General features: G+C 52.5%; 51 protein-coding genes (2 of these 51 only partly in view). 42 read left to right on the forward strand and 9 right to left on the reverse strand.

Features of this window, described 5'->3' with window-relative positions:
* The 9 genes from MHH28_RS32220 to MHH28_RS32260 form a co-directional block, all read left to right on the forward strand.
* On the forward strand, nt 1–2,008 hold the 3' portion of the coding sequence (locus MHH28_RS32220) for a DUF5704 domain-containing protein (protein ID WP_405109878.1). It extends 1,373 nt beyond the left edge of the window; the window shows 2,008 of its 3,381 coding nt (coding positions 1,374–3,381); the start codon falls outside the window, past its left edge; its stop codon occupies nt 2,006–2,008.
* A 215-nt stretch (nt 2,009–2,223) separates the two neighbouring features.
* On the forward strand, nt 2,224–2,502 hold the full coding sequence (locus tag MHH28_RS32225) for a WXG100 family type VII secretion target (protein WP_405109881.1): 279 nt from the start codon (nt 2,224–2,226) through the stop codon (nt 2,500–2,502).
* Nucleotides 2,503–2,611: 109 nt separating this feature from the next.
* Nucleotides 2,612–4,360 (forward strand): deaminase domain-containing protein, encoded by a 1,749-nt coding sequence (locus MHH28_RS32230; RefSeq protein ID WP_405109884.1) that lies wholly within the window; start codon nt 2,612–2,614, stop codon nt 4,358–4,360.
* Nucleotides 4,361–4,376: 16 nt separating this feature from the next.
* Complete coding sequence (locus tag MHH28_RS32235) at nt 4,377–4,709, forward strand: hypothetical protein (protein WP_340992029.1); 333 nt, start codon at nt 4,377–4,379, stop codon at nt 4,707–4,709.
* Nucleotides 4,710–4,877: 168 nt separating this feature from the next.
* Complete coding sequence (locus MHH28_RS32240; RefSeq protein WP_405109887.1) at nt 4,878–5,291, forward strand: hypothetical protein; 414 nt, start codon at nt 4,878–4,880, stop codon at nt 5,289–5,291.
* 186 nt (nt 5,292–5,477) lie between these two features.
* Nucleotides 5,478–5,933, forward strand: coding sequence for a hypothetical protein (locus tag MHH28_RS32245; RefSeq protein ID WP_405109890.1), 456 nt, complete (start codon nt 5,478–5,480; stop codon nt 5,931–5,933).
* Between the two features lies 1 nt (nt 5,934).
* Nucleotides 5,935–6,291 (forward strand): hypothetical protein, encoded by a 357-nt coding sequence (locus MHH28_RS32250; RefSeq protein ID WP_405109892.1) that lies wholly within the window; start codon nt 5,935–5,937, stop codon nt 6,289–6,291.
* Nucleotides 6,292–6,311: 20 nt separating this feature from the next.
* Nucleotides 6,312–6,647, forward strand: coding sequence for an Imm3 family immunity protein (locus tag MHH28_RS32255; RefSeq protein WP_405109895.1), 336 nt, complete (start codon nt 6,312–6,314; stop codon nt 6,645–6,647).
* Nucleotides 6,648–6,739: 92 nt separating this feature from the next.
* The gene (locus MHH28_RS32260; RefSeq protein WP_405109898.1) at nt 6,740–7,345 is read left to right on the forward strand and encodes a DUF1349 domain-containing protein; all 606 of its coding nucleotides are present in this window, start codon (nt 6,740–6,742) and stop codon (nt 7,343–7,345) included.
* Between the two features lie 67 nt (nt 7,346–7,412).
* Here MHH28_RS32260 and MHH28_RS32265 read toward each other — a convergent pair whose 3' ends face one another.
* Nucleotides 7,413–7,958, reverse strand: a complete 546-nt coding sequence (locus MHH28_RS32265) for a hypothetical protein (protein ID WP_405109901.1) — start codon at nt 7,956–7,958, stop codon at nt 7,413–7,415.
* 122 nt (nt 7,959–8,080) lie between these two features.
* Between MHH28_RS32265 and MHH28_RS32270 the strand changes: the two genes are divergently transcribed.
* Nucleotides 8,081–8,677 carry a TetR/AcrR family transcriptional regulator gene (locus MHH28_RS32270; protein WP_405109904.1) on the forward strand — a complete coding sequence of 199 codons (597 nt, stop codon included), beginning with the start codon at nt 8,081–8,083 and terminating at the stop codon, nt 8,675–8,677.
* 4 nt (nt 8,678–8,681) lie between these two features.
* Here the strand turns inward: MHH28_RS32270 and MHH28_RS32275 are convergent, their stop codons facing one another.
* Nucleotides 8,682–9,647, reverse strand: coding sequence for an NADP-dependent oxidoreductase (locus MHH28_RS32275; protein WP_405109907.1), 966 nt, complete (start codon nt 9,645–9,647; stop codon nt 8,682–8,684).
* Nucleotides 9,648–9,828: 181 nt separating this feature from the next.
* Here MHH28_RS32275 and MHH28_RS32280 point away from each other — a divergent pair, with 181 nt between their 5' ends.
* The 13 genes from MHH28_RS32280 to MHH28_RS32340 all read left to right on the forward strand — a co-directional run bounded on the left by MHH28_RS32280 (nt 9,829) and on the right by MHH28_RS32340 (nt 27,039).
* Nucleotides 9,829–10,416 (forward strand): TetR/AcrR family transcriptional regulator, encoded by a 588-nt coding sequence (locus MHH28_RS32280; RefSeq protein WP_405109910.1) that lies wholly within the window; start codon nt 9,829–9,831, stop codon nt 10,414–10,416.
* Nucleotides 10,417–10,482: 66 nt separating this feature from the next.
* Nucleotides 10,483–11,421 (forward strand): aldo/keto reductase family protein, encoded by a 939-nt coding sequence (locus MHH28_RS32285; protein WP_405109913.1) that lies wholly within the window; start codon nt 10,483–10,485, stop codon nt 11,419–11,421.
* Between the two features lie 18 nt (nt 11,422–11,439).
* Nucleotides 11,440–12,462: an SDR family oxidoreductase gene (locus tag MHH28_RS32290; protein WP_405109915.1), complete on the forward strand. Its 1,023-nt coding sequence runs from the start codon at nt 11,440–11,442 to the stop codon at nt 12,460–12,462.
* Between the two features lie 167 nt (nt 12,463–12,629).
* Complete coding sequence (locus MHH28_RS32295) at nt 12,630–13,289, forward strand: class I SAM-dependent methyltransferase (protein WP_405109918.1); 660 nt, start codon at nt 12,630–12,632, stop codon at nt 13,287–13,289.
* Nucleotides 13,290–13,370: 81 nt separating this feature from the next.
* Nucleotides 13,371–13,835, forward strand: a complete 465-nt coding sequence (locus tag MHH28_RS32300) for a YfbM family protein (protein ID WP_405109921.1) — start codon at nt 13,371–13,373, stop codon at nt 13,833–13,835.
* A gap of 69 nt (nt 13,836–13,904) precedes the next feature.
* Nucleotides 13,905–14,909: a CapA family protein gene (locus tag MHH28_RS32305; RefSeq protein WP_405109924.1), complete on the forward strand. Its 1,005-nt coding sequence runs from the start codon at nt 13,905–13,907 to the stop codon at nt 14,907–14,909.
* 152 nt (nt 14,910–15,061) lie between these two features.
* The gene (gene galA / locus MHH28_RS32310) at nt 15,062–17,476 is read left to right on the forward strand and encodes a beta-galactosidase GalA (protein WP_405109927.1); all 2,415 of its coding nucleotides are present in this window, start codon (nt 15,062–15,064) and stop codon (nt 17,474–17,476) included.
* A 39-nt stretch (nt 17,477–17,515) separates the two neighbouring features.
* On the forward strand, nt 17,516–19,237 hold the full coding sequence (locus MHH28_RS32315) for a histidine kinase (protein ID WP_405109930.1): 1,722 nt from the start codon (nt 17,516–17,518) through the stop codon (nt 19,235–19,237).
* Nucleotides 19,238–19,303: 66 nt separating this feature from the next.
* A complete protein-coding gene (locus tag MHH28_RS32320; RefSeq protein ID WP_405109933.1) occupies nt 19,304–20,863 on the forward strand; it encodes a response regulator in 1,560 nt (519 codons plus the stop codon).
* 191 nt (nt 20,864–21,054) lie between these two features.
* Nucleotides 21,055–21,981 carry an ABC transporter permease gene (locus MHH28_RS32325; protein ID WP_405109936.1) on the forward strand — a complete coding sequence of 309 codons (927 nt, stop codon included), beginning with the start codon at nt 21,055–21,057 and terminating at the stop codon, nt 21,979–21,981.
* Nucleotides 21,982–22,000: 19 nt separating this feature from the next.
* Nucleotides 22,001–22,930, forward strand: coding sequence for a carbohydrate ABC transporter permease (locus MHH28_RS32330; protein ID WP_405109939.1), 930 nt, complete (start codon nt 22,001–22,003; stop codon nt 22,928–22,930).
* 67 nt (nt 22,931–22,997) lie between these two features.
* On the forward strand, nt 22,998–24,575 hold the full coding sequence (locus MHH28_RS32335; protein ID WP_405109941.1) for an extracellular solute-binding protein: 1,578 nt from the start codon (nt 22,998–23,000) through the stop codon (nt 24,573–24,575).
* A gap of 109 nt (nt 24,576–24,684) precedes the next feature.
* Nucleotides 24,685–27,039, forward strand: coding sequence for a beta-galactosidase (locus MHH28_RS32340; protein WP_405109944.1), 2,355 nt, complete (start codon nt 24,685–24,687; stop codon nt 27,037–27,039).
* 27 nt (nt 27,040–27,066) lie between these two features.
* Here MHH28_RS32340 and MHH28_RS32345 read toward each other — a convergent pair whose 3' ends face one another.
* From MHH28_RS32345 to MHH28_RS32355, 3 genes are all read right to left on the reverse strand, one after another.
* Nucleotides 27,067–27,261, reverse strand: a complete 195-nt coding sequence (locus tag MHH28_RS32345; RefSeq protein WP_405109947.1) for a hypothetical protein — start codon at nt 27,259–27,261, stop codon at nt 27,067–27,069.
* Between the two features lie 575 nt (nt 27,262–27,836).
* A complete protein-coding gene (locus MHH28_RS32350; RefSeq protein WP_405109950.1) occupies nt 27,837–28,673 on the reverse strand; it encodes a carbohydrate ABC transporter permease in 837 nt (278 codons plus the stop codon).
* Entirely contained in the window at nt 28,673–29,563 is an 891-nt protein-coding gene (locus tag MHH28_RS32355; RefSeq protein WP_405109953.1) for a carbohydrate ABC transporter permease, read from the reverse strand. The genes MHH28_RS32350 and MHH28_RS32355 overlap by 1 nt, the downstream gene beginning before the upstream one ends.
* 207 nt (nt 29,564–29,770) lie before the next feature.
* On the opposite strand from MHH28_RS32355, the gene MHH28_RS32360 reads away from it, so the two are divergent.
* The 4 genes from MHH28_RS32360 to MHH28_RS32375 all read left to right on the forward strand — a co-directional run bounded on the left by MHH28_RS32360 (nt 29,771) and on the right by MHH28_RS32375 (nt 37,199).
* Nucleotides 29,771–31,633, forward strand: coding sequence for a sensor histidine kinase (locus MHH28_RS32360; protein WP_405109956.1), 1,863 nt, complete (start codon nt 29,771–29,773; stop codon nt 31,631–31,633).
* Nucleotides 31,626–33,272, forward strand: coding sequence for a response regulator (locus tag MHH28_RS32365; RefSeq protein ID WP_405109959.1), 1,647 nt, complete (start codon nt 31,626–31,628; stop codon nt 33,270–33,272). Before MHH28_RS32360 ends, MHH28_RS32365 begins: the two co-directional genes overlap by 8 nt.
* Nucleotides 33,273–33,394: 122 nt before the next feature.
* Nucleotides 33,395–34,720 (forward strand): ABC transporter substrate-binding protein, encoded by a 1,326-nt coding sequence (locus MHH28_RS32370; protein ID WP_405109962.1) that lies wholly within the window; start codon nt 33,395–33,397, stop codon nt 34,718–34,720.
* 382 nt (nt 34,721–35,102) lie between these two features.
* Entirely contained in the window at nt 35,103–37,199 is a 2,097-nt protein-coding gene (locus tag MHH28_RS32375; protein ID WP_405109965.1) for an alpha-galactosidase, read from the forward strand.
* 52 nt (nt 37,200–37,251) lie between these two features.
* Here the strand turns inward: MHH28_RS32375 and MHH28_RS32380 are convergent, their stop codons facing one another.
* The 3 genes from MHH28_RS32380 to MHH28_RS32390 all read right to left on the reverse strand — a co-directional run bounded on the left by MHH28_RS32380 (nt 37,252) and on the right by MHH28_RS32390 (nt 38,764).
* Entirely contained in the window at nt 37,252–37,560 is a 309-nt protein-coding gene (locus MHH28_RS32380) for a hypothetical protein (protein ID WP_405109968.1), read from the reverse strand.
* 1 nt (nt 37,561) lies between these two features.
* Nucleotides 37,562–38,209, reverse strand: a complete 648-nt coding sequence (locus MHH28_RS32385; protein ID WP_405109971.1) for a hypothetical protein — start codon at nt 38,207–38,209, stop codon at nt 37,562–37,564.
* Between the two features lie 132 nt (nt 38,210–38,341).
* A complete protein-coding gene (locus tag MHH28_RS32390) occupies nt 38,342–38,764 on the reverse strand; it encodes a MarR family winged helix-turn-helix transcriptional regulator (protein WP_405109974.1) in 423 nt (140 codons plus the stop codon).
* A gap of 366 nt (nt 38,765–39,130) precedes the next feature.
* On the opposite strand from MHH28_RS32390, the gene MHH28_RS32395 reads away from it, so the two are divergent.
* From MHH28_RS32395 to MHH28_RS32435, 9 genes are all read left to right on the forward strand, one after another.
* A complete protein-coding gene (locus MHH28_RS32395) occupies nt 39,131–39,388 on the forward strand; it encodes an AbrB/MazE/SpoVT family DNA-binding domain-containing protein (protein WP_339223628.1) in 258 nt (85 codons plus the stop codon).
* A 175-nt stretch (nt 39,389–39,563) separates the two neighbouring features.
* Nucleotides 39,564–40,292, forward strand: coding sequence for an HAD family hydrolase (locus MHH28_RS32400; protein ID WP_405109977.1), 729 nt, complete (start codon nt 39,564–39,566; stop codon nt 40,290–40,292).
* A gap of 274 nt (nt 40,293–40,566) precedes the next feature.
* Nucleotides 40,567–41,307 carry a response regulator gene (locus MHH28_RS32405; RefSeq protein WP_405109980.1) on the forward strand — a complete coding sequence of 247 codons (741 nt, stop codon included), beginning with the start codon at nt 40,567–40,569 and terminating at the stop codon, nt 41,305–41,307.
* A 38-nt stretch (nt 41,308–41,345) separates the two neighbouring features.
* Complete coding sequence (locus MHH28_RS32410; protein WP_405109983.1) at nt 41,346–42,695, forward strand: FAD-dependent oxidoreductase; 1,350 nt, start codon at nt 41,346–41,348, stop codon at nt 42,693–42,695.
* Nucleotides 42,696–42,806: 111 nt separating this feature from the next.
* Nucleotides 42,807–44,090 carry a citrate transporter gene (locus MHH28_RS32415; RefSeq protein WP_405117368.1) on the forward strand — a complete coding sequence of 428 codons (1,284 nt, stop codon included), beginning with the start codon at nt 42,807–42,809 and terminating at the stop codon, nt 44,088–44,090.
* A gap of 57 nt (nt 44,091–44,147) precedes the next feature.
* Nucleotides 44,148–46,292, forward strand: coding sequence for a hydantoinase/oxoprolinase family protein (locus MHH28_RS32420; RefSeq protein WP_405109986.1), 2,145 nt, complete (start codon nt 44,148–44,150; stop codon nt 46,290–46,292).
* 15 nt (nt 46,293–46,307) lie between these two features.
* Nucleotides 46,308–46,976 (forward strand): hypothetical protein, encoded by a 669-nt coding sequence (locus MHH28_RS32425; RefSeq protein ID WP_405109989.1) that lies wholly within the window; start codon nt 46,308–46,310, stop codon nt 46,974–46,976.
* Nucleotides 46,977–47,078: 102 nt separating this feature from the next.
* A complete protein-coding gene (locus tag MHH28_RS32430) occupies nt 47,079–48,878 on the forward strand; it encodes a sensor histidine kinase (RefSeq protein ID WP_405109992.1) in 1,800 nt (599 codons plus the stop codon).
* 26 nt (nt 48,879–48,904) lie between these two features.
* Entirely contained in the window at nt 48,905–50,194 is a 1,290-nt protein-coding gene (locus MHH28_RS32435; protein WP_405109995.1) for an ABC transporter substrate-binding protein, read from the forward strand.
* A gap of 478 nt (nt 50,195–50,672) precedes the next feature.
* On the opposite strand, the gene MHH28_RS32440 is transcribed toward MHH28_RS32435, so the two are convergent.
* The gene (locus MHH28_RS32440) at nt 50,673–51,338 is read right to left on the reverse strand and encodes a DUF559 domain-containing protein (protein WP_405109998.1); all 666 of its coding nucleotides are present in this window, start codon (nt 51,336–51,338) and stop codon (nt 50,673–50,675) included.
* Between the two features lie 231 nt (nt 51,339–51,569).
* Between MHH28_RS32440 and MHH28_RS32445 the strand changes: the two genes are divergently transcribed.
* From MHH28_RS32445 to MHH28_RS32470, 6 genes are all read left to right on the forward strand, one after another.
* On the forward strand, nt 51,570–53,564 hold the full coding sequence (locus tag MHH28_RS32445; RefSeq protein ID WP_341347059.1) for a Na+/H+ antiporter: 1,995 nt from the start codon (nt 51,570–51,572) through the stop codon (nt 53,562–53,564).
* A 30-nt stretch (nt 53,565–53,594) separates the two neighbouring features.
* Entirely contained in the window at nt 53,595–54,155 is a 561-nt protein-coding gene (locus MHH28_RS32450) for a CueP family metal-binding protein (RefSeq protein WP_405110002.1), read from the forward strand.
* 150 nt (nt 54,156–54,305) lie between these two features.
* Nucleotides 54,306–54,731: a hypothetical protein gene (locus MHH28_RS32455; RefSeq protein ID WP_405110005.1), complete on the forward strand. Its 426-nt coding sequence runs from the start codon at nt 54,306–54,308 to the stop codon at nt 54,729–54,731.
* Nucleotides 54,732–54,838: 107 nt separating this feature from the next.
* Nucleotides 54,839–56,800, forward strand: a complete 1,962-nt coding sequence (locus MHH28_RS32460; RefSeq protein WP_405110007.1) for a serine hydrolase domain-containing protein — start codon at nt 54,839–54,841, stop codon at nt 56,798–56,800.
* A gap of 22 nt (nt 56,801–56,822) precedes the next feature.
* Nucleotides 56,823–57,500, forward strand: a complete 678-nt coding sequence (locus MHH28_RS32465; protein WP_405110010.1) for a response regulator transcription factor — start codon at nt 56,823–56,825, stop codon at nt 57,498–57,500.
* Nucleotides 57,497–57,671, forward strand: the 5' end (the start) of a protein-coding gene (locus MHH28_RS32470; RefSeq protein ID WP_405110012.1) for a sensor histidine kinase. 1,184 nt of this gene lie beyond the right edge of the window; 175 of the gene's 1,359 nt are visible here — the first part of the coding sequence; the start codon lies at nt 57,497–57,499; its stop codon lies beyond the right edge, outside the window. Before MHH28_RS32465 ends, MHH28_RS32470 begins: the two co-directional genes overlap by 4 nt.

A 57,671-nucleotide genomic window follows, 5' to 3' on the forward strand; every position in this document is an offset into this window, starting at 1 on the left:
TCTGGAAGTCTACTCTCTGGCCAAAGCGGTATTAATGAATGATGCATTTTCCGGCGGGAAAATCATTTTGGAGCCTAATGGCTATACTGCTCCGGTTTTTTCAACGGAAACTACAGGCAAGTATTTTCCTCCAGAGGTCCCCGCGGCTATTTCTGTACCAGGCTCTACTGTGGATGGGGGGACTACCCGGCCGCAACCAAATGATGAAAAAGAAACATTCCGGTCAAAAGCCGAGGAAGCTGCAAAGAAAATCAAAGTGAAAAATGACAGTCTTATCTTCACCGGGCAAACCATTATGAATGGAAATGAAGCTGTTGAAGAGGGGATTCTGCCTACGACGATCCCGAACCCTCTGCCCATTGGGGATAATGTGTTATTTAGTCCAGGACACATCATTGAGCCCACTCATTTGAATGCTCCATATCTTATCAGTTCGGGGGAAGTAACCTACACTCCAATGAGCGGGAATATTAAGGGCGGGACTGGGGATAAGGTATATTCCATAAGTGGCATTAACTCTGTGACTGTCCATACCCCAGTCGTCAATTACTCCCAGCTTCCTGATGATAACCGGCCGTTCGACCAGCGGATGGCGCCGGACATGACACGGACGGTGCTGATTCTGGACCGGCCCTTCACTGTATATTTTACGGAGAGCGGTCAGCATCTGGGGATTCCGGGGTATGGCAGCCGGGACTACGCTAAATATACGAAGGATAAACGCATTCAATTTCCGTTCGGGGTGTTCCAGGGCAGTCAATACTATCCCGAGAATACCTGGATATCCATCCCGGTGGGCACTCCGGCTATGACTTTTACTCTGCCGACCTGGGTGAATGAAGGGGACTATACGGTGCGTACGCAGTCCTGGGCGATTAATGCTCCGTCAGACGGTGAATATCTGTGTCAGCAGAATCTGAATGGAGAACTTGTCAATTACTGTGCAGCGGAAAGCTTCAATGTGGGTGTGGTAGGCCGGCTGTTTGATTTTAGAATCTGGGATATTGGAGATTTCCGGTTTGAAAAGGTATTTCGTAAAGGAACGGGTACTCTTGCGCATAGTACTGCAATGTACTATACCGGCGGCAATGATGAGAACGGAAATCCCACAGCTTTGAGCGGACAGCCACAATGGCAGCTGCCGATCCGCAAGGGTTCTCATCCCACGGAACAATTGACGGTACCGCATAACGGGTATTCCTTTCTGTTTGATTTTCGGACCATCGGGAATTTGTGGCAGCCGGGCGAGGGCATACGGATTGAACCCAGCTTCTACTTCATCCCGAAGACCGGAGGTGCTGCGGCCCCTGTAGATCTGTACTATGACATTTCCGGGTCGAAGAATAAGATGATTGGGGTGGGCTCTGCTAAGGACAAGCTTAGCTATAGCCGTACTTACCGCCTGGCCGATGGCTTGCGGAATATTGCGGATGGTGAGCTATCCACTTCAGCCAGCTACGAGTATAACTATATACTCACCCAGGAGGAGCGCGAGAAGAAGCCGTGGATCAAATTCTACCCGCAATATCTGAAGCGCAAAACTAACATTGGAGAAGGCTATAATCTCGAAGTGTTGTCCTATAAATCGCGTACCCTGGTGGGTCCAACGGACATCCCGGCAATCGTAGATCCAATCACGGCAGTCCGCAGTGTTCAGCATTGGTATGGCGAATATAACCTGCCCATTGCACCTTATATCCTGCCGAAAGGAACGAATCTGCTCAATCTTGCGAATCAATACGGAGGTTCACTGGACGGGCATGAGCCAGAATTCATTACCGGCGGCTACATCCTTGTGAAGTTTGAAATCTACACCCTCAAGAACGGAGATGCGGATACGCGGATTCTGGGCTACAAGGCGCCGATTGCGAATATGTGGGCGATCGAGGGACAGATGACAGACGCAACAGATGAACGGGGACAGACCTTTTACTTTTCATCCGGGGATATCATGCTCTTTGAATCGGATTTCTCGGTGCGTAATGACTATCTGGGGCAGGGAAGATAATATATTCAATTAAATTCCTTAGTAGTTAAAAATAATATTTAAAGGGATTATATATAAGATTATTGAGTCTATTGACCGATAATAATGGAAGAGCATACGGATGCTATATTAATGAATTTGGAATTTCTAATAGACTTACAGGACTTTCCGAATTCATTTTTATATAAAACATTTAATCAAAGGAGCGGTTAATGATGGCAAGCCCTAAAGTTACATTGGACTATGAAGGACTGAAGAAGCAGGCAAGCGTTATCCTGAAGCAAAAGGCGGATTTCGACACACTAATTAAAAATGTTAAAACTACTACACAGAATCTTAATCAGGTATGGGATGATGCTGCTGCCAAGAATTTCACGGAAAAAGTTAATGCTATGGACAAAACGTTCAAGCAATTCTCCGAGGCACTGAAGGGTTTGGGAGATCACATGAACAATGTATCCGATAAGTACAAAGAGCTGTCGCAGGCAGTCATTAAGGCACAATCCGGCTTCTAAAATGATTTGTTAATACCCATACTCCATGAGCTTTACTACATAAGAAGGCAATTAGCTATGCAGAACACTGCATAGCTAATTTTATGAGCTGCAATTGGGGAGGAAGCATATGGCTTCAGCAAAGCTTATATTTGATACAGAGCAAGTCCGGCACCTGCAGACGAAAATAGGACAGGTGAGCCAAGATACGAACCGGCTGTATCTGCAGATGAAAGGCCAGGCGGGTAGTTGGAGCGGTATTCCTGTGGGTGACCATCTAATGAAAGCACAGATGCTAATGAACGAATTAACCGCAGAGGCAGAGAAGCTGGAGGATATCATCCGAACTGCCCTTAAGGGGGTCGAAGGACTCCAGGCGGAGAATGCACGAAATGCGGACCTGTGGGATCAGCAATTCAGTGCATTCGCAGGGATGCTCGGGAGTTATGGGACACAAGCGGTTGGCGGACGAACGCCAATCCCTCCTTTTGCACAAAAGGTAGTTACAAATCTAATTCATTCGTTTGCTGCCCTGCCGGGACGGGATGAGCTGGATAGCGATCCTGCGGTGAAGCATCTCCGGCTGACGATCCAAACCTCAAGGTCTGGAAGCCTCGGTGCTATTGCCGCCGAGATTAAGCTAAAGGATATCTTCACAGCGCGGGATCAGATTGCGAAGGCACAAATGGCTTATAGAGTCTACGAGAGCTTTGGGAACAAGAGTCAGATGAATGCAGTGCATCTGCAGGCAGAAGAAGCGCGCCAGACACTGGCTTCACTGGGGATAGATGAAGTGCACTATACAGCGGGTAAAGACCTGAGTATGTACTTCAAGCAACCGGTGCTTCAGGCATGTGACTACGATCCCTCCATCTTAACAAAGAGTGTGCCGCTGCCTAAGAATGAATCCTATCTGCTGCTGCTGCGGATGGCCATGGAGCCTGGAGATAAAGGCGGGTGGGCGAAAGGCCAGTTGCAGGCTATACATGCAGGAGGTATCATGCCAGATTTGGCAGATTGGGAGAGTCAGCCGGGCAAAAAGGATTTTATCGATAAATACATGGTGGACCCGCTCATTGAACTATTTACAGGAGAGAAACCGCAGCCCAAGACGCAACTGGAGCAAGTGCTCTCCGCCCAATTCTATGGGATGCAAATCGAGCAGCAATTCGTACTCAGTGATCTATCCAGCGAGTTCGAGTCTACCTTGCGCGGAGCAGCCAGTGCAGACCGGATCAGTGAAGTCTTCGGAACGGGAACCGTTAATGTAAAGACAGGAATGCAAAAGAACAGACAAATAGAGCCTGAGGCTGGAATAACTGGAAGCTCTTTTGGTAAGATAAAAGCGTTGGATGAGGTAGAGGTTAAGGGCCCCGCGAAATCTTTGCTGGAGGATTTCGATTCTGGGGTTAGACGGTTTGGGGATTTTGCTTACGTTCAAAAAGTTGAACTGTTCCAAGTGAGAACACAGGCTATTCGAAATACATTGTCAAATAAATATAAGAATTACGGTAATGTTGCGGTGGCAGATGTGAATATAACCGGGCTTAAAACAGAGTTTAAAGCACATAGTAGGATTCATCAGGATAATCATGATGGATTTTCTTCAGTAACAGGGGAAGGCCAATTTCCTGCAAAATCAGTGAACCAAAAAGGAGAAGTAGACGGTGAAGGAGCTTTTCCAAGGAATAATGATACAGAGCGAAAAATTTTAGAAGATATAGCACATCAATTAGGGAATAACAAGCAAGCTAAAGGTCAAATTGATTTATACACAGAATTACCAGCTTGTAGAAGTTGTTCCGATATTATTATAAAATTCAGACAAGAGTACCCTAATATTAAATTGAATGTTTACTCTGGTGAATTTAAAAATTAGATGGGGAGCGGGATCGATGTTAAGTAATTATAAAGAACTTGAACAGTTTATTACGGAAGATTTTGAAGAATTTTTGGAGGAAGGCTTATCATTATCGCAAGTAACAGAAAAATTGCTTGTTGAATATCATCGTGGAATCGTAAGGAGTAACGTTGAAAAACTAGTTGTTTATTTGACAGTTGCTCTTCTTTCTCTTGAAAAAAATTATCTTAGAGAAGATATACAAAGTGAATTAAATAGTATTATTGATATTTCCTCCACAACATTAAAGCAAGAATTAGCAACTGAGGATGCTAAGAAGGTTTTGCAGGATATCGAAAAATATAAGCAGAGATCGATGAATGGGTAGAGGAAGGGAAACACATGAAAGATTGGAGTTATAAAGAACTCAGAGAATACATTTGGAAATTGATGTAATCAAAGTTGGTGATAATCTTACAAGCGGTTACCCAACAGGCAAGATAAACGCATCACGCCCATCAGGTTTTTAATTTATAAATTAATAGGAGGCATCAAAATGTACAAAGAACTAGATAACCTTTTATGTGCGGATACAACAGTAGATTCTTGGTACGATGATGGCTGTGTCATTGCAAGCGAGATACTCTCGGATTTTGATCCAAGGGATTGGGACGAATTGTCTAATCAAGTGCTTAGTAAACCAATAGATTGGCAGAGGAAATTAGCATACTGTTTGGATAATGAATGTAATGTATATGAACTTAATATTCTACTGTTATTGCTCGCTATAAATGATGAGGAATTATTCGAGATATGCATTGATACATTGCGGAGTTATACAGATCAAGACAGTAAAAAAATGATATTGGATAACCAGGAGATATTTAAACGGGTGAACGATCTATTACTCACAGCTAGCCTTCCAGTAAAAAAAATCCTTCAAGATTTTCTTGCGAAAATTCATTTGTGATTTTATGATAATCCGTCTATTTTTGTTGTCTTTGCAATAATCGCCTTACAGCAAGATCACAAGCTATTTAAATTCTATTGAAGAATTATTAATCAAATACAATCCCAATGAGTTTTCAGGATTGGTCAAGGAGAGGTTCAATAGTTATCCGCTTTAAAATTTGTTAAATGAGCGAGGTGACGTTAGGTGGGGGAACTACTCAATAATACTGTAAACCGTATATCCTTAATCGATTTTGAAAAGGCAGGAAATAAATTTTGTGAATCGCATCACGTATTAATTAGTGAATATTTTAGAAGGATTAATGTAGTGCTGGATACATTATATATTAGTACTGATAACTACCCATTAATTCGTATTGCTAGCATTCTTCAAAAAAGCATTCATATCGATATAATGAAAGCTTGTCCAATCCTCGAAAACATTAATAATTTGTACATAAAAGCAATATGTTATTACCATTTAGAAATTTGTTCATTAGTAGATGAGGGTGTTGATGAAGCGAACGAATATAGGGATTTGTACGAGCCGATGATAAAATTGCTGGAACGAGGGGGAAGTTTTTGTATCCGACAAGGCGAAATGCTGGTTGGTACATCGGCTTATCCTCTAAATTATTGGCGTAAGTTAGAGGTGAAGTAAAGTGAAGCCTTTAATTTTATCAAAAGAAATAAGAGAAGGTAAATTAAACGATAAAGAAATTATTAAGTGTTTAGATATTCAACATAATCAGGTTTTAGTCAGCGCAATAAGTCAGATTATCGTCAGAAAGCTGTGCAATGAAGAGATTATCCATAAGCTGACTTGTATCAGCAAATTCAGAGACCCAAATGTAAATAAACTTTTTGGCATTGACACAATAGGACATTATAGTTTAGCTGCACTTTTTGCTATAGATACTTTGAAATCAAAAAGAAAATATGAGGAATTGATGGCTGATCTTGATGACTGGGATAAGGAGATTGTGAAAAGAATTTCGGAAAGTATAAGCAGAGGTTGATGAATGGGGAAGGGGAACATATGAAAGATTGGAGTTATTCAGAACTTAGTGAATATATACGAGAAGTTTTTAATAATTCAATAAGCGATGGACTAAATACTCTCCAAGCAGGAGGGAGATGCTTGTACGAATTATCCAATGTTATAGAGGAGGGAGAAGTTGAGAAAATTATATTTTATGTTTGCCTAGCAGATTTACAAATTGATAAAGGTGTAGTCTCACAACGAATCCTCGATGAGGTGGAAAATATAATTAAGGATTTTAATATTGATAAATTCGCCAATGAGTTAGAGAAGGAAGATATTGAGGATTTGAGCAGAATTGCTCAAAAAGTGAAGGTTAAGCTATGTATTTAATGGATGCAAAAAAACGAATCAATAGTATAAACTGGGATTTAGCAGAAGATAGAAATATATTTTGAATTTCCCAAAAATAGGAGGACTACCAAATGACCAAGACTGATTTCGCAGCATACCAGTGGATGAATGAGGGGAACGTAAGGTTTGAGGATGACAGTATTATAATAGAGGCCACTGCCAACAGCGATTTTTTCTGCAATAACGGGGCGGTTGCGGAGGAAGGGCTGACGCCTGAGAGTCTGACTAATGCGCCGTTCTTCTATACTGAGGTAACCGGGGATTTTGTACTGCGGGTGAAGGTAAGTCATGACTTCCGGGACACGTACGATTCTTCTTCCATTATGATCATGCAGGACCTGTCGGTCTGGGCGAAGGCCTGCTTTGAACTGACAGACTTCGATACCCATGCGGTGGTCAGCGTAGTTACGAACCAGACCTCGGATGATGCTAATGGCTGCAATATTGAGGGCAATGAGGTATGGCTGCAGGCCGCCAGATCCGGGAATGCTTTTGCTTTTCATTATTCGACGGACGGTGTACGGTTTGATATGATGCGCTTCTTCAGCCTGCCGGTAGAGGAGACGATCAAGGTCGGGTTGTTGGCGCAGGCCCCTACCGGCGATGGCGGGGATAGAATATACAAGGATTTCTCACTGGAGCAGCGGACGGTGAAAAATATAAGAGCCGGCGTATAAGCCGGCTTTTTTTGCAGCTACACCAGCCTGAAGATATTTCCGTTGAACCAGCCGCTCCTGGCGGGGCTTAGCTAGAACCTTTGGCCTGTCTGGGCCAGATGAAATAGGTAACAGTGATGATCAGGTCGATGCCGACAACCACGGACCATACGGTTAGAATACTTTGCAGGGCTTCCGTGCGGGTGGCGTCGTCAATCCAGATAATGAGACCATATAGAATCCCGGCTGCGAGCACAAAAGAGAGCAAGTGCTTCACCCAGCTCTTGAAATAATGCTTGGCGTGGTCCATGCCGTAACGCTTGGCCGGCTTCGCCCCTTGCTTGGTAACATAGTAGCGGAAGCGTTCGTCTGCCCAGGCGATCATACTTTTACCGAATACAAGAGACACGGAGATATACACAGCTGCAAGCGCATGTGCTGTCGTAGCGGTAGCGCCCCGTGCCAAATCCACGCCGGAGATCATTAAGAGAAGGATATCGAGGACCGGAGTCATCGCCAGAAAAATCAGCCCCAGTGTAGGCCGCTTGAAGATATAACGCGCTGTAAAGCCTGCAAGAATGACTACCCAGAACAACACCTCACAGGTAACAATCGCCCATGCCACCAGATTCATATCGCACCCCTTGTTATAGTTGATAATAAGTATGTTTAGTCGAAGTATAACAGCGAAATTTAAATAATACAACTGTATTATTTAAATTGTGCTTATCATTTCGGGTATGCTACAATATGGTCATGCCAAAAATTGTAGATCATTCCGAACGAAAATCGAATATTGCCGAAGCCACTTGGCGGGTAATTATAAGACAGGGAATCAAAGGGGCTACGGTGCGTAATATTGCTGCCGAGGCGGGGGTTTCCTTGGGCGCGCTGCGCCATTATTTCTCTACCCAGCAGGAATTGCTGGAGTTTGCTATGAATCTGGTGAAGGAGCGCGTAACAGCGAGGATTGTGGATATTATGCAGTCGGAGCTTCCTCCACGGGAGCAGATTTTGAAGGTACTGCTGGAGCTGCTCCCAACGGATGACAGCAGCATGGCTGAGATGGAGGTATGGTTCGCTTTTACCTTCCACCTCAAGACTGCCGTGGAGAAGCCTGCTGAGCTTAATGATGCGATCTATCCGCTGATTGTCCAAATTATTGACTATCTGGATCAGCATGCGCTCTTCAAGCAGGGGCTGGATAAGGACGATGAAGCCGAACGGCTGTATGCTCTGATTGACGGCCTGGCCCTCCATGCCATGCTTGAGCCGGACAGGGTGAATAAACAACGGGCGAGCCGGGTGCTGAATATTCACCTGGAATCTATCTGTATTCCAAGTACGATATAATCGTCTATTCCTGTTGCCGCACGATTACTAATTTTCCCCGCACCTTCCTGCTTTCATAAAGAAGATGTGCAGCGGATATTCCCTGTACGGTAAACGGAAAAATCTCCTCGATATGTGCCCTAAGCTTATGCTCATGTACTTGCCGGATAATGGAAGCCAGATCCTTAGCGTTCGGCTCGATATAAGCAAACCGGGCTTCGATTCCGCGCACCACCGGATGAGTGGCGATCTGCGGGTCTACCAGAGAGATCAGCCTGCCGTTGTCCCGCAGAATCTGGAGGTTCTTCCGTTCGGTTGCTCCTATTCCTGTATCCGCATCCACAGCGGTATCTCTAACCATATCCAGAACAATATCTACTGTGCCTGCCGCCTCAGCGAAATCTGTTGTCGTGTAGTCAATGACTTCATCTGCTCCAAGCTGCCGCACAAATTCGTGGTTATTCGCCCGGGCTGTGGCAATGACATAGGCGCCGTACTGCTTGGCCATTTGCACCGCAAGATGTCCTACGCCGCCTGCGCCTGCGTGGATAAGAATCCGCTGGCCGGAAAGCAGCCTGCCATATTGGAATAAAGCCTGCCAGGCGGTCAAGGCAGAGGCCGGCAAGGCTGCCGCCTCCTGAAAGGATAGCTCCGGGGGAAGGACAACGGCTGCTTGCTCTTCCAGCGCGATGAAGTCCGCGTAACAGCCGCCGGACCTTGAGAGTCCCATAACACGGTCACCCACCTGCAGCTGTGACACATTTTGTCCAGTCGCCCTCACTACTCCAGCTGCCTCTATCCCCAGCACATGCGGGAACTGAAGCCGCATCCCATTCTTGAATGCGCCTGAGCGCACCAGTTGGTCTGCGGAACTGACAGTGGCGGCGTACATCTCAATGAGCACCTGAGTCCCGGTGATAGAAGGAGCAGGCAGTGTTTGTTCTGTGAATACTCCCGGAGTTCCATAATCTTCAATAACAACTGCACGCATAGCTGAATCCTCCAATCCTTGTATTTGAACCTCTGTTGATTTACAGGTAGACGTTCACTATAATGATCCTACCAGTGTGGTATAGCCGCATCAATTGCTAGATTTTCAGAATCCGTTCAGTACTGTACAGAATCTGGAGAAGTGTTCAATTCAGGGAGAACGGGCCAGGAAGGAGTTGCCTATGGACAGACGGATAGGTAAATCACGGGACGCCATTATCGGGGCATTTATCCAGCTGATTGCCGAGAAGAACTTCGAACAGATCACGATAAATGAAATTGCCGAGCGGGCCAATGTCAGCCGGGGCACCGTTTATTCGCATTATACCGACAAATACGATCTGCTGGATCAGTGCATCCGGACACATTTTGTCCAGCTGATTGACAGCTGTCTGCCATGCGGCGAACAGGCGCTTTTTCCCACGGAGGCAGCTCTGCACTATACCTTCCGTTACCTGGACGAGCACGCGTCCTTCTATGCAGCGGCGCTGGCCAATCCAGGGGTTCCCGCGTTCAGAAATCGTCTGCTGGCGGTACTGATGCGGGGGTTCGACAAACAGATGGATATGAGCGGCATGAACCGGAAGCTGGACAAGGGAATACTGGTGCAATTTCTGGCGGTGGCGATGACCGGCATGATCGAACAGCTGGTTACGCGTGCAACTCCGTATTCATCAGCAGAGCTGGCAGCGCAACTATGGGCGTTGATGGAGCGTAATCAGATGGTTCCGCCGTCCGCTCCGCTTTCTATTTCTACCAATTTGTTCTAGAATGAATAGGTGCATATAGCAACCGGTTGGCGGGACCCGCCGGATTCAGAGAGGAGCAAGAGATTAATGAAATACCGCAGATTAGGTGGGACCGGACTTAAGGTCAGTGAGATCAGCCTGGGAAGCTGGTTGACCTATGGAGGGTATGTGGATCAGGAGAATGCCGTTAAGGCCATTGAAACCGCTTACTCCCTGGGCATTAATTTTTTTGATACCGCGAATGTCTATGAGAAGGGTGCGGCGGAAAAGGTGCTGGGAGCTACCCTGAGCAGCTATCCGCGCGAATCCTACGTGCTGGCGACTAAGGTATTCGGGGTAATGGGCGACGGTCCCAATGACCGCGGTCTGTCCCGTAAGCATATTACCGAGCAATGTCATGCCAGCCTGAAGCGGCTGGGTGCTGAATATGTGGATCTGCTGTACTGCCACCGCTATGATCCAGAGACTCCAATTGAAGAAACGCTGCGGGCACTGGATGATCTCGTCCGTCAGGGCAAGGTGCTCTATGTAGGAGTCAGCGAATGGACAGCGGCGCAGATGACCGAAGCCCTTGCGGTTGCCGACCGTTATCTGCTGGATCATATCGTGGTCAATCAGCCGGTCTATAATATGTTCGAACGTTATATCGAGAAGGAGATTATCCCGCTTGGGCTGCGTAAGGGAATCGGACAAGTCGTATTCTCCCCGCTCGCTCAAGGCCTGCTGACCGGCAAATACAGCTCGGTCTCCGATATTCCGGCAGACAGCCGGGCTGCCCGGCTGGACTGGGTGCGCAAGGGAATTACCGGGGAGAAGATCACGAAGGTTCAGGAGCTGGGCAAGATTGCCGCTGAGCTGGATCTCTCTGTAGGCAATCTGGCACTGGCCTGGATTCTGCGCCAGCCTAATGTATCCAGTGCCCTGGTCGGCGCCAGCCGCCCGGAGCAGGTGGAGGAGAATGTGAAGGCTTCGGGCATTGAGCTGAATGAGGATATACTGGCACGGATTGATGAAATTATCGGCTAAGAGAGAGGGAGGATACAGATGAAGGTTCTATTTATCGGAGGAACGGGACTTATCAGTCAGGCGGTTTCCCGGCTGGCAGTGGAACGGGGAATAGAACTGTATCTGTTCAACCGTGGCGAGCGCAGCAGCTTCGTGCCGCAGGGCGCACAGGTGATACACGGTGATATCCGTGACAAGGAGCAGGCAGTCGAGGCACTTAAAGGGTATGACTTCGATGTTGTAGTCGACTGGATTGCCTTCACGCCGGAGCATGTGCAGACGGATATTGACCTGTTCACTGGCAAGACGCGGCAGTATATCTATATCAGCTCGGCTTCCGCCTACCAGAAGCCGCAGCGTAATTACCTGATCACTGAGGAGACCCCGCTGGTGAACCCTTATTGGCAGTATTCCCGGGACAAGATTGCCTCCGAGCAGCTGCTTCTGGAAGCGTATCAGAGCAGCGGCTTCCCGGTGACGATTGTCCGTCCATCCCATACGTACGGAGATACAGCCATTCCGGCGGCGCTGACCAGCTGGAGCCATCCATGGTCGCTGGTGGAACGCATCCGCAAGGGCCAGCCACTTGTGATTCATGGCGATGGCACCTCTCTATGGACATTGACGCATAACACGGATTTTGCCAAAGGCTTTGTCGGTTTGCTGGGCCTTCCGGAGGCGATTGGAGAAGCGGTTCATATTACCTCTGACGAGGTGCTGAACTGGAATCAGATCTACGCGGCCATCGGGCAGGCGGCAGGCCGCGAGCCGAAGGTGGTGCATATGTCTACAGATTTCATCGCTGCGAATACTCCGGCCGGAACGGCGGACGGGCTGATCGGAGATCAGGCGGTCAGCAGTGTGTTCGACAACAGCAAGATCAAGCGTCTGGTGCCTGACTTCCAGGCCACCCTGCCGTTCGCGGAGGGAGTGAAACGGTCGGTTGCCTGGTTCGAAGCCCGGCCGGAACGCTGCACCTCAGACCATGACTGGTGCAAAATGCTGGACGGGTTGATTGCGAGACACGGCGTGGATGCGAAGCTGCTTAGCTATTACGTGTAAAGTGAACTAATAGTATATTTCTTCATACCTGAACAGGTGCTGTCCATAGAGGATGGTGCCTGTTTTTGTATAAGCGGTGTTAGCTTATAACACAGGTGTAGCATGAAACCCGGATTCGTGAATATACTCTGACTACCGAAATCCCCTCGAGTAAAGGAGTCCTGGCCATGCCGACACATCCTTACGTCTCCCGTTTTTTTGTGAATACCGATGCACGCCGTGACAAGCTGATTTATGATTTGCCGGAAGCCTGGTGGAGCCGTCCTTATGAATATGAATGGTGTACCCATTTCATCTCGCCGCATGATGTGGTGCTGGATGCGGCCTGCGGAATATCACATCCGCTCAAATTCTACCTTGCCGAGCATAGTGCCGAGGTCCATGCCTGTGATAAGGATGCCCGTATTCTGTCGCAGGGAGAGATCCTGAAGAATATTACGGAGGATATCGGTGAAGCGGCAGCCCGGCAGGTGGAGGCCGGACCTGTGAACAGGCTGCATCTGGCCCAGGCTGATCTGACCTCGCTGCCTTATGAGGATGAGAGCTTTGATACGGTTTTTTGTATCTCGGTGCTGGAGCACCTGTCGGTGCAGGAAGCGGTGCTGGCCGTCCGTGAGTTTCATAGAACGCTTAATGGAGAAGGGCTGCTGGTGCTGACCTTTGATCATCCAACGGTGAATCTGCCACGGATGAATGAGATTCTGCTGCAGGCCGGATTTCAGTATTGGGGCGAGACGGACTTCAATCTTCCGGCAGATGCCGTGCGTACAGATCAGTGGGGCGGCCTGAGCTGCTTCCGGGCAGTGCTGAAGAAGGCGCAAATCTAGCAAAGATTCACCCATCATTTGGTTGTTTCCTTCCATTGTAGTAGAATGGCTTCAAGACAGAAGAAAGAAGGAGACAATCTCATGGGGATGATCGGCAATTATCTCGCTGTAAATGCTGAGCTGCTTCAGTCGATCCGGACAGAAGAAGTGAGCCTGCACGAAATCGGTCCCAAGCTTGATATTGATAAGTCCTGGCAAGCCCTGCATTATATATTGAATGGCGGACAGGAAGGCAATCTTTCGCCTCTGGGTGCTGCTGTGCCTTTGAGCAGTCATTATATCGGTCACTATTCGGATGCCGAGGTGTTCGCCCTGGAACCGGATGAGGTGAAGCTCACCGCAGAGGCTCTGGAAGGAATAGAGGAAGCCTGGCTCCGGGAACACTACCCGTTCCGGCAGATGATGGAGGAAGGCATCTATCCGCTGATGGAGGATGATGTTGCGGAAGAATTTTTTGATTATATCTATACTTATTTCCAGGCCATCCGGGAGTTCTACCAGCAGGCAAGAGCGAGTGCATCCTGCGTTGTGTTCTATATCTCTTAGTCACAGTCATTATTATATTACATTAGAAAAAGGAGCTAGAGAACTTTGCGCAGATATGCTGTTATATTCATGATTCTGCTTCTGCTGGTCCCGGCTGCGGGGATAAGCGCCAAAGGGGCTGCTCCGCAGGAGGAGATTCGCCTAACGTTTGCCGGGGATATTCTGCTGGACGGCTTTGTCGGCGACCAGATTGCCAAGTATGGCGTTGATTTCCCGTTCGCCAAGGTAGCGCCGGTGCTGCAGAAGGCGGATTTTGCTTTTGCCAATCTGGAGACTCCAGTCTCGGTGCGCGGGGCTGCGGCCAGCAAGACATTCGCCTTCCGCTCCAAGCCGGCGGCACTTGCGGGATTAAGCAAAGCGGGAATTGACGGTGTCACCGTAGCCAATAATCATATTCTGGATTACGGCCGGACCGCGATGCTGGACACGCTGGTCCATCTGGATAAAAATAATATTGGACACACCGGTGCGGGTGCCAATATCGGGGAAGCCTTCAAACCGTATGTCAAGACCGTCAAAGGCAAGCGGATCGCTGTTATTGGAACAAGCCGGGTGCTGCCTGACCCCTCCTGGTATGCAGGCAAGAACAGTCCCGGTGCAGCCTCCGCCTATAAGACAGAGCCGCTGCTGAGTGCGATCAAGAAGTCTGCCAAGGATAACGATTATACGGTTGTCTATATTCACTGGAATCAGGAATTCAAGGATTACCCGGAGGCGTATGCCCGGAAGCTGGCCAAGCAGATGATCGACAGCGGCGCGGATATTATCCTTGGCGCACATAGTCATTGTCTGATGGGCATTGAATATTACAAGCATAAGCCGATCTATTATTCACTGGGCAATTTTGTGTTCAACCGTTCTACACGGGGCGGAGACAAGACTCTGCATTCCATGCTGGTTAACTTCTCCGTCACTCCTTCAGGGATCACCAGCAGCATTACTCCGGTCAAAATCATTGGCGGCCAGCCCAATTTCATGGGGGATGCCTACAATAAAGAGACCATCAAGAAGCTGAATCAGCTCTCCTTCAATGCGAAGATTGCCGCAGGCGGAGCAGTCAGCGAGAAGCTGTGAAGCAAGCCTTATGAATCAGCGATATCAAATAAGCCCGGGGGAGCCGCTTGCTTATCCTCCCCGGGCTGTTTGGCGTCTTCCGGGTATTCTTCATTTTGTGCTATTCATTCTTAGCATTGTGCTAACTGCGCGGGGTGAAACTACTCTACAATATGAATATTAGTTCTTCCAAGGGAGATGACGCAGAAGTGGGAACGGGTGTCGCAAGAAGCAAAGTGAATTTTGACAGGGAATGGGGCTTTTATCAAGGGGAGCTTCATATCCCTTATGCAGTCAAAGGCGGAATGACCGGCGGTATCACAGATACAGGCTCTCTCCGGGAGGGGGAGTGGCTGGATATCGCTTACCATGATAAAGGAATGGGCGAGCAGCAGCTGGAATGGACGGCAGTCAGCCTGCCGCATGACTGGTGCGTGGAGCAGGAGTATGTCCGCGATGAGGGATTAGGCTCAAGGGACGGCAGCCATGGGTATCTGCCCGGCGGAACGGGCTTCTACCGCAAAACCTTCGCGCTTCCTGCGGACGCTGAGCGTTCCAAGTGGAAGATCCGCTTCGACGGGGTATCGGGTACAAGCACGGTCTGGGTCAACGGGCATCTGATCGGCTCGCATCAGGGCGGTTATATCGGGTACAGCTATGATCTGACGGATGTGCTCCGCTATGGGGAAGAAGGCATGAATGTCATACTCGTCAAGGTGGATGCCGTGGAATGCGAGGGCTGGTGGTATGAAGGCTGCGGTATTTACCGGCATGTCTGGCTGGAGTCCACGGACCGCCTCCATGTGGCCGAATACGGTACGTATATTACGACACCGGAGGTAGCGAAGGAACAGGCCACGGTTCGGCTTCGTACCCGTATCCGCAATGATTACACCGAAGACAAGCAGCTATCCCTTCGTACGGTCATCTATGATGCGGACGGTATTCGAGTCGGCGCTGAGACTACAGATGCCTATGCGGACTGGTATGCGGAAATGGAGCTGGAGCAATGCTTCAGCGTGGAGCAGCCAAGGCTCTGGAGCCCGGAATCTCCTTATCTGTATAAGGCGGAGTCTACCCTTATTGTTGCCGGACAAGAGCTTGACCGGTATGAGACGGTATTCGGTATCCGCAGCATCCGCTTCGACCCGCAGGAGGGGTTCTTCCTGAACGGGGAGCCGTTGCTGATCAAGGGGACCTGCAATCACCAGGATTTCGCCGGGGTCGGCGTAGCGCTGCCTGATAGCCTCATTGAATATAAGCTGAAGCTGCTGCAGGAGATGGGCTCCAATGCCTACCGCAGCGCGCATCATCCGCCAACGCCTGAGCTGCTGGATATCTGTGACCGGATTGGCATGCTGGTGATGGATGAGAACCGTAAGCTGGACAGCAGCCCGAACGGCCTAAGCCAGCTGTCGCGGATGCTCTACCGTGACCGCAACCATCCGTGCGTAATCATCTGGAGCCTGGAGAACGAAGAGGTGCTTGAAGGCACCTTGACAGGTGCCCGGGTATTGAAGACACTGGCAGACTGGACGCGCCGTATTGATCCGACCCGTCCGACTTGTGCAGCGATGAACCATGGCTGGCATGAGAATGGCTATAATGACGCTGTCGAGATTACAGGTTATAATTACGGGCACAGACAAGACTTAAGCATTGATATCCATGATCATGAGCGATACCCGGACCGCCTCATGATCGGCAGTGAATGTGCCAGTTATACCGCCACGCGGGGCATCTATGAGGATGATCTGGTCAGGGGTTATTGCTCTGAATACGGCACGAATATCCCTTCATGGGGCTGCACTCCGCAGCAGGCATGGAGCGATCTGGTGCAGCACCGCTTCCTGACAGGCGTGTTCATGTGGACGGGCTTCGATTACCGGGGAGAGCCGACGCCCCACCTCTGGCCTTGCATCAACTCGCATTTCGGGCTGATGGACACCTGCGGCTTCCCGAAGGACAGCTACTACTATATGCAGTCTGTCTGGAGGGAGGAGCCGATGGTCCATGTGCTTCCGCACTGGAACTGGCCCGGGTCTGAGGGGAAGCCGGTGGAGGTGCGGGTGTTCGCAAATACCGAGACGGTCGAGCTGAGCCTGAACGGCAGAAGTCTGGGTGAACAGCAGGTGGATACGAACGGGTATTTGTCGTGGGAGGTTCTCTATGAACCCGGAGAGCTGCAAGCCGCCGGCAAACGGGGCGGCCGTGTTATCGCCGAGAAGACCGTGGTCACCGCCGGCGAGCCGTACCGGATTGCCTTGTTCCCGGACCGGCTGGAGGGGCAGGCGGATGATTCGGATACGATTCCGGTACGTGTGGCCGTGCTGGACAAGCAGGGCTATGTGGTTCCGGCAGCAGATCACGAGATCCGCTTTGAGGTGACGGGCGCAGGCAGGCTGCTCGGCGTGGGCAACGGCAATCCAAGCAGCCATGAGCCGGATAAGTCGGTGCTGCGGCGCGCTTTTAACGGATGGTGTCTGGCTCTGATTCAGACCTCTGCTGCGGCGGGCGACATTCAGCTCCGGGCTGTATCCACGGGGCTTGTGCCTGCTGAAGTGGTGCTGCAGTCCGTTTCGGACTAGAATAGCTATAACGAATTCTTTGCAGAGGATGTCCAGCGAATGATGCTAAGGCTTAAGAAATACATGCCGTTCACCTATAAAATGATGATTCCTTACCTGCTCCTGGTTCTCCTCACGGATGTGTTCATCGGCTATATCTCCTATTCCATGCTGACCGATTCCAGAACAGAGATGGCCGAGTCCAACATCCGCACAGGTATGGAGCAGTCGAGGAACAATATCCGCTATCAGATGGATGAAATTCAGCGGATGTCGGACAACCTGTTCGGCAGCCAGCCGTTCCAGCGTGCGCTTGAAATGAAGGGGACGCCGTTTGAGATCTATCTGACGATGCTTGATGAGATTGTCCCCCAGATTGCTGCGCCGCTGCAGCTGTTCGGGAACAAGATCCGCTTCATGCTCTACACGCCGAACGCTGATCTGAACATTGTGTCCGGGGATAATCTGGATGAGCCGATCATTACCAGCGATTACTATATCCTGCCTCTGGATGATATCACAGGCAGTCCTTGGTACCGGTCGCTTAAGGATTCCAAGCGTGATAATCTGTGGCTGCAGATTGATACGGACCAGAAGCTGGGCAATCTCTCGCATGTACGCAGACTCGTTAACTTCAGTGATTACAAGTCACTGATCGGTTATGTGCGGATTACAGTATCGCTGGAGGACCTGTTCGGCGGCTTCGATACCTTCCCGCTGGAGGAAGGAATCACGCTGCGGCTGGTGGAGGAGACGACCGGGGATGTTCTGTTCCAGCGGGGTCCTGCCAATTACAGCAGCGGACAGGAGAATTTCCTCAGTCTGCATGAACAGATTCCGGGCAGTGATTTCATCATTGAAGCCATGGTTCCGCAAAAGTATCTGACCCAGGATGCCGGACGCCTGCGCAAGGTTATCATCGCAGTGTGCAGTCTGAGCTTCCTGGTCATGACCTTGATCGGGTATGTGGTGGCCCGGATATCGGGACGCAAAATGAGCCGGATCGTAGGCCTGGTGCGCTCCTTCCAGGACGGGAACTTCCAGAAGCGTATCCGCTTCTCCGGCAATGATGAATTCGTGCAGATTGCCGATTCCTTCAATGATATGGCCTCCAACATCCAGGGGCTGATCAACAGCGTGTATGTGCAGGGAATCCAGAAGAAGCAGGCGGAGCTGGAGGCCCTGCAGGCGCAGATCAATCCGCATTTTCTCTATAATACGCTCTCTACGATCAGCAGTCTGGCCAATCTGGGCGAGATCGGCAAGGTTACGGAGATGGTCCAGGGGCTGTCCCGGTTCTACCGGCTGACGCTGAATCAGGGCAATGTCTATATTGAACTGGAGAAGGAGCTGGATCAGGTGGCTACGTATCTGGAGATCCAGCGGGTCAAATATGCGGATGCCTTCACGCTGTATGTGGATGTGGACGAGGAGATCCTGCATATGCAGGTGATTAAGCTCCTGCTTCAGCCTTTTGTGGAGAATGTATTCAAGCACGCCTGGTTCGGTGAGACCATTGCCATCCGGCTGACCGGTAAGCGGGTGGGGGACAATATTGAACTCAAGGTCATCGATAACGGGATTGGCATGCGCCCCGAGGCCGTCAAGCGGATGATGCAGGGGCCGAGCCAGTCGGGCGGCTACGGGGTGAAGAACGTGGATGAACGGATCAAGCTCAGATACGGCGATGCATACGGGGTGAGTATTGCCAGCTTCTACGGAGGCGGGACAACCGTGCGGCTGCTGCTTCCTGCGGGACTTCAGGATCATGAGGAGCTGTAGGGCAGGCTTCTGCCGGCTGACTTAGGGCTTGAGCGTTATGTATAAATACAGGAGGACAAGATGGCGATGAGTATCAATGTATTGCTGGTTGACGATGAAGCGATCGATCTGGAGTGGCTGCGGCGCAGAGTGCTGGCCAGCCCGCTCGATCTTACAGTGGTAGGAACGGCGAACAGCGGCTTCAATGCGCTTAAGATCATGGAACAGGAGAGGGTTGATATCATCCTGTCCGATATACGGATGCCTATTATGACGGGTACGGAATTCGCACGGCGGGCCAAGGTCATCCAGCCCAAGGTCAAAATTGTCTTCATCAGCGGCCATGAGGATTTCAGCTATGCCAAGGAAGCGATTGAGATCAATGCCTCCGGCTATTTATTGAAGCCTGTGGAAGACAAGGATCTCTACGACATGCTGGAATCCCTGTCTGCTGCTCTGGAGCAGGAACAGGAGCAGAACCGTTCCTTCACCGAAGCGCTGTCCCTTGTGAACAAGGAGCTGATCCTGCGCTGGTTCGAGGACGCAACGCCTGAAACGGCGGAGCAGCATCTGCGCAGCGCCCTCAATCCGCTGCTGATGAAGGGGGCGGCCGCAGCGATCATCGAGATTGATGATCTGGAATGGAAGATGCGCGACTTGTCCGAGGAGGATGCCCGTGTCAAGACGCGGCAGATGGCTGGACTGATCCGGGCTTTCGTGGAGAGCACCAAGCTGGGAACCCTGATTCCCGTCCACCATCACCGGTTCATTATTCTGTGCAGCCTTCCGCCGGACAGCTTCCTGAGTCTGCTGGATGAGCTGATTCAGCGGATGGCCGAGAGCTCCCCCTGTACCCTAACCATCGGGGTCGGGCGTTACGCCCAGGATGAGGCGGAGTTGCATGAATCCTACCAGCAGGCAACGGCTGCACTCAGTGCGAAGTGGCTGCTGGGGAAGAACCGGCTGATCCGCGACAATCTGGAGTCCTCTCCGCGCGGCACACCGGGGGCGAGGGTGGAACAGACCGTTGTGCAGTTGCTGGAGGCGATTATCCAATATGATCTGGTAGCGATTGATGATCATCTGCTGGAGCTGTTCACGAATGCCGGCAAGAAGGATGTCTACGATCTGATTATCCGTATCACCTCCAAGCTGCATGCGGACCTGCAGCAGCAGAATGAGAATCTGTACGAGCTGCTCCAGTGGGAGTCGCATCAGCCGGACATTCTGTTCCAGTTCGAGACGATTCATGACATCCTGTCCTGGATGCGGCGGAGGTTGTTCGAGCTGTCGGAGCTGCTGTATGTGAAGCGGCAGCGGCAGAAACGCAAGCTGATCGACGAGATTATGAACTATGTCGAAGAGAATCTGGAGAAGAAGATTACCCTGAAGGAGGTAGCCGCCCACTTCGACTTCACCCCGAACTATCTGGGCTTCCTGTTCAAGGAAGAGTATGGCGTCCCCTTCAGTGAATACGTCAACGAACGCAAGACGGGCAGAGTGTTCGAGCTGCTCAGTGACCCCACACTTAAGATCTATGAGATAGCCGAACGGATGGGCTATAAGAACATTATCTATTTCAACCGTCAGTTCAAACAGATCACCGGCATGACGCCGGGGGAATACCGCAAGAAACAGAAGATATAAGTTTCATATGCCAAACGTTGCCATTGCTGGTTTTCAAATCAGAGGCAACGTTTTTTGTTTTTTTGGAAAGTATATATGTAAACGGATCGTTGAAAAAGTATTACTTTTAGTTGATAGCCCTAATCCACACCGTAAGGACGCTTATTTATAATAAAGCTATAGAGAAATGGGAATGGGAAAGGGGATTCAAGATGAAACAGAAACAACACGGATTCTGGGACGATGTCAAGAAATACAGATCCTTGCTTCTTATGCTGACACCGGCAGTATTGTTCTTTCTGCTCTTTGCGTATCTGCCCATGTCGGGCATTGTGCTGGCATTCAAGCAATTTGATTATACGGGCGGGGTATTCGGCAGTCCATGGAACGGGCTGGACAACTTCAGATTCTTCATTGATTCCGGCGACGCCTGGCGCGTAACCCGAAATACTGCGCTATATAACATCGCATTCATCGTTGTGAACAACGTGCTTCAGATCTTCGCAGCAATCCTGCTGTTCGAGGTAGCGGGTAAATGGTTCCGCAAGCTGACCCAAACGGTATTGTTCCTGCCTTATTTCATTTCCTGGGTTGTTGTGGGCGCAATTGCGTATAACCTGTTCAACTTCGATGTAGGTACTATTAACGTATTGCTGAAAGGCCTGGGCATGCAGCCGGTCGATATCTATAATACGGCAGCTTACTGGCCGGTTATCCTGGTTGTTGTCTCTGCCTGGAAGACACTCGGCTACGGAACGATCATGTATCTGGCCGCGATTACGAGCATTGACACCGAGATGTATGAAGCTGCCGAAATTGACGGCGCGAATATTTTCCAGCGTATTATGAAAATCACGGTTCCGAACCTGATGCCGACCGTCATCATTCTGGTGCTGCTGGCGATCGGTAATATCTTCCGCGGAGACTTCGGGATGTTCTACAACATGGTCGGCAACAACGGCCTGCTGTTCTCATCCACAGACGTAATCGACACCTTCGTCTTCCGCTCGCTGACCACATCCAATGAAATCGGGATGTCTGCAGCAGCCGGCTTCTACCAATCTATACTCGGCTTCGCAACCATCATGCTGGCCAACTATGCAGTACGCCGATACGACAAGGATCGCGCTCTATTCTAGGACAAGGAGGTAATGCCCGATGAGTTCAACAACTGCTAATATTCAATCACCGGAAGTACGCAGAAAGTCTGCAGGCCGGGACAAAATGTTGCTATCCGTCATTGGATACGTAACCCTTACGGTACTGGCTATATTCTGTATCTTCCCGTTCATTCTGGTTATTTCCTCCTCGCTGAGCGAGGAGAGCGCGATAATCGAGAAAGGGTTCCAGATCTTCCCGACCGCCTTCTCGACAGAAGCGTACAGCCTGCTGTTCAAATATCCGGCTGAGATGCTCCGTGCGTATGGCGTGACGATCTCCGTTACGGCCATCGGTACTATCGTCGGATTGTTCCTGACCTCAATGACAGCCTATGTGCTGTCCCGGAGAGATTTCAAATGGCGCAGCCGCTTCTCCTTCTTCTTCTTCTTCACTACATTGTTCAGCGGCGGTCTGGTGCCGTGGTACCTGATGATTATCAATTATCTGCATCTGAAGGACACGCTCCTGGTACTGATCCTGCCGATGATGATGAACGTCTTCTATATTATTGTCATGAAGTCCTTCATGGGCAGCATCCCGGATGCCATTACTGAATCCGCCAAAATTGACGGAGCAGGCGATTTCCGCATCTTCATGCAGCTGATTGTGCCTTTGTCCAAGCCGGCCCTGGCGACCATTGGTCTGTTCATCGCCTTGGCGTACTGGAACGACTGGTACAACGCACTGCTCTTCATCTCCAAGTCGGAGCTGATGCCGCTGCAGTATTATCTCTACAAAATGCTGGGCAACATGGATGGAATGCGTAAGGCGATGATGGCTTCAGGTGCGGTGGTCAACACGGACCTGCCAACCGAGAGTCTGAAGATGGCCATGACGATTGTGGCTACAGGACCAATCCTGCTGGCGTATCCGTTCATCCAGAAGTATTTTGTAACAGGACTTACGATTGGTGCAGTCAAAGGATGATCACAGGGTAACCTGGTTATCAATATAAGACTTAGGGCAACTATTACTTAAGGGGGAAACATCGGTCATGATGAACAAGAAAAAGAAACTTACAGTAACACTTGCAACGATGATGGCACTAGGTACGGTCCTCAGTGCATGCGGTGGCGGTAATAATAACGCTAATACAGGGGCGGAGGCCACTAAGGCTCCGGCGACATCGGAAGGAGCAACCAATTCAGGCGCTCCGGACACCTCCAAAGAAGTGAAGCTCAAAATGATTCTGCTCGGGCCACAGCCGGGGGATTATGACAAGGTCTTCGGAGAGCTGAACACCAAGCTCAAGGAGAAAATCAATGCCACTGTAGAAACTGAATTCCTCGACTGGTCTGACTGGACGCAGAAATACCCGCTGAAATTCGCAGCGAACGAAGATTTCGACCTCGTATATACAGCGAACTGGGCTTTCTATAATGATCAGGCGCTGAAAGGCGGATTCCTGGAGCTGACGGAGGATATGCTGAGCAAGTATATGCCGCAGACCTGGGAAGCTATGCCGAAAGTGAACTGGGACCAGGCGAAAGTGGACGGCAAGCTGTTCATGGTTCCAAACAACAATGTTGAAGTAACCGACAAAGTGGTGCTGTACCGTGAGGATCTGCGCAAAAAGCACAACCTGCCTGAAATCAACAGTCCTGAAGCGTACGCGACGTACCTGAAGGCTATTGCCAAGGACGAAAAAGGCATTACCGCCTATGGAGCCAAGCCAGCAGACGGCTGGAAATTCCATGAGCTGGATCAGACGCTGCTGGAGCAGAACAACAACTTCAACCTGGTGGATGCAAGCCTGCTGCCGCTCGCATACAAGCTGGATGATGCCACAGGTAAAGTCTTCAATATCTATGACACACCGGAATTCACTTCCCTGCTTCAATATTACAAAGACCTGGCCGATAACGGCGCATGGTCCAAGAACGTAGTCAGCAACAAAAACGATGTATGGCAGGATATCAAAGCAGGCAAAGTATCCTCTTATGCACACAACCTGGGAACGGTAGCGGCTAACCTGGCTGAAATGCGCCGTGACAAACCGGATGTAGAACTGGGCATTGCGGACCTTACTCCGGACAAGAAGAAAATTGCTGCGATCTCGACGCAGAACGGGATGTCCGTGCATGCAACCTCCAAGAATCCTGAGCGCGCACTAATGCTGCTGGATCTGCTGCAGAATGACAAAGAAATTCACGACTTGACGATGTATGGTATTGCCGGAAGCAACTATAATCCGGAAGGCGACAAGAAGTTCACAGCCGGTCCTGCTGCCGCTAACTACACGGGCTTCTCGAACTGGGGCTGGAACTCCCCGCTGAACCGTCAGGATGCAGCCTATCCTAAGGAAGCGGACGATATGTTCAACACTTGGCAGTCCAGCATCTATCACTTCCCGCTGGAAACCTTCGTCTTCGACACTACACCAGTGAAGAATGAAGTGGCTAACATCGGTAACGTAATGCTGCGTTATGCCATTCCGCTGGAATACGGCTTGATCGATGATCTGGCCAAGGGCCAGGCAGACCTGATCAAGCAGCTGAAATCGGCAGGTCTGGACAAGGTGCAGACTGAAATGCAGAAACAAATCGATGCGTTCCTCGCAGCGCAGAAATAACAGCATAAGCTTACGGGCTGCTCCAAAGCATTGGCTTTGGGGCAGTTTTTGTGAAAATATAGTTAGAGGTTGTACACGGATCATACTTTATGGCAAAGGAGCAATTCTCATGAAATATACGATACAGGCTGGGGTGTCCCCTAAGCATATCTATCCGTCCACACTGCGTCTTGGCGGGAGCAATCCCCAGGGGGATGAGATCCGCTTCACCAATTATTATATGGAACTGAATGGCAAGCCCTACTTCGCCATCTGCGGCGAGTTCCATTACTCCCGTTATCCCGAAGCGGACTGGGAGAGTGAGATCCGCAAGCTGAAGCTGTCGGGAATCAATGTGGTGGCGAGCTATATTTTCTGGAATCATCATGAAGAGCTCGAAGGGGAGTTCGAATGGGATGGCAACCGCAATCTCCGGAGGTTCGTGGACCTGTGCAGGGATAATGGTCTATATGTCATCCTGCGTGTCGGTCCGTTCTGTCATGGCGAGGTCAGGAACGGCGGACTGCCGGACTGGCTGTTCGGGCGCGAATTCGCGGTCCGCTCCAATGATGAGGGCTACCTGAAGTATGTGAACCGGCTGTTCAAGGAGATCGGCAACCAGGCTGCCGGGCAGATGTTCAAGGATGGCGGTCCGGTGATCGGCATTCAATTGGAGAATGAGCTGAATGCCGCTGCCGCACTCTGGGAAGAAACCGCCAAGCAGGGTGATGAATACCTCAGCGGCGGCGTTAGCGGTGAAGCGGGATCAGAGCATATGCGTCTGCTTAAAAAGTATGCGGTGGATTCGGGTCTGATCGCTCCGATCTATACCAGCACCGGATGGGGCGAGGCCCCGTTCCTGGAGGATGAGGTGCTTCCGCTGTATGGAGGGTATGCCTATACTCCGTGGAGCATCAGTGATCCGAATCAGGTCCAGAAGCCGACGCCGGAATATACATTCGTGAACTTCCATGATGACAAGGCGCCGGGCGGCGAATTCAATCCGCCGTATCCGCGGACCAAATACCCGTTCGCCTGCTGTGAGATGGGCGGCGGAATGCAGACCTGGTATCTGTCCCGGTTCCAGGTGGAGCCGGAAAGTGTAATCGCCATGACCTTAATGAAGCTTGCCGGAGGCTGCAACTTCATCGGGTATTATATGTTCCATGGCGGAACGAATCCGGTGGGAAGAACCGGATATCTGAATGAGAGCACCACCCCGAAGCTGACCTATGACTTCCAGGCGCCGATTGGCGAATTCGGCCAGATCCGCGCGTCGAATCATCTGCTCCGGCCGCTGCATTATTTCCTGCGCCGGTTCGCAGACCGGCTTTCTCCTATGGCGACTGTGCTCCCCGAGGGGGCAGAAGCTATCACGCCGGAAGATGGGCATTCGCTGCGCTATGCCGTCCGCACGGACGGCAGGTCCGGGTTCCTGTTCGTCAATAATTATCAAGACCATGTGGACATGGATACGCATGAAGAGGTTGTGTTCTCTGTGGAGCTGGAAGAGGATACGGTGAGCTTCCCGCAGCGGAGCAAGCTGACCGTTCAGTCCAAGGCTTCCTTCCTGCTGCCGTTCAACTTCGCGCTGGATGGCCTGAATCTTAAATTTGCCACAGCCCAGCCTGTTACGGCTGTTGAAACGGAGGAAGCGGCTGTCTACTTCTTCTCGATGCCGGAGGGTGTAGACGGTGAGTTCCAGATCGATGCAGATGACGGCATTCTTGAAGTGACTGCCGCAGCCGGGGATGTAGCAGAGGATGGCGGATACAATGTGCTGATTCCGCATGACCAATCCGCCATGATTGTAATCAGACGGGACGGAGCACGTGAAGTCCGTATCTATGCAATGAGCGCACGTGAAGCTGCATCCCTGTGGGAGCTTGAGGAGAACGGCCGGAACCGGATCATCTTCTCGCCGGCTCCTCCCGTTCAGACTGCTGACGGAATTGAATTCATCAGCCAGGGACATCCTGCATTCACCTTCCGTGAATACACGGGCGGCGCTGAAGCGGCAACACAGTGGAATACCGCACAGGCGGATGCCACGGTCAGCGGCCGCCAGGAGGGCTGGTTCCAGGCTTATGATGTGCAGGTTCCGCAGAAGGAAATTGCGGTTACCATGCGCCGGATTCAGGACCACAAGGTAGTCCTCCAGTTGCCCGAGGAGGTTCTGGAGGGCACGGAAGAAGTGCTGCTAAGCATTGACTACACGGGAAATGTAGGCTATGCCTTCGCCGCCGGACAGCTGTTCCACGACCATTTCTATAACGGCTTGCCGTGGGAGATCGGCCTGTCCCGGTTCCGGGAGGTGCTGCGCCGGGGCGAGATCGTTCTGGAAACTACGCCGTGCCGGACAGGTGCTGTATCAGTGGCAGCCGATGCCGCCATGGCGGTGGAGAAGGTATTCGAGGGCGAGGCCGTTGCAGTCTTCCATAGCGTTACCGCTACGCCAGTGTACCGTATCGCGCTTAGACGGTAAAGAAGCGACTTCAACGTCCCCGGTGGACTATACGCTCAGTGGACCATACGCCCAGTGGACCATATGCTCCGTGGAGACCATCCGCCCCGTGGACCATATGCTCCGTGGACCATACGCTCCGTGGAGACCATCCGCTCCGTGGACCATATGCTCCGTGGACCATACGCTCCGTGGAGACAATCCGCCCCGTGGCCCATCCGCCCCATGGCCCATCCGCCCCATGGCCCATCGCCCCCCTTTGCTTTCACAGGGAGGGCTGGTGCGGTACTTCTCGGTTCTATGCGGACTGGGAGGCCCTTATTAGTCCTGAAAAGGCTGGATTCGCCGAACTTGCGGACTCAGAGGACCTTATGCTTGAAATTCCGCCTCGTTTCTGGCCCAATGTGCGAAATAAGCGCATCTGAGTCCGCAGAGGGTGCCAAAAGTGTTGCTATATGCGAAATAAGCGCATGTGAGTCCATTGTCTTTTTGGATGTTCGAGGTGGAGGCCTTGTCTGGTGTTTGAATTTGGCTCTGAAATGTTTCGTGTATTGTAGAACGATTCAAGGGTGGAGGAACGGAGGGGATTTTGGAACTGTAGGAGCGGTAGCGTCCGCCTTTATGTTTGGATTTCTGCTGCGGCCGGCAGTTTCAATCGGGGAATCCAAACATAACAGCGGCCGAAATGTCTAAAATCACCGCAGTGACGGTTATCCCAAAAATCAAACCTATCACATAAAGGCACGGCCCGAGCGATTCGCTTAGGCCGTGCCTTCTTTGCCGTTCGGAAGCGGGCAAAGTAGAGGACTGGTATCGGATCACCCCTTAACCGCCCCGGCCACAACGCCCTTCACAATGTACTTTTGCAGGAAGATGAAGACAACGATGGACGGAAGCACCGCCATTACCATTGCGGTCATGGCATACTGCCAGTCCGAGGTATATTGGCCTACGAAGGTGTACGCCGCCAGCGTCAAGGTCTTCGTCTCCGGCGAGCCGTTAACCATCAGCAGCGGGAGCAGGAAGTCATTCCAGATCCACATGACATCGATGATCACAATAGTTGTGGTGACCGATTTCAGCAGCGGGAAGATGACGCTGAAGAACAGGCGGAAGCCGGAAGCGCCGTCAATGGTCGCGCTCTCGTCGATCTCTGTCGGGATACCCTTCACGAAGCCGTGGTAGATGAACACCGCCAGCGGAGCGCCGAAGCCCCAGTACAGCAGGCCCAGTCCCCAGGTGCTCTCCGACAGGTTCAGATTCTTGGCCGTTTGCAGGACCGTGAGCATGATCGACTGGAACGGAATCAGCATCGGCATAATACACAGGAAGTACAGGACACCGCTCCATCTGGTTTTGGTCCGTGCCAGCTTGTAGGCGGCGATGGAGGAGATGAATACGATTCCGAGCAGGCCGACGCCGGTAATGATGAAGTTGTTCAGGAACAGGCGCGGATAGTTGATGAACTCCCAGACATAGGAGTAGTTGCTGAAGGTCAGCTTCTGCGGCAGGGCGATGACGTCGGTCATGACCTCGCCGAAGCTTTTGAGCGAATTAATAATCGTCAGCAGCAGCGGGTACAGGAACAGCAGAGACAAGAGGACCAGGATAACCTCCAGGATGATCTTGCCTGTCTTGTTGTGGTTACTTTTCATTAGGCCTCTACCTCTCTCCGTTTGAAGACGGTCAGCTGGATAATCGTTACGACAAGCACGGCGAGGAACAGAATGAGTGCTTTGGCTGTACCGTAGCCGTACAGGTTGTTCTGGAACGTATCCCGGTAGATATCATAAGCGATACTATACGTAGTTCCGCCGGGACCGCCGCCGGTCAGCGACAGGATGACATCGAACACCTTAATCGAATTGGTGAGCGCCATGAACACAGAGATCGTGATCGATGGGGCAAGCAGAGGCAGCGTAATGCTGAAGAATTTTCTCAGCGGTCCTGCACCGTCTACTGTAGCGGCTTCCTTGAGATCCTCAGGCACAGACTGCAGACCGGCGATGTAGATGACCAGATAGAACCCGATCGACTGCCAGATGGATACGCCCAGAATGGAGATGAAGGCCAGTCCCGGTGTGCCGAGCCAGCTTAGATCGAAGATCGCCCAGCCGGTGCTCTCGCCCAGCGAGTTGAAGCCCTGCATGAAGATGAATTTCCAGATGAAGCCGACAATGACAAGACTGAGGATATAAGGGATGAAGAAGGCCGCTCTCAGCCAGGAGGTGCTCTTCAGCTTCATGTCCAGCAGCACCGCCAGCAGAATCGCCAGCACATTGACGATGACAATGTAGAGCACCGCATATTTAATTGTGAACCAGGCGGCATCCGAGAAGTTGGTATCACCTGAGAAGATTTGCTTGAAATTATCCAGTCCGACGAACTTGGGATGCTTGGAAATCCCGTTCCACTTGGTCATCGAATAACGGATGGTCATGGCAAAGGGAATATAGAAGGCCACAGCGATACAGATCAGCACCGGGAGTGTGAAAATTCCGAATTCGAATTTCTCGCGCCATTGTTTGCCGAGTGTTTTTAACATGGATGCACCTCTTCTTGAGTTATGGGGTGGGAGTATTATGCCTGGCTTGCCACACTTAACCATTCCGGTTAGTCTATATTGTGTATTATAGAGCAGACCCCTATACTCAAAAATGGATTTAAGAGTACAGTTAAGGGTAAAAAGGTGAACGGACTGCGGAGGCCGGAAAAGCCCCCAAAACCGGCAGCGGGGAGAGCGGAGAGCATCATGAGAAAAGTGTGGATTAAGCTGATAGAGCCGCTGGTTGCGCGGGTGTCCCGCCGTCTGGCGAACAAGCTGATTCTGTTGTTTACCATTATCATTATCCTGGTAGTCAGTTCACTCACCTACATATCCTATAGCATGCTGCAGCGGGAATCGGTCGATAACAGCATAGCCAGCACGGGCAATAATCTTCTTCTGGTCGGACGGAATCTGGAGAGCTATCTAAACGGTGTGGAGCAATTGTCTCTGCCGCAGATTTCCTACGATGAGTTCAATTATGCGCTGTTGCATGAATCGGAAGACTACAGCTCGCGGATGTACGTGGAGGATTATCTGAGGAACCTGTATTTTTCGCGCAATGATCTGGAGGCTGTATACCTCTATGTGATTAAGGAGCAGAAGTATTATTATGTCACGAAGGAGAACTATAACATTACCGTCCGGGTCTCCGAGCATCCGCCTATCACGGATCTGCCATGGTATAAGCGGGCGCTGAAGAGTCCGTATAACCGTTCCTATCAGTCGTTTGTGGAGGAGCAGCCTGCCAGCGTGAACAGCGCCGATTATCCGGTGAGCCGGGACAAGGTGTTCATGGGCTATCACCGGCTGATCCGCTCCATCGTGTCACGCGAGCCGCAGGCGGTTTTATCGCTATATTTGAACTCCTCGGTGACCGATGAGATTATGCGGGATATCCCGTTCAGCACCGGAGAGCATCTGATGTATATCAGCCCGGACGGGGAGCCGTTCAAGGTGGACGATAAGGAATTCTACCGGGAGAGCCGGGAGGCGGGACTGGTGAAGCTGTTGACACCGGAGCAGAAGGGGCGCGTAACCTGGCAGGGCCAGGGGCAGAAGTACCTCGTAATCTACGATATCAGCCAAAAAGAAGGCTGGAAGCTCGTCAAGCCGATTCCTTACACGCAAATCTATGAAGCGGCGACAACGACGCGTACGTTAAGTGTGGCCATTGGCCTGCTGTTCCTGATCGTCTCTGTGGTGCTGGTCAGCTTCACCTCGAACCGGATTACCCATCCGCTGAAGAATTTGTCCCTGCAGATGCAGCGCTTCAGTACCGGGAGCTTCGATGCGCAGGCTGCGGTTACAGGCAAGGATGAGATTGCCTACCTGTCGCGCCATTTCAACAAGATGGTGGAGAGGACGAATGAACTGATCAATGAACGCTATAAAATGAAAATCGTAGAAAAAAACGCCGTCCTGAAAGCCCTGGAGGCTGAGATTAACCCCCATTTCCTCTACAATGCGCTCCAGGCGATCTCTACCAAGGCGCTTAAGAACAACAACGACGATATTGTCGAGATGGTGGACAACCTGGCCCTGACCCTGCGATACTGCATTAGCGGCAAGGATGTCGTGCAGGCAAGGGAGGAGCTGCGGCATATCGAACGTTATCTGGCGCTGCAAAAAGCGCGGTTCGGAGGCCGGATGCAGGTGGTGTACGCCTGGGACGAAAGTCTGATGGAGCTGAGAATTCCCAAGCTGTCGATCCAGACGCTGGTGGAGAACTGCATCAAGCATGCGCTGGAAAAGGTATCGAGTACAGTTACCATCACCATTGGAGCGCATGTCACCGGCACACACAGCGTGATCTCCGTACTGGACGACGGGCCGGGCATCAGCGGAGAACGGCTGGAGCAGGTGCTGAGCTCCCTTCAGATCCAGTGGGAGGACCGGGCACTGGATACGGAGGAAGAGGACGGGATGGAGAGCATCGGACTTAAGAATCTGAATACCCGGCTGAAGCTTTTGTATGGAGAAGAGGCAGGTCTGGTTATTCATAGTACACAGCAGGGAACACAGATGGAGATGCGGCTGCCGCGGGGAGGAGCAGGACAACATGTATAGAGTGCTGATTATTGATGATGAGGAGCCGCTGCGCGAAGCGATCCATATTCTGGGGGACTGGGAGGGCCTCGGGGTCAGCGAGGTGCTGGAGGCGACGGACGGGAAGGCGGGCCTTGCGCTGCTGCGCCGTGAGCGGTTCGATCTGGTGCTGGTCGATATGAAAATGCCGGAGCTGAGCGGAGCCGAGCTGCTGCAGATTGTGGAGCAGGAATTCCCGGACCTGCTGCTGATTGTGATCAGCGGCTATAATGACTTCGAGTATACGCGCCAGGCCATCCGCTCAAAGGTGGTGGATTATCTCCTGAAGCCGGTGAACCGCACAGACCTCAACCATGCGCTGCGCAAGGCAGTCGGTGTGCTGGAGGCCAAGCGGAAGCGGGAGAGCGAATTCATAAGCCGCAATATTACACTTAACATGTCGCTGCCGAAGCTGAAGGAGAAGATGTATCTGTCCATCATTGACCGGAGCTTCAAGACCCAGTCCAATGAGGCTTTTCTCCCGCTGATCGGTGCGGACGGGGCGGCCAGCCACTTCGCTGTGGGCCTGCTGCGGATGCTTAATCTGGAGCAGGTGCGTAAGGAAAGATTCCATGGGGACCGGGATCTGCTGCATTTTGCCGTGACCAATGTGATGAACGAGAACACGGACGGACAGTTCGAGTCGTTCAGCTTCGCCAGTCCCAAGGGAGAGCGCGAGTTCATTGCCATCTTCACGATGAAGGGCGGGTACGAAGCGGATGCGGCCTTCCTGTCGCTGCACCATATGAAGAAAGCGGCCTCTACCTTGAAGGAGCTGTTCGGAATCGTCTGTGCAGGCGGAATCGGAGAGCCTTGCAGGGATTCGCTCGGCATTGCCGCTTCCTATGAGCAGGCCAAAGTATCACTGGATACAATCGACCTGCTCAGCCTGAAGAGCAGCCTGATCGTGCAGGACAAAGCAATAAAAACGGTATTGAAGGATAATCCCTCCCTGACGGGGCGAATGCCGCAGATCCGCAGTGCGCTGGAGAGCGGGAATGTGAACCATGCCCGCAGTATCCTCAGCGAATTCATCCGCAAATGCCAGGAGGCTGAAGGCTTCACGCTTGGGGAGGCGGACCGGACGCTGCAAGGGTTCCTGTTGCTGCTGGGCGAGATTGCTGCAGAGCTGGATGCTACGCCGCCGCAGACCCGCAGCGGGAAGGACAGCAGCCTGTCATCCCTGGGCATTCTTGGCGACTTCGCCTCCTTTGAGCAGTTTGCGGGTGTGCTCAACGATATCTTCGACCGTTATGCAGGAGAGATCAGCCGAACGGTGGCCGGAGACCGCAGCAGCGTGCTGGAAAATATTAAAGCATACATTGATAACCATTATTTTGAGAATATTAAGATATCAATGTTCACGGAGCAATATTTCCTGAGCAGAGAATACTTGATGAAGCTGTTCAAGGGACAATACGGCTACGGCATTCACGAGTATGTGCAAAAGGTAAGGATGGATAAAGCCAAAGCACTGCTGACCGACCCGAACCTCAAAATTCAGGATATCTCCGAAATGCTGGGATACAAGGACAAGAACTATTTCAGCAAGGCGTTCCGCAATTACTATGATTGCTCCCCTTCTGAATTCCGGCTGCAGCTGCCAGGGGTAGAAAAGTGAAACGGTTACATGGACACTTTTTTACCCTCAGAAGTTCACTTATGTACATTCTTATCCCTTTTCTTTTTATTTAGAATGATGAGCAAGACCACAAGATGCAAATGGAAAAAGGGGGCAACATCATGTTAAAACGATTCACGGCACTATCTGCGAGTCTGCTGCTGGTGGGCGGACTGCTGGCCGGCTGCGGCGGAAATAACACCAATAATACTGCTAACAACACGGGTGGATCATCCGGGGCAGGCAACACGCCGGCGGATTCCTCCAAGCCCGTCACGATTAATATGTTCACTGCTTCTCCTGAATACACAGAGGCCTTCAATGCTTACATTGCGGAATACAAGAAGGTTAAGCCAAATGTTACGATTAATCTGGAAATCATGCAGGCCGACTACAATACGGTGCTGAAATCCAAAATTGCCGCGGGCAGCACACCGGATGTGTTCCAGACTACGGCGGGCGGGGATATCGATACTTTTGCCGAGTATAGTGCAGACCTGACCAATGAACCGCTGGCAGCAGCGATGACGGATGCGGTCCGCTCCAATATGAGCTCTACGGACGGCAAAGTGCTGGGTCTTCCGGTCAAGGGCAATCTGTTCGTCCTGATGTACAATAAGAAGCTGCTGGCCGATGCCGGCATCACGGAAGTACCGAAGACCACTGCTGAATTGGACGATGTGATTACCAAGCTTGAAGCCAAGGGTATCACGCCATTCGCCAACGCCTACAAAGAGTGGTGGGTATGGAAGCATATCTTCCAGCACTTCGTGGACGCCGCAGCCACCGATGCAGGCACCGATGCCAAGACGCTCGTAGCGGACTTCATTGCCGGCAAGACGACCTTCAAGGATCATCCGGTGCTGAACGACAACTTCTTCAACTTCATTGATACCACCGTTAAGCATGGCACAGACAAGCCGCTTGAACGCGACAGCAATGCTGAGGTCAGTGATTTCGCACTGGGCAAAACAGCATTTATGACCGGTAAAGGCGCGTGGGATGAAGAGGCGATTAAGAAAATCACCCCTGACTTTGACCTCGGCATCGCCGGGTACCCTGTCAGCGACAAACCGGAGCAGTCCCAGATCATCACCGGTGCCGACCAGGCACTGCGGATCAACAAGGATTCTGCGGTAGCAGCCGAAACGATTGAATTCTTCAACTGGCTGTATACGTCCGACTACGGCAAGAGCTGGTTCTCCACAGTAGCGAAGGTTATTCCTCCGATCAAGGATGCGCCGATGCCTGACCTGCAAATGCCTAAGGAAATGGAAGAGATCCTGAAGACCGAGAAATCCGGCGACCTGTCGGTGAACTACTCCCTCGATACCTTCCACCAGAAGTTCGGCGAGCTGATGCAGGCTTATATCGGCGGCAGCAAGACCAAGGATCAGGCGATTGATGAAATTCAGAAGGCTTGGATTCAATTCGGGTCTGCGCAATAAGAGTTATTAGTTCCGGGACGGCCTCCTTTATTACTGAGGGGGCCTTCTTTCTATGTAACGCAGATTTTTAGGCGGGGGAGGGGGTGTAAGTGGCTGGACGTAACTGCGTGAGCTTTGGATTTCCGGCCGCTGTTATGTTTGGATTTCCCGATTTAAACTGCTGGCCGCAGTAGAAATCCAAACATAAAGGCGGTCGCTGCCGCTCCTCCAATTCCAAACCTCCCTCCGTTACTTCGCCACTTACCCGAGCACCGCAGGGAAATTAGGAGTTACGAATAGAAGAGAAGGCCTCATAATCAGGAGAGGCAGGGAAACAGGAGACACCAAAGACACCAAAGATACCAAAATTCCACACCATCATTTGTCAGGAGGACAAATAGACATGGACAGCAGGCTCATAGAGATAGCCGAGAACGGGCTTTATCTTACGATTGAAATTACCGGGGAGCAGGATGTGCGGCTGCTGCATTTCGGCGCAGCACCGCTGGAAGCGGGGAGTATTGAAGAGCAGAACAAGGCGGGCTTCCGGCTGCTGGAGCTGCAGCTGTCGGGGGAAGACCGGGCGGAATATCACGGACGGACGCACCGCGCCTCTTATCCGGGATTGCGTATGGTGTATGACGGGCATCGGGATACGGTGAATCCGCTGGGGCGGAAGCTGGAGCTTACGCTGGCTGACCCGCTGACGGGTGTGAAGGCCGTGCAGCATTATCAGTTCTATACTGGGGTGCAGATCGTGCGCTCCTGGACGGTAGTAAGTAATGAAGGGGATACGGAAGCGGCTATAGAGTATATCTCTTCATTCGCTCTCACCGGAGTGGACAAGGAGGGCAGCGGGGACCGCAATGACAAAATCGAAGTGAGTATTGCTCACAGCGGGTGGCAGAGTGAGCTGCAGTGGAAGAGCTACACCCTGCCCGAGCTGGGCATGTCCCACCTGGCTGACCGCGGCTCGAAGCGGATTGCCGCCAGCAATACCGGCTCCTGGTCGGCGGCGGAGCTGCTGCCGATGGCCGTGCTGCGCAACCAAGAGAGCGGGAGCAGCCTGTTCTGGCAGATTGAGCATAACGGCTCCTGGCACTGGGAGCTGACGGATCAGGTGGATCAGCTCACGCTGCTGGTCAGCGGGCCTACGGAGCATGACAATCACTGGTGGCTGAAGCTTGCCCCCGGCGAAGCGTTCACTTCCGTACCGGTTGCCGCAGGCGCGGTACAGGGAGGGTTCGGGGAGGCGGCAGAGCAGCTCACCGCATACCGGCGGATGATCCGCAGACCGAATGAGGACAATGAGCTGCTGCGGGTTATTTTCAATGACTACATGAACTGCCTGTGGGGAAGTCCGACAACGGAGAAGCTGCTGCCGCTGATTGATGCGGCTGCCGAGGTCGGCTGTGAATACTTCTGCATCGATGCGGGCTGGTATGCACCCGGCGAGTGGTGGGACGGGGTCGGGGAATGGGAGCCTTCGCATGAGCGCTTCCCGGAAGGCATCAAGCACGTGCTGGATATGATCCGCAGCAAGGGGATGATTCCGGGTCTGTGGCTGGAGCTGGAGGTGATGGGGATCAACAGTCCGAAGCTGGCGGAGACCGATGACAGCTGGTTCTTCATGCGCCATGGCAAGCGGGTGAAGGACCGCAGCCGATATCAGCTCGATTACCGTAATCCGGCAGTCATTAAGCATGCCGACAGCGTGATGGACCGGCTGGTTGGGGAATACGGCGTCGGATATATCAAGATGGATTACAACATCAATGCCGGAATCGGCACGGAGACCGCAGCGGACAGCTTCGGGGACGGTCTATTACAGCACAACCGTGCTTATCTGGCCTGGCTGGACAGCATCTTCGCCCGTTATCCGCAGCTTGTGATTGAGAACTGCTCCAGCGGCGGAATGCGGATGGATTATGCCATGCTTAGCCGCCACAGCATCCAGTCCACCAGTGACCAGGAGGATTATGTGAAGTATGCTGCCATTGCCGCAGGCTCTCCGGCTGCACTGACTCCCGAGCAATCGGCGGTCTGGTCGTATCCGCTGCGCGAAGGGGATGATGAAGAGGTCATCTTCAATATGGTCAACTCGCTGCTGCTGCGCGTCCATCAGAGCGGACATCTGGCCGAGCTAACGCCAAGACGGCGGGCGCTGGTGAAGGAGGCGCTGGATTATTACAAGTCTATCCGCGCCCACATTCCGCAAGCCTTCGCCTTCTGGCCGCTGGGTCTGCCTGACAGTGGAAGCGAATGGGTCAGCTTCGGCCTTCGTCATGGAGACATCCGCTACATTGCGGTATGGCGGATCGCCGGAGAAGCAGCTTCGATCAGACTGCCTGTTCCTGAGCTGCGGGGCATCGAAGCAGAGGCCTGCTGCGGATATCCTATGGCGCACGGGTCCGAATGGAGCTGGGACGCTGCGGAAGGCAGCTTGAGCGTTACGCTGCCCGCTGGCAAGACTGCGCGGCTCTTCGAGCTTCGTTCATAGCTAATTTAGCAGGGGGATTTCAACGCCGGATACAGGCGGCTTGAAATCCCTCTTATTCTTTAATAAAGGCAATGCATTTGCGCAGCAGACGGCGGGTGTAGTAGAAGGATAAGGCCAGCAGGAACCCTACCAACAAGCCAAAGGGCAGGCTGAGTGCTTCCGGGACAGAATAGGAAGGGGTTAGCCTCATCCCAACAGCACTGACGCCGAAGGTCCGCAGCAAACCGGCTATCGGCGCCATGAGGGCGCAGACGAAGCTGCCAACCAGCCATGTGCCCAGCACGGGCAAAGCAAACAGGATAACGAAGCCTTTGGACAGATAATGGAGCAGATAAGGCACTGGGCCAGAGGAAGATCGCATGTCATATACCTCCAGGGTGTTTAATTTGAATGATTGTGCCTACTTCGGATTGGGGATGAAGGGTCAGATGATCCCGGTAACGGATCTCCCCGATGGTACAGCCGGGCCCTACCGTAACATTCTGCCCGCATACGAGGTCCGCATGGGTCCTATATAAAGTGATACCGGCCCCTTCAATTGTCTCACAATACAGCTTGCGGAAAAGGCGCATCGGAATATTGAGCAGTCTGGACGAAGGCCCTATGGTAATTTCGCCTTCACAGATCATGTGTCCGATCTTACTTAAGGCGCCCAGCTTAATGCGGATCAATGAGGTGCAGGACAACTGGCCGATCTTCACCGCGCCATCCGCCCGGAATTCGTCTGCCTGGGCAGAGCAGGCTACTGATAAATATCCGCTGGTTGCAGCCTTCCCGGCCTGAAGGCTGCCGGTGCGCAGACTGCCGAAGCTGTAGAGCTCCCGGGCGCTGCAGGTCTCTGTGACCGAGCACTCCCCCCGGAGCTTCATCCGGTCGGCGGTTAGCTTGCCCCGGACATGCAGATGCCCGAGCACCTCCACGCTGGAAGCCTCCATGCCGGCCCGAAAGGTCTGAGAGCCGTAGATCTTCAGCGGCTCCCTTCCTGACGGAGGCAGATGTATGGCCTTCATGATGAATTTACCTCCATTCTATATATTTTAGTTACTATAATATATATTAAATAAAATAAAATCAATAGAAATCTCCACAAAAAAACTGCCCTCCCTCAGGAGATGCAGTCCGGTCAGTATGATACGTTTGGGTCAAGGATGGGTAATCCCGCTTAACAGATCATCGATCGTCTTAAGTGTCGTTGAAATGTGGTCGAGGTCAGACAATGTAAAGGTGTCGAACATAGAAAGGATGTGCTGCTTGCCGTGTTCGGTGAGAACGATATTAACGACTCTGCGGTCTTCCTTCGTGCGCACTCTATCGAGGTATCCCAGATCCTCCAGCTTATCGCACATGAACGAAGCTGCGCCCGGAGTAATTACCAGCCGCTCTGAGATGTCCGTAATATTAAGGGAGCCGGTGAGCTGGAGCAGGAACATTAGCATAATCTGGTTCTGAGAGAGGGCCCCCTTCTTCGTGATCCGGTCTATGAACGCCTGTGACTTCTGCTGCACGCTGGCCATATGATCCATAACTGTATAGACAGCTTGTTCTTTCTCGGCTTCTTTGCTCATGGAAACACTCCAATATAATTTGACTGATTGAAATATATAGCTAGTATAACTTTGCTGTCAAGTTAAGACTGCTTCAGCGGGCCTGGGGTCTGAGGGAATGAGAAAAGATCCAGCTGATTGTGAATAATATGGAAAAAGAAGAATTAAGTGGTTATAAGGGCGCCGAGTTTATTATTTTGTCGAAAAAACTCTAAACTTTGTCGAATTTTTTGTCGATAAATATCAAAAGATGTAGAAATAAAATTGACAGGAAAGAAATAGCACTTTACAATGCAATTATAGAGTAATCATTTCTACTTATTAGAAGCTTTGATAGCTTTTAACACCGAGTGATGATCCAAGTGTTATTTCAAGGGAGGATGCATAATGATGAAAGCAACTGGCATAGTAAGAAAAGTAGATGAACTGGGACGTATTGTGATTCCGATTGAGCTGCGCAGAACAATGGGAATTGACATAAAGGATCCGCTCGAAATTTTTGTGGACGGCGAAAAGATCATTCTCAGAAAATATGAACCAACCTGCATCTTCTCGGGAAGTGCCGAGAACCTGATCAGTTTCAAGGGTAAAATGGTCAGCAAAGATGTTCTCGATGAACTGATCTCAAGCTTCGACAACGTATAAGTTAATGTTCTGAAACAGCACGCCGCATTATATATAGAAGGGACCGCAGCGTAAGCACTCTAGGTGCTTGCACTGCGGTCCCTTCTATAATTAGGGGTTCGTAGACAATACATACTGCTATCCTTTATCATTAGGGCGAGTAACCGAAGAACAATTGGAAGGGATGATTCACCTCATGAGCAACGAAGAAAAGACACAGGCGGAGAACAGACCGCTGCCGAAATTAAACCAGCCGGAAGCCATCGTATTTGATATGGATGGTACGCTGTTCCAGACAGAGAGCCTGTTATTGCCCGCCTATCATAAAATGTTTGATATTCTGCGGGAAGAAGGACTGCATTCCGGCCCGACCCCGCCGGAGGAGCGCATCCTCGGCAGCCTAGGCATGCTGCTCGCGGATATCTGGAAGAACGTAATGCCGGAAGCGGATGAGGCGGTACACCGCCGGGCGGATGAGCTGCTGCTGCAGCTGGAGATCGAGGGACTGGAGGCCGGAGGAACGGTCCTGTACCCCAAGGTAGCCGAGACGCTGCGTGCCCTGCATGCGCGCGGAGTGAAGCTGTTCGTAGCCAGCAACGGGCTGGAGGATTATATCCACAGCATCGTGGTCGTGCATGAGCTGAAGGACCTGTTCGAGGGGCTGTACAGCGCGGGCGGCCAGGGAACGGCTACCAAGACTGAGCTGCTCGGTCTTCTGCTGGACAATCACAAGATCGGCAGCGCCTGGATGGTGGGGGACCGTTCCTCCGATGTACAGGCGGGCAAGGGCAACGGACAGACGGTCATCGGCTGCGCCTATGCCGGTTTCGGGCGGCAGGATGAGCTGAAGGGCTCGGATGTGATCATCTCATCGTTCGATGAATTGATTGCGCTGTATGATAACAGCATTGCGGCTGACCTGTAATCCGGCAGACCCGGAGTGATTCTTACCCATATGCCAGTGCAAGCAGAACCGGGTGTCATTTTCGCCGTATTTTGGCGTGAAGGGCATCCGGTTTCATGTCTGGCGGAGCGGATGCGGATACATCTCGAAATTTCATACCTTTTCTCGAATGGGGACCGTTTCTTTGCAGGTGCTCAAATTTTATACTGGTACTGTAAGCGTTTCACCAAGAGTGAGCCTCAGAAGCTTGGCGAAGCGGGACCGGTGGCCGGATACTGGATGTGGAGGGATTGGGTTGCACAAGCTGTTTCTCGTTGAGGATGAAGCCCTGATCCGTTCGGGCCTCAAGCATTTGATTGAGGAGGTCATCGGCGGCTTTGAGGTGGTGGGTGAGGCAGAGAACGGAAGACTTGCACTGGAGGCGCTCAAGCGTGTGAAGCCTGATGTCCTGATCTCGGATATACGGATGAATGAAATGAACGGCCTGGAGATGATCCGGCGGGTCCGTGACCAGTTCCCTGAATTGTATATCCTGATTCTGAGCGGGTATGCCGACTTCGAATATGCCAAGCAGGCGATCAAATACGGCATCAGCGATTATCTCCTGAAGCCGGTTGACCGCACGGAGCTGGCCCAGGCCTTGGGGGAGTACAAGCGCAAGCACGGAGCCCGGAATGCTCTGCCAGGCCAGCCGGAAGAGGGAGAGACCGACCCGAAGGGCAGGCAATTGATCCGCAAAGTGAAGGAGCTGGTTGCCCAGCGGCTGGATCAGGAGATTTCGCTGCAATATATGGCGGAGCAGGTGCATCTGAATCACCAGTATCTGTCGGTGCTGTTCAAGACGGAGACCGGACAGAACTTCACGGATTATGTCTCGCGGTGCCGGATGAACCGGGCCAAGCAGCTGCTGAAGGAGACGAATCTCAAAATCTATGAGGTTGCCAAATTGTCCGGCTACCTAAGCTCAAAGCATTTCATGGCGGTATTCAAGGACTATACCGGCTGCACCCCGACGCAGTACAGGGAGCAGCAGTAATGTAACCGTTCACTTTAGAAGAAGAAGGAGGAGCAGAGATGCGGAAATATGAAGTAGTTGTGGCGGGAGGCGGGGTCTCCGGCTCCATCGCGGCCATCGCGGCAGCAAGAGCAGGCGCCCGGACGCTGATCATAGAGGCGGGGGGATTCCTCGGCGGGACCCTGACCGCTGCGGGCGTAGGGCCGATGATGACTTTTCACGCGGGGGATAAGCAGGCTGTCCAGGGAATCACCGATGAGCTGATTCAGCGGCTCCGGGCGCTCGGCAAATCGCCGGGGCATATCCCGGACGCGACGAATTACACCTATTCGGTGACGCCATTCGATGCCGAAGCGATGAAATACGAGTTGGATCTGATGCTGCAGGAGAGCGGGGGCGAGGTGCTGTATCATACGATGCTGGCCGGTGCTGAAGTGTCGGGCAGACGCATTGCATCGCTTACCTTGTGCAATAAGGGCGGACTTAGCAGGATCTCGGCGGATGTGTTCATCGATGCAACCGGTGACGGGGATCTGGCTGCCTGGTCGGGCATTCCGTTCACCAAGGGAAGGGAATCCGACGGGCAGTCGCAGCCGATGACACTGAAGATGAAGATGAGAAATGTGGACACAGAGAAGATCAAAGCGTATATCCGGGAGCACCGTGAGGACTTTCCGCGCATGAATCTGGATATCACGGTGATGGACTCGGCAGCAAGGCTGTCGGTGGCCGGCTTCGACCAGCAGTTCCGTGAAGCGAAGGCGCGCGGCGAGATCAGTATTCCCAGGGAGGATGTGCTGTTCTTCGAGACGAGCAACCCCGGCGAGATCATCATGAACACCACACGGATTCTGGGCAAGGACAGCACAGATCCCTGGAGCCTCAGCGAAGCCGAGATTGAAGGGCGCAGGCAGTGCCGCGAGCTGGAGCTTTTCCTCAGAAAATATATTCCCGGCTTCGAAGAATCGGTGGTTATCTCGACAGGCCCGTCCATCGGCGTACGCGGCTCCCGCCAGATTACAGGCGTGTATACCCTGACTGCGCAGGATATTCTCTCCGTGAAGCCCTTCGAGGATGTGATTGCCCACTCCGGGTATCCGATTGATATTCACAGCCCGGATGGTGAGGGAACCGCCACGGATCACCTGGAATGGGGAGCGATGTACGGCATCCCTTACCGCTGTCTGATCACCAATGAGATCGACAATCTGATCGTGGTCGGAAGATGCCTCTCGGCTACCTTTGAAGCCCAGGCGGCTGTGCGGACAACGCCAACGGTAGGCGCCATCGGGCAAGCGGGCGGTACAGCGGCAGCGCTGGCTGTCCGGGAAGGCGTGCCTGTCCAGCAGGTGAATTATAAGAGCTTGCAGGAGACACTTGTAGCCCACGGCGCTTATCTGGAAGTATAACGGCCTGTGCATAACTGTATTCGGTGCAATTAAGGCGGCCGGTGATTTAGTCAATAGTTCTTATAACAACGAATATACAACAAAATTGTAGGAGGAATTGGTTTGGAAACCGTGCAAATTATCGGAATTCTACTTGTATTCATTGTGTTCGTGGGGCTGATGATGACCCGCAAGCTGACCACGCTGCTGGCGCTGCCGATGATGGCGATTCTGCTGGCAGCGATTGCCGGCATCCCGCTTCTGTCCGATAACCCGGACACCTTCACCATCACGAAGGGGGTACTCGCAGGCGGAGCCATGAAGCTGTCTACCGCCATCGCCGGACTGATCTTCGGCGCCTGGTTCGGCCAGATTCTCAGCAAGGTCGGCATCACGAAGACCATTATCCGCAAGGCTGCGGAGCTGGCCGGTGATAAGCCGCTGGCGATTGCGATTATCTTTTTCCTCGCTGCCTCTGTCATCTTCTCTGCCGCCAACGGCCTGGGCATGGTCATTCTGGTCGGAACGATTGCGATTCCCATCATGCTGACGGCCGGGCTTAAGCCGTTTGTCAGCGGCCTTGTAGTGCTGCTGGCCAATGCGGTTGGTGTGGTGTTCAATGTCTCCACCTGGGCGATTTATACGGATGTGCTTAAGGTGCCTACGAACACGATTGCTTCGTATTCCCTTGTCTGTGCAGTTCCGCTGATCGTGATTGCCCTGATTATGATCGTCTACTACACCCGCAAGGACGGCAAGGTTCGCCGGGCCTGGGCAATGCCGCTGAAGCAGGATTTCCAGCCTCAGGATACCAAGAATGTAAGAGCTATTGCGCTGATCAGCCCGCTTGTTCCGGTGCTGCTCGTATTTTTCCTGAAGGTGGATATTGTGTCTGCTGTCTTCATGGGAGCGCTGGTCACCCTGCTGCTCGCAACCCCCAAACGCCCGTTCCATGTGTTGTCGAGTGCGCTGGTTGAAGGGATTCAGGATGTTGCCGGTGCGCTCGGCCTGATGATCGGAATCGGGATGCTCCTCAGTGCGGTGACCGCCCCTCAAGTGGCAGGGTTAATCCAGCCGCTGATCGAAGGCATCATTCCAACCAGCCCGCTGATGTACATTCTGGTCTTCACTCTGCTGTCTCCGCTGGCGATCTACCGTGGACCGCTTAATGTATGGGGACTCGGCAGCGGAATTGCAGCCCTGATTGTAGCCGGGGGCATGGCGCCCGTTGCAGCGATGCTGGCCCTGCGTATCGTGAGCAATCTGCAGGCGGTCAGTGATCCGACCAACTCGCATAACGTCTGGATCTCCGATTATACGAAGACGGATATTATTGAGACACTACGCAAGACGCTGCCTTGGATGTTCGTGGCTGTAATGATCTCGATGATTATTGCGGGAATGATCGCTTTCTAGACTGCGGCAAGTGAACCACGGATTGAGAGACATGCTTCATGGAGAGGAGAACCTGCTATGCATAATAAACAAATCAGAATCGGCATCGATGTCGGAGGAACCTTCACGGATGCCGTGGCGATAGACAATGAGACCTTCGAGGTGCTGTCCAAGGTCAAAATGCCGACCACGCACCATGACAAGCGCGGCGTAGCCAGCGGGATTGTCCAGATCATCCAGCGGATCATGAATGAGAACGGTATTCTACCTGAGGATATCAAGTTCATTGCCCACGGTACAACGCAGGCCACCAACGCCCTGCTCGAAGGTGATGTTGCCCGTGTAGGCATCGTGGGTATGGGGACGGGGCTGGATGCCCGCAGTGCCCGCGCTGAGACGAATGTGGCCGATATCGAGCTGGCCGCGGGCAAATTCCTGAAGACTTACCACAAGTTCGTGGATTCCAAGGAGCTTACGGCTGAAGCCATCGATAATGCAATAGATGAGCTGCTGGCCCGGGGGGCGGAGGTTATTGTAGCCTCTGAAGCCTACAGTGTCGATGACCCGGCCAATGAGCTGAGAGTGATGGAAGCGGCGCGCATCCGGGGCGTGTACGCTACCGGCGGACATGAGATCTCCCAGCTCTACGGGCTGAAGACCCGCACCCGCACAGCGGTTGTCAATGCGAGTCTGATTCCGAAGATGATGGAGACCGCCAACATGACCGAGCAGGCGGTCAAGGAAGCGGGGATCACTTCCCAACTGATGATTATGCGCTGTGACGGCGGCGTGATGAGCATCGATGAGGTGCGTAAGCGCCCGATCCTGACCATGCTGTCGGGGCTGGCGGCCGGAGTGGCCGGTGCCCTGATGTATGAGAAGATCTCGGACGGCATCTTCTTCGAGGTGGGAGGCACGAGCGTAGATATCTCCGTAATCAAGAACGGTAAGGTGATGATCGAGAACGCCCAGGTCGGCGGTCACAAGACGTACCTGCGCTCGCTGGATGTGCGGACACTGGCTGTAGCCGGGGGCAGCATGATCCAGATCGGCGGGGGAAAGATCACGGATGTCGGCCCACGCAGCGCACATATCGCCGGTCTGGAATACGAATGCTTCACCGGCAAAGAGAACCTGGAGCAGCCTGCGATTGGTCTCATTAGCCCGCGTGACGGCGACCCGGATTATGTCACGGTTCGTAGTGCGGGCGGGCATGAATACGCACTGACCCTGGCGGGAGCGGCAAATCTGCTGAACCATGTGCCGGAGACCGATTATGCCCGCGGCAATCTGGAGAGCACCCGGATCGCCTGGCAGGCGCTGGGTTCCCATCTCGGGATGTCTGCGGAGGATGCTGCAAGGGCGGCGATAGAGATTGCCATCCGCAAGGTGATGGCTGTAGTCAACCAGATGATCAGCGACTACGAGCTGGACACCGGCTTCATTACGCTGGTAGGCGGCGGAGGCAGCGGAGCGGTGCTGGTTCCGGCTATGGCGGCGAAGGAAGGCTTCAAGCACCAGATAGCGAATAACGCACCGTATATCTCGACGATTGGCGTCGGAATGGCGATGGTCCGCGAGCAGATCGAGAAGACCGTCGTGGGTGCCACCGAGCATGACATCAAGCTGATTCGGGCAGAGATTATGGAGAAAATCGTCCAGTCCGGGGCGAACGAGTCTACGGTGGATGTCACGATCGAGATTGACTCCCAGCGCAATATTCTGCGGGCAATCGCCACCGGTTCCACGGAGCTGCGCTCGAAGGATCTGGCCAGCCGCGAGGTGCCGGTGAACGAGCTGATGCAGACGGCCGCGGAGGCGCTGGGGCAGCCTGCGGACCACACGGAGCTGAAGGCGGCCTCCGGCAGATGGTATCTGTTCGAGTCCAGCGAGATCAGGAAGTCGATGTTCGGGCTGGTGAAGAAGAAGCTCAGCCATGTCGGCGTGCTGGACCGCGAGGGCGTGGTGCGCTTCAAGAAGACGAATGCGTATCATCTGGCTTTTTTGAAGAAGAATATGGCCGACCGGTTCGCCTCCTTCCTGGAGGAGAATACGATCTATTCGGATGCGAATGCGACGATCCCCAAGACCTTCATCTTCTATAAGGAAAAAATGCTCGATCTGACCGGCATGCAGACCAAGGAGCAGCTGTTCTCCATTCTTGAAGTGGAGACGCAGCTGCTGGAGGACAACAGCGAGATGCTCGCCGTCGTCTATCAGTAGGAGGTGCACAAGAGGATGAAGACGGCTGTAAAGACAGTGCCCGGCGATCATGTGCTGGGGTATGCCGAACTGACCAATGATCTGCTGTTCCACCGGATTCCGCGCGGTAAACGGCGTTATTATGTGGAGCGTCCGCTGGCCATAGGGAAGGAGCAGGCTCTGGCCTTCAAGGCCCGTTACGGCACAGATCTCGGGGCCATCTGCCGGGACCGGGGAATCCGTGTCAATCTCAATGACCGGCAGGGCACCATCGGGCAGATCCGCTTCCGTGCCCAGATTGAGCTGTCGGCCAAGGAGCGCGTCATTACGCTGTATTCATCCTCCATGGAGGAGCTGCGGCAATGCGCCGGTGTGCTGCTTCCCGGCCGCTCCTTCAGCTTGAAGGAGGTAACGGATATTCACCTTGCCCATGAGCTGTTCCATGATCTGGAGTTCACGGAGCTGGGGTACACCAACAAGCGGCTGGATGACATCAGCAGCCTCTCCCTGGGACCGCTGCGCATTCGGGCCAGTGTGACGAAGACCTCAGAGATTGCCGCGCATGCGTTCAGCCGTTATCTGCTGGATCTGCCCTGCCTGCCGAATCTGCTGGATTACGCTTATATGATTCACAGCGGGATGCTGACAGAGGCTGAGTTCCGGAGGCAGACGGAGGTCTGGTCCAGCGAGCTTGCGAATAGCTGAGCCGGAATTCCTGCGCCGGGGCAGGCTGCGGCGGACCGCTCTGACTTCCCCCTCGAATTATGCTATGTTGATGTAGAACCAGAGTTCGGGGAGGCTGTCCGCATGTTATTCGGAAGAAGATTCAACCGGTCCGTCTATGTGCCGCTGCGCACGAAGTTTATGATTTTATTTTGCCTGCTGATCACGATTCCGTTCCTGGTCATCGGCACTATCAGCTACAGAAAATATACCGCCGGAGTCGAACGCAGCACGGTGGAGCTGTCCAATCAGATCGTCAGCCAGATTAATATTAATCTAGAGCATTATATTAAGGAGTTGGACCGCCTGACGCTCGCGCCCCTGTACGATGAGGATATGATGCAGATTCTGCGCAAACACCGGGGGCCGGGTGCGGCCGGCACCTATCTGAGCGCCGATGAGACGCTGAAGATGAATCTATTTATCTCTTCGCTGGCTTTTGACCGGGGGGAGATTGAGAGTATTCTGGTGTTCACCAATGACGGCGGGATCTTCAGCAATCTGGATCAGAGTGTGAGGAAGCGGTGGGACCGCAGCATGGCGGGGTGGATGGCAACCGTAGAGCAGGCGGACGGCGGCCTGGCCATCCTTCCGCCGCATAGCGCAGCTTACTATACGGAGGCGAAGCAGGGAATCATCTCTGTGGCCAGAGTCATCCGCGAACCTTACACGCATGCCATGCTGGGGATTGTCAAGGTGGATCTCACGCCGCGGGGCTTTGGGTCCATTGTCTCGACGGTACGCTCAAGCGGGAGCGGCCTGCTGCAGATTACAGGCGGGGATCAGGTGCTTCTCTACGCTTCCCCCGGGAAGCTTCAGGACTCCCGCGAATCTTATATTACTGCCTCTGCGGAATCTCCGTACACAGGACTTAAGGTCACCTCTCTGATTCCGCGGGTGCAGCTCCGTGAGGATGCCCGTGAGCTGACCAACTCAACGCTGATTGTCTCCATAGTGGCCCTTATGGCGGCTTATGTGGCAGCTATACTCCTGTCTAGCCGTCTGATTAAACCGATTGCCCATCTGCAGTCGAAGATGAGACAGGTGAAGCGGGGGTTGTTCCTCGAACGGGCGACGGTCACCACCAGCGATGAAATCGGGCAGTTGACCGAAGGGTTCAACACGATGATCGGTGAGATTGACCGGCTCGTTAAGGAGGTCTATGAGACCCGGCTGAAGGAGCGGGAGGCGGAGCTGCTGGCGCTGCAGAGCCAGATTCATCCGCATTTTCTGTACAATACGCTGGAGATGGTGAACATGCTGGCGCTTCAGGGCAATACCCGGGAGCTCTCCGGTGTGGTGACCAGTCTCGGCAAGCTGCTGCGTTATACAGTCGGCCACCGGGAGCAGATGGTGTATGTGCTGGATGAGGTGAAATTCGTGGAAGCCTATCTGCGCATCCAGGGTATGCGTCTTGGGGACAAGCTGCACGCTGTGATCCATATTGATTCTTCCTTCGATTCCTGTGTGGTGCCGAAGCTGATTCTGCAGCCGCTGATCGAGAATGTTATTGAGCATGCCATGGGACCAGACAGGCTGCACCTTGCTTTAACCGCCTCTGTGGAGGAAGAGGATCTGATTCTGTCGGTCAAAGATGACGGTCTGGGCATTACCGCCGAGCGGATGCAGGAGCTTGAAGGACAGCTCTACGGCAGCCAGCCACGGTCTTCTGCCGAGACGGAACAGGGGAGCTTTGGCCGGGTGCTTAAGGGCTTTGCGCTGCGCAACGTTCATCAGCGGCTGCGGCTGCTCTATGGGGAGCCTTACGGCCTGACGATCCATTCACAGGCGGAGCGCGGCGTAACCGTCTCGCTGCGGCTGCCGATGAACTGGGAAGCAATGAATCATGCCGGACCCGCAGGGGACAGGCAGGAAGGAGAGTAAGCATGCGGATTAGGCTATTAGGCCTTATGGCTGCGGTATTGCTGGCTACAGGCTGTTCTTCAGGTGCAGGAAACGGGACGCCCGGCGGGATAGCGGGTGAAGGAGAAGCCGGGAGCGGGACGGCTTCGGTGCAGGCATCGGTGAAGCTGAAGTTCAGCATCTGGGGCAATGATGCTCAGAAGGCAATGGTCGAGCAGCTGATCGGTGAATTTGAACGGCTCCACTCCGGGATCGAGGTTGAGATTATGACGATTCCCTTTGCGGATTACCAGCAGAAGCTGTCGATCATGCTGGCTTCCCGCACCGCGCCGGATGCCGGCTGGCTGGCGGAGCGGATGATCCCCCAACTGCTGGAATCCGGCCAGCTGGTGGATATTGCGGCTGAGGTGAAGGAGGACTCCGGATATCATTATGCGGATATCTATCCTTCTACGCTCGACATCTTCAAGCGCGGAGACCAGTTATACGGCATCCCGTTCTCCACGCCTCCGGTGCTGATCTATTACAATAAGGATCTGTTCCGGGCTAAGGGGCTGAAGACGCCTACGGAGCTGTATGAGGAAGGGAAATGGAACTACGATGAATTCCTCAAGGCGGCGCGAAGCCTCACCGATCCGCAGCGCGGCATCTACGGTGTGAAGCTGGTCCGCGACTGGAACAACTGGTCGGATGCGCTGCTGCCGCTGTTCTGGTCGCATGGGGCAGAGCTGTTCGACAGCGGCGGAGCATCGTTTGCACTGAATTCTCCCGCAGGGAAGGAAGCGCTCCAGCTCTACAGCGACATGATGTTCAAGACCAAAGTACATCCGCTCCCCGGGGATGAGCTTGCCTTCGACAGCGGCCGGCTTGGTATGTATACGGACCGCTACAGCTATACCTCCAAGGCGCGCGCGGTCACAGATTTTGCCTGGGATATCGCCCCGATGCCGGCAGGCATTAAGGGGACAGGGACATCCCTCGGTTATGCGGGAGTGTCTGTATTCGAGACCAGCCATCCGGCAGAGGCTGCAGAGTTCCTCAAGTTCATCACCAGTGCAAAGTCGATGAGCGTTACCGCGCAGTATTTTGTCCCGTCACGCAAGTCTGTACTGGAATCCGATGTCTTCCTGCGGGCAGCCTCAGAGCCTTCACCGGAGAGTATTCAGCGGGCGGTGCTCGATCAGATCGCCACGGCGCGGATCGCGCCCGGACATAAAAACTGGCAGCAGATTGATACGAAAATCCAGTTGCTTATGGACGGACTTTACACGCAAACATCCACCGTTGACGGGCTGCTCGGACAAATGGAACAGGAGGTTAACCCGCTTATGAAATAAGCGGGTTGTTCCTGTGCTTGTCTGGTTCGCCCGTCCAGCCGACACAACACTGCTTAGCTGTTAGTGCAAGCGCACGCACCTGCATGTGCCGGTCTCACGTTGAAGCTTGAAAATCCTGCACATAATGCAACATTCTCCTCAATAAAAGGGCAGTAATCGGGAAATGTTGCACAAAAGGCAGGATTCTCCTACCAACCAAGCGGTTATATGAGAAAAGTGTTGCATTTTCTGCAAGAATTCTACCATACCCCTAAGTATTCAACAGCCTAAGTTGCAAATTCTGCAACATTACCGGGTTGCCCAACCCAACCCAAGCCAACCCAACCCAACCCAACCCAACCCAACCCAACCCAACCCAACCCAACCCAACCCAACCCAACCCAACCCAACCCAACCCAAATCCATTAAACCTACTCCAAGTTACTTAGAATAAACTAATCAAACATACTATCTTGCAGGGCGGAACCCGACCAAACAGCTACAGAAACAAATCAGGCAATCCCTGCACAGGCTCATAATAACAAATGTACGCTGCTTGCATCACCGGGCGCAGCAGTCCTTTATGGACCAGCTCCTGAAGCTGCTTGCGTGCCGTCCGAAAGCTTACGTTGTATTGAAGCATTACATCTTTGGGGCGTACCCCCTTCTTTTGACTCAAGGAGAGTCTAACCATCTCTCTCTCCAGCGGTGAAAGAGAGAGTCCGGACGGAACCCGGAGCAAGGAAGGGGCAATGACCATTTGCAGCAGCATGCGGCAGATTTCCGGACGGTTCTGCACATCATCGAAGGAGAAATGGATGATCCTCCAGCCCAGCCCGTTCAGGTAAGTATCCCGGTTCAACGAGTAGCTGAACCTTTCCCGGTCCATGTCCTTCACATGACTCTGATAACCATCACATTCCAGGACGAATTTGCCGTAGGATGGGAGAAATGCAACATCCAGAAATTGCGATTTGCGGTTCCAGTTGTACACTTCATATTCCGGATGCAGGTCATCCAGATTGCCGAACAGCGGCCACCAGACATTGCGCAGCAGCAGCTTCTCGGCATACTGGTGCCCCCGTGACAGGCGCCCTCTGCGCTCCCCTGTTCGGACAGATAGATGCCGGTCCAATAGCAGCTGATGCGCTTTTTCAAACTCCATATGTATTCCCTCCTTCATGTTGACAAAAAAAAGAACGCCCCCTCTGCCAGCGATGGCTTGGGACGTTCTTCGTCTGGCCTAATTATACGCCGGCACATGGGCGAGCGGCAATAGATGCTTTATAGTCCATCTCCAAGAGGATATTTGTCCCAAGATCGTTTATACTGAGTTTAAATAAATAACGTAATTTAGTATCTGCACACGCAAGTGCAGAGATGGAGGTTTGTCCGATTGGAATTATTTGAGTATATTCTGTTGATGCTGGCAGCCGTGTCACTGTCGAATCTGGTGAACCGGTTCATCCCCTCGCTCTCCGTGCCGATCATTCAGATTGCGCTGGGCATGGCCTTAACCTGGCTGCCCCTGCATTTCGAGCTGGAGCTGAACCCGGAGCTGTTCCTGCTGTTATTCATTGCCCCCTTGCTGTTCAATGACGGCAGGCTTGCCGATAAAGTGGCTCTATGGAAGCTGAAAAAGCCGATCTTGCTGCTGGCCCTGGGACTGGTCTTTCTGACGGTAGGGGTTCTGGGATACTTCCTGCACTGGCTGCTGCCGGTCCTGCCCTTGGCGGCTGCATTTGCGCTGGCGGCTGCACTGGCTCCTACGGATGCAATCGCCGTAGGCGCACTGGAGCAAAAAGTCAAAATCCCGCACCAGACCATGCAAATTCTCGAAGGTGAATCCTTGATTAATGACGCATCGGGTCTGGTGTCCTTTCAATTTGCGGTTGCTGCTATGGTCACCGGCGCCTTCTCTTTCAAAACGGCGAGTCTGAGCTTTATCTCCATCTCGCTGGGCGGCGTGGTGCTGGGCCTTGTGCTCACGCTCATTAAATACGGGATCGTCCGCTGGCTGCGCAGGCTCGGGATGGAGAATGTCACGTTACATATGCTGATTGAGATCCTGACGCCGTTTGCTATTTTTATGGCCGCTGAGGAGCTGGGGGTCAATGGAATACTGGCGGTTGTCAGCGCCGGAATTGCCCATTCCTTCGGATATAAGCAGATGAATCCTGAGGTGGCTAAGCTGAGCATCGTGTCCAAAAGCACCTGGGCCGTCATTATCTTCGTCTTGAACGGTCTGGTCTTCCTGCTGCTTGGTACCCAGCTGCCGGAGATCATTAGAACGGTCTGGAGCAACCCGGATATTGGTAATGTCCAGGTTATCCTGTATACCCTGCTATTAACCGCTGCCGTCCTCGGCCTAAGACTGATCTGGATGCTGATCATGGATATCCCCGAAGGGGAGGAGCCGCGCGGACCGTGGAAGCTGGAATTCAAGAAGGCGCTTATTCTGACGCTGTCGGGGGTGCGGGGTACGATTACCCTGGCGAGTACGATGTCACTGCCGTTTTTCCTGGATGACGGTTCCTACTTTCCGGCGAGGGACCTGATTATTTTCCTGGCGGCGGGTGTCATTCTGTGGACCCTGCTGGCATCTAACTTTCTGCTGCCGCTGCTGCTTGACTCAGATCATGAAGCGGAGCATAATGCCGAGGAGGCCGAGGCCAAAATCGAAATTCTGCGCAACGTAGTTGCCGGACTACAGGAGCAGGCTACAGATCAGTCCCAGTCCCGGATGGCTTTGAATCATTTGACCGGCACCTACAATGCCAGAATCCGCATGCTGAAGAAGAATGAAGAGGCCGAGGAGATGGAACGGAAGCTCGGGGTGACAGCCTTCAAGTGGCAGAGAGAATACACTATGCTTGCGCTCAAGCAGCACGAGGTGAACCCGTATACGGCATACCGCTTCCTGAACCGGCTGAACCGGCAGCTATTCATATACACCCGTGATCCGCAGTACAAGAATGACCTGATTCCGTTCAAAAGCTGGGAAGAAATCACAGGTGTCATTCAGCAGGTCCGCTTAAGCGCGCAAGAGCGGCGTGAGGAATCGAACCGGCTGCAGTCCGGGATCTTCACTTATGTTCTTGAGCGGCTGAGAGAGCTGCAGAATACGGGAGAGATGGAGCCCGAAGTGATCAGCTCCCTGATTCTGCGTTATGAGCGGGGGCGGTTAAGGCTGACCCGTCCAGAGTCCATATCTGCTACGAAGCAGGAGTTCGAAGAATCGCTGCAGGAGCTGTCCCGCGCGGGAATTCAACTGGAGCGTGACCACATTCAGCTGATGTTCGAGGCCGGACGGATTTCCAGAGCTAGCATGAAGGAAATGAAACGTGATATCCTGTTCATGGAGCATGATCTGCGGGAAGAAATGGGCTGAATTCCAGTTACAAGGAGATGAATCTATACAATGAAGAATAAAATGGTGGCGGGTACCTGTGCGGTTATTGTAGCGCTGGGCATCTACCTGTACACGGGAAGCGGGGGACCGAAGACAACGGAGGTTGCCACGACTCCCGGCAGCAGCCGGGCTGCCAGCCAGGAGATCAAGCAAATGGTGGCTGATTACAGCTCACGCACCTTGACGGCAGAGTCCGCATCTATTACTTCGACCCAGCTTATTGTGGACAGCGGCGGTCCTAACGAAGCAGTCTACGGACTGCCGGAAGATGAATTCTTCCTGTCGGTTGCCCCGTACGTGCAGAATACCCATCCCTGCGCAACGCACAGCCTGACCGGCTGCCAGGGGGAGATGGTCGAACAATCCTTCGGGGTAACAGTCGTAGACGCGGACGGTAAGGAGATCATGAACCAGACCGTCAAGTCCCAGCCAAACGGCTTCATCGACCTATGGCTGCCGCGTAATCAGAACTACCAGATGACGATCACGCATGACGGCAAAGAGGCCCGGTCCGAGATTTCCACCTTTGAGAGCGATGATACTTGCCTGACTACTATGCAATTAAGTTAAAAGTATAGCAATTGTGTTTCTGCTTGTGCCGTTTTCGCTGGGGCCGTATTTATACACGGCTCCTTTTTGCCGTTCTTGGATATACATAAATCAAGAGGGAAACCCGATATTTGGTGTAAAAGGAAAATAAATAATCGCGGGGGATATAAGTTGAGTGAGAAGACGATTATTAGGATTAAAGGATCAGCGCAGGTTGTAGTGGTGGGCGTTATTCATTTGATAATAATTTATTTTTTGAATTTAAAAATGGGTGCGTGGGAGGGAGTAGGCGGTCTGGAAATTGTATTGACCTATTGCGCTCCGGTTTTTCTGTTGTATGCAACATGTGTCAGGTCGTTGAAGACGAAGAAGATCAGGTATAATCTGGTTTGGCTACTGACCAGTCTGCTTCCCAGTGCAGCCATCCTCTTCAAAATAAAAGAAATTACAGGCGTAGAGCCGGGCGAACCTGTATTTATGGAATTTCATTTTGAACAGGGGTATATGGAATTGATGTTCTTCTTCCCCATCGTCTATTCAGTGATCCAGTTACTATTGTGGGCTTCAATGTGGTTTATGATATTGTCCAAAGAATAATCAATTGTGGTCCTGTTAACGTTCCATTCACACTACTCTGATAATCTCTATAAGTGTCAGGCGGATGAAGTTCAACCTTAACTATATAGATGATGCGGAGGGTAAACATGTTAATATTATTGAAAAGAAAGCTGATCGCCGGTATGGCCCTGTTGGCTGTGCTGGGGTTAGGCGCAGGCCTTATATTTCCCGGGACATATGCCAAGGCGGAGACGGGGCAAACCGCTTCACCGAAGTCCCGGATTGAAGCGCCTGCCAATCTGGAGGATACCGCAGGTCTGACTGTCTTCGTGGATGGAATGATGGAAGAGTACATGAACCGGCTGCAAATTCCGGGAGCGGTAATCTCCATCGTCAAGGACGGCAAGATCATTTTGGGCAAAGGGTATGGCAGTTCCAATCTGAAGCAAGCAGCACCGGTTGACCCTGCAACCAGCATGTTCCGAATCGCTTCAACGACCAAGCTGTTCACCTGGACGGCTGCGATGCAGCTGGTGGAACAGGGGAAGATTGATCTGGATACGGACATTAACACCTATCTGAAATCCGTGAAGATTCCTGCCACTTATCCTGAGCCCATCACCATGCGTCATCTGATGACCCATACAGCAGGCTTTGAAGAGGGCGGAGTCGGTTATCAGATCGTCACGGATCCGGCCAAATTGCCCGTGTCCATCTCGGAAACACTCAATAAACATATGCTGGCCCGGATCAGACCGCCCGGTGAGATGAGTGCCTATTCCAACTATGGAGCCACACTTGCAGGGATGATCGTGGAGGATGTCAGCGGGATTCCTTATAATGATTATATTCAGAAGTACATCTTCGATCCGCTGGACATGAAGCATTCGACGGTCGTGGAACCATTGCCGGAGTCATTCATTCCCAACCAGGTGGTAGGATACAATAGTGAGAACGGCAGCTTTATTCCAGGCACACCTACATTCGAGGGCGGATTTCGTCCTGCCGGATCGGGGACCGTATCTGCATTAGATATGGCACATTTCATGATCGCTCATCTGCAGAACGGCAAATATGGTGACGGGCAGATTCTGAAGCCAGAGACGGCTGCGCTCATGCATTCAACGGCATTTCAGCTCGATAAGCGCCTGCCGGGAGTAGCTCTCGGATTCGCAGAGAAGCGGGTCAACGGGGTAAGAATAATCTCTCATGGCGGCTCCGATCCCATGTTTAATACGGAATTGTATCTCGCACCTGCCAAGCAACTGGGGATTTTCTTATCCTACAATGGCGGTCAAGGCAGTGAAGCTGCGGCCAATCTGGTCCAGGCTCTGTTCAACCGGTATTATCCCGCTTCCGAAGTGAAGCAGCCGGAATACTCTGCTTCTGCGGAATCCGTGCAAAAATATGCCGGCTCCTATCAATTTACACGCCGCAACATAAGTGATATTGACAAGTTCTTTAACTTTTTTGCCCAGCTGAATGTTACGACTGTGGATAATAAGATATCCTTGGGAAGCGGCAGTGAACAACAGCTGTACAGAGCGATCGCACCTAACCTGTTCCAGCTGGAGGAAGGGACCGATCAAATCGGCTTCCTGACGGATGAGTCCGGCAAAGTTACACATATGCTTCTGGACATGGCTCCGGAGATGCCGCTGGAGCGTACGCCGCTTTTGGATCAGAGTAAGTTTTGGCTTATCCTTGTGGGTGTCTCGGCCTTCATCTTCCTCACGGCATTGCCCGGCCCCCTCTTCTTCCGGCGCAGGTTCAAGGCGATGACGATCCCGGAAAAGCGGGCCATCCGCTTATCTGCGGGAACTGCCGGTTGGGGGCTGTTATCTTTTATTACTCTGTTTATGGTTATTATGTCCATGGACATTATGCAGAAGCTCAGCAGTATCAGCCCTTTACTGTCTGTCAGCTTGGTTATGCCAATCATTATGACGGGCTTGACCTTAGCCCTGTTGGTCTCGGCGATACTGGTGTGGAAAAATAAGTATTGGACCGCCATTAAGCGGGTGCATTACACGTTAGTGGCGCTTGCGGCTGCCCAACTGACGATCTTCTTCTACTATTGGAATCTGCTCGGCTGGCAGTTTGGATAACGCTTAAGAGAGAAGGATGATCGTGGCTACTATACTGATCGCGGATGATGATGATAATATCCGGAAGCTGATGTCTCTATATCTGCGCAAAGAAGGGTTCAGCCTCGAAGAAGCCGGGGACGGCACCAAGGCCTTATCCCTCATAGAGGACTCCCAGATCGACCTTGTCATTCTGGATATTATGATGCCGGGACTGAATGGCTGGGAGCTGTGCAGGGAAATCAGGCGTTCGGATGCCAATCTCCCCCTGCTCATGGTGACGGCCAAAGCGGAATCCGCCCACAAAATCAAAGGGTTTCAGCTCGGAACGGATGATTATATGACCAAGCCGTTTGATCCGGTGGAGCTGGTGATGCGGGTAAAAGCCTTGCTCAAGCGCTCACTGGTAGTGACTTCCCAGTCTGTGCAGCTCGGCAATGTGGTGCTTAACCGCCGCACCTTCCAGGTTACACGCAGTGGAGCACCGGTCACGCTGCCTTTGAAGGAATTTGATCTTCTGTTTCTGCTGGTCAGCCACCCCAGACAGATCTTCACCAGAGAACAACTGATTCAGCAGGTCTGGGGACTTCAGTATGAAGGGGACGGGCGGACTGTAGATGTGCATATCAGCCGGTTGAGGGAGAAGTTCAGCGGCAACGGCGAGGGTTTTCAAATCGAAACCGCCCGGGGCCTGGGCTACCGGCTGATCCCTGAGCCATGATCAAGCCCTTGTATGTGCGGATCATTCTCACGTTTCTCGGCATTATTGTCTTTAGTCTGATCTGTTCCTTTTTCATCGGCTTGTATGTATTTCAGAAGCAAATAAGCTATGAGGGACAGAACGAGATGATTACAGTAGGCAGGGAGATCATTCACCGTTATGATGACGCCA

Origin of the sequence: Paenibacillus sp. FSL K6-1217, assembly GCF_045040735.1 — a bacterium.
Lineage (GTDB): Bacteria > Bacillota > Bacilli > Paenibacillales > Paenibacillaceae > Paenibacillus_AQ.

Excerpts from the sequence above, each read along its gene's own strand:
- galA (WP_405109927.1), top strand. The coding sequence starts at position 15,062 with ATGAATATTAGTTCTTCCAAGGGAGATGACGCAGAAGTGGGAACGGGT.
- MHH28_RS32270 (WP_405109904.1), top strand. The coding sequence starts at position 8,081 with ATGCCAAAAATTGTAGATCATTCCGAACGAAAATCGAATATTGCCGAA.
- MHH28_RS32395 (WP_339223628.1), top strand. The coding sequence starts at position 39,131 with ATGATGAAAGCAACTGGCATAGTAAGAAAAGTAGATGAACTGGGACGT.
- MHH28_RS32355 (WP_405109953.1), bottom strand. The coding sequence starts at position 29,563 with ATGTTAAAAACACTCGGCAAACAATGGCGCGAGAAATTCGAATTCGGA.
- MHH28_RS32350 (WP_405109950.1), bottom strand. The coding sequence starts at position 28,673 with ATGAAAAGTAACCACAACAAGACAGGCAAGATCATCCTGGAGGTTATC.
- MHH28_RS32345 (WP_405109947.1), bottom strand. The coding sequence starts at position 27,261 with ATGGGGCGGATGGGCCATGGGGCGGATGGGCCACGGGGCGGATTGTCT.
- MHH28_RS32400 (WP_405109977.1), top strand. The coding sequence starts at position 39,564 with ATGAGCAACGAAGAAAAGACACAGGCGGAGAACAGACCGCTGCCGAAA.
- MHH28_RS32340 (WP_405109944.1), top strand. The coding sequence starts at position 24,685 with ATGAAATATACGATACAGGCTGGGGTGTCCCCTAAGCATATCTATCCG.
- MHH28_RS32330 (WP_405109939.1), top strand. The coding sequence starts at position 22,001 with ATGAGTTCAACAACTGCTAATATTCAATCACCGGAAGTACGCAGAAAG.
- MHH28_RS32240 (WP_405109887.1), top strand. The coding sequence starts at position 4,878 with ATGTACAAAGAACTAGATAACCTTTTATGTGCGGATACAACAGTAGAT.
- MHH28_RS32255 (WP_405109895.1), top strand. The coding sequence starts at position 6,312 with ATGAAAGATTGGAGTTATTCAGAACTTAGTGAATATATACGAGAAGTT.
- MHH28_RS32275 (WP_405109907.1), bottom strand. The coding sequence starts at position 9,647 with ATGCGTGCAGTTGTTATTGAAGATTATGGAACTCCGGGAGTATTCACA.
- MHH28_RS32370 (WP_405109962.1), top strand. The coding sequence starts at position 33,395 with ATGTTAAAACGATTCACGGCACTATCTGCGAGTCTGCTGCTGGTGGGC.
- MHH28_RS32265 (WP_405109901.1), bottom strand. The coding sequence starts at position 7,958 with ATGAATCTGGTGGCATGGGCGATTGTTACCTGTGAGGTGTTGTTCTGG.
- MHH28_RS32440 (WP_405109998.1), bottom strand. The coding sequence starts at position 51,338 with ATGGAGTTTGAAAAAGCGCATCAGCTGCTATTGGACCGGCATCTATCT.
- MHH28_RS32230 (WP_405109884.1), top strand. The coding sequence starts at position 2,612 with ATGGCTTCAGCAAAGCTTATATTTGATACAGAGCAAGTCCGGCACCTG.
- MHH28_RS32235 (WP_340992029.1), top strand. The coding sequence starts at position 4,377 with ATGTTAAGTAATTATAAAGAACTTGAACAGTTTATTACGGAAGATTTT.
- MHH28_RS32335 (WP_405109941.1), top strand. The coding sequence starts at position 22,998 with ATGATGAACAAGAAAAAGAAACTTACAGTAACACTTGCAACGATGATG.
- MHH28_RS32460 (WP_405110007.1), top strand. The coding sequence starts at position 54,839 with ATGTTAATATTATTGAAAAGAAAGCTGATCGCCGGTATGGCCCTGTTG.
- MHH28_RS32300 (WP_405109921.1), top strand. The coding sequence starts at position 13,371 with ATGGGGATGATCGGCAATTATCTCGCTGTAAATGCTGAGCTGCTTCAG.
- MHH28_RS32380 (WP_405109968.1), bottom strand. The coding sequence starts at position 37,560 with ATGCGATCTTCCTCTGGCCCAGTGCCTTATCTGCTCCATTATCTGTCC.
- MHH28_RS32260 (WP_405109898.1), top strand. The coding sequence starts at position 6,740 with ATGACCAAGACTGATTTCGCAGCATACCAGTGGATGAATGAGGGGAAC.
- MHH28_RS32360 (WP_405109956.1), top strand. The coding sequence starts at position 29,771 with ATGAGAAAAGTGTGGATTAAGCTGATAGAGCCGCTGGTTGCGCGGGTG.
- MHH28_RS32410 (WP_405109983.1), top strand. The coding sequence starts at position 41,346 with ATGCGGAAATATGAAGTAGTTGTGGCGGGAGGCGGGGTCTCCGGCTCC.
- MHH28_RS32365 (WP_405109959.1), top strand. The coding sequence starts at position 31,626 with ATGTATAGAGTGCTGATTATTGATGATGAGGAGCCGCTGCGCGAAGCG.
- MHH28_RS32435 (WP_405109995.1), top strand. The coding sequence starts at position 48,905 with ATGGCTGCGGTATTGCTGGCTACAGGCTGTTCTTCAGGTGCAGGAAAC.
- MHH28_RS32385 (WP_405109971.1), bottom strand. The coding sequence starts at position 38,209 with ATGAAGGCCATACATCTGCCTCCGTCAGGAAGGGAGCCGCTGAAGATC.
- MHH28_RS32450 (WP_405110002.1), top strand. The coding sequence starts at position 53,595 with ATGAAGAATAAAATGGTGGCGGGTACCTGTGCGGTTATTGTAGCGCTG.
- MHH28_RS32390 (WP_405109974.1), bottom strand. The coding sequence starts at position 38,764 with ATGAGCAAAGAAGCCGAGAAAGAACAAGCTGTCTATACAGTTATGGAT.
- MHH28_RS32375 (WP_405109965.1), top strand. The coding sequence starts at position 35,103 with ATGGACAGCAGGCTCATAGAGATAGCCGAGAACGGGCTTTATCTTACG.
- MHH28_RS32305 (WP_405109924.1), top strand. The coding sequence starts at position 13,905 with ATGATTCTGCTTCTGCTGGTCCCGGCTGCGGGGATAAGCGCCAAAGGG.
- MHH28_RS32420 (WP_405109986.1), top strand. The coding sequence starts at position 44,148 with ATGCATAATAAACAAATCAGAATCGGCATCGATGTCGGAGGAACCTTC.
- MHH28_RS32280 (WP_405109910.1), top strand. The coding sequence starts at position 9,829 with ATGGACAGACGGATAGGTAAATCACGGGACGCCATTATCGGGGCATTT.
- MHH28_RS32290 (WP_405109915.1), top strand. The coding sequence starts at position 11,440 with ATGAAGGTTCTATTTATCGGAGGAACGGGACTTATCAGTCAGGCGGTT.
- MHH28_RS32295 (WP_405109918.1), top strand. The coding sequence starts at position 12,630 with ATGCCGACACATCCTTACGTCTCCCGTTTTTTTGTGAATACCGATGCA.
- MHH28_RS32425 (WP_405109989.1), top strand. The coding sequence starts at position 46,308 with ATGAAGACGGCTGTAAAGACAGTGCCCGGCGATCATGTGCTGGGGTAT.
- MHH28_RS32430 (WP_405109992.1), top strand. The coding sequence starts at position 47,079 with ATGTTATTCGGAAGAAGATTCAACCGGTCCGTCTATGTGCCGCTGCGC.
- MHH28_RS32285 (WP_405109913.1), top strand. The coding sequence starts at position 10,483 with ATGAAATACCGCAGATTAGGTGGGACCGGACTTAAGGTCAGTGAGATC.
- MHH28_RS32315 (WP_405109930.1), top strand. The coding sequence starts at position 17,516 with ATGATGCTAAGGCTTAAGAAATACATGCCGTTCACCTATAAAATGATG.
- MHH28_RS32320 (WP_405109933.1), top strand. The coding sequence starts at position 19,304 with ATGAGTATCAATGTATTGCTGGTTGACGATGAAGCGATCGATCTGGAG.
- MHH28_RS32325 (WP_405109936.1), top strand. The coding sequence starts at position 21,055 with ATGAAACAGAAACAACACGGATTCTGGGACGATGTCAAGAAATACAGA.